We start from the raw sequence: 57671 nt of genomic DNA on the forward strand, positions 1-57671 counted from the left end.
ATCATGATGACGATTTTCGGCTGCGACGATAGCCTGACCCAGTGCGAATATGTCGACACCGCAGCCACGCGCTATGAAACGGTTGCCCAATGTGATGCCGCTCTCGAAACGTCGCTGGCCCGCTATGACAAGGCAGACTACCCGACCGTGATTGCCGTCTGCCAGGATCCTGACAAGCCACCGCAAATGCTGGCCGGCGCCATGCCGGATCAATCCCCGGTCGCCACATCACCGTCAACGGACAGCACAGACGAGCCGCCGCTCGGCTCTATCGCCATGCTGCGCAATTTCGCCGAGGGGTTGCTGACGTCAATCCGGGCCACACTGCCTTCGAACGAAACCATCAGCGCAGCGCTGGCCAAACCTGTGCATGTTGTTACCAACAGCTATTCCTGGGTCATTCGAAAGACCACAAGTTTCCATTAATAGGTAAGCAATTGTTTACAAATTACTTTCGTCAACAAAGCAGATCTATTGACACGAGCACAGATACAACTCCCAGTAAAAGTTACATGATATTGTAACGTGATTGAACCACCCTCAGTTGGTTGAAGCACCTTCTGCCGTGACTATGCTCTGCGACGCTGGCAGGAATACGAAGCCTTTACAAAACCTGCCGTGCACCTTTCAAACATGAGCGCCTTGACGGACTGATCATCCGGCGGCGGAGAGGAACAAGCATCGTGAGTGCAGAAGGGGAGACAGGGCAATTTTCACGCTGGTTTCGCGGATTTTCGCTGCGTGCGTGGCTGGCGGTTGGCTTCATGCTTGCGCTTCTGCCTCTGTTTGCGATCGCCATATACGGCTACACCACCTATGACCGCACCATCGCCACGCCCTTTCGCGATGTCCTGCACAATCAGCACCGCATTCTCGTCGCTCTGGAGCGCATGCAGGACGAGCTGTGGGATCTGAATGTCTCCGTTACCGATTTTTCTGAAAGCGGCGCTGAATCCTACCGCACCTCCTTTGAAACCAGCGAACGCCAGGTCTCTGTCCAACTGGCTGAAATGGAATCGGCAACAAAGGAATATGCTTCCTTCGCACCGATCATGCAGAGCGTAGAGCAGCAATGGGCCGCTCTTCTCAGTGCAGCCAGTAAAGTTCAGCCTGGGGACATAGACCGTGCGTCACCGGAATTGCAGCGCTTTGAAGGCGTCATCTCGGAATCGGCCAAACGTATCGGCACGATCGCTGAAACCATGCGGCTGCAAAATGAAGAAAGCCATGAACGCGCACTCGAAGCAATGCGGCAGATGGAGATCTTCGCCGCTATCGCGATCGCACTTGCCATCTTCTTCGCAATTGCGGGCATATATGTGATCGACCGTGCACTTATCGCCAGTACCGACAAGCTGGTCGAGGGCGCCATGCGCATGGCCAACGGCGAGCGCAAGGGCGATATTGATGTCCGTGTACCGCCTGAACTGGCTTCTGTTGCCAATGCCTTCAATTCGATGACCCGGCAGATCAAGCGCAACGAGGAAGCCCTGGCCACAGCCGCGCATACCGATGGTCTGACGGGATTGCGCAATCGACTGGATTTCGATGAGGTTCTTTCCAGCTACCTTACTCTTGCCCGGGAAGGCGGCAAGCATTTCGGGCTTCTGATGATCGACATTGACCATTTCAAGCTCTTCAATGACTCCTATGGCCACCTTGGTGGTGACGAAGCGTTGCGCCAGATTGCCGGACACATTGCCTCCGCCGTGCGTGAAGAGGACAGGGTCTTTCGTTATGGTGGCGAAGAATTCGCCGTCATTCTGCCGAATACGCGTGTCGACGGGGGGCTTCTGATCGGCGAACGCGTCCGCGCCGCTGTTGAAAATCATGGCGTCATTCTGCCGAATGGCGATCACAAACCAGCGACGGTAAGTGTCGGTGTCGCCTTTTACGGACCAGCCACGAGCCATCCGGAAATTGTCGCTTCGGCCGACGAAGCGCTGTATGCAGCAAAGCATGCCGGGCGCAATCTGGTGCGGCTGAAGTCATAATGCGCTGCGCACAACTGCAAATTCGACATATCTGACCTGCTTCCACTATTTGCGGTCTATCATTTTTCGCAACGTGACGGCATGCTCTAAGGCATTAGCCCAACCGCAGCAAAACCGGACCCATTATGCTGATACATGTCGGAGATGATCGAACCATCGCCATTGATCTGCGCCTCGCCATCTGCCTGGCGGCTGTCGCTGGAGCCATCAATGCCGCCGGCTTTCGTTCGCTTGGCTATTTCTCGGCCAATATGACTGGCAATGTCTCGGTGCTGTCTGATGAGCTGGCACAGGGACTTCCCTGGCTTGCTTTCTGGCTGGTCTGCCTGGTCGCCTTCTATATCTTCGGCTCCTTCACATCCGCGCTGTTGATTGAGTTCGGCCGCAAGAAGCAAATCCATGGCATCTATGCCTACTCCATCTTGCTGGAATCCGGCCTCCTCGCTTTTCTGGCGATCGCCGAGCTGCTGTTTCCACGCCCGGTAACCGGGTCCATCATGGTGTTGAGCCTCAGCTTCATCATGGGACTTCAAAACGCCGCAACAACAAGAATTTCCGGCGCGCGCGTCCGTACCACCCATGTTTCCGGCATCGCAACGGATATTGGCATCGAAATCGCGGTCCTGCTGGCTGGTGCCAGGGATAACGACCGGAGAAGTGTTGTAGTTTCTCGCTTCAAGCTTCACGCAGCGACTATTCTTGCCTTTCTTGCCGGAGGCGTTGCCGGTGCCTTTGCCTATGGCGTCGTCGGAGCCTGGGTCTTCGTCGCCGTGGCGGTTGTGCTGTTCATTATCGCAGCGCCGGAAGCCCGGCGTTCCTATGTCTTTGGACGCCGGCTCGCTCTTGATTCAAACGCCAAAAACGGCTGACAGCCTGCGGTGGAAATGCCCCCTCTCTGCTTTATGCGTGATTTGGAAAACGCCAAAAGCAGGAGCCGCGGCGGCATCGGCATGACATGCTTTTCGAAATATCGACCGCCTCCATCACATGCTTTTCCCTTCGTGCGAGAAAGCGCCGCGCATAAACCTCAAGATCCACGCACATGTCGCGTGATAGCGCGAACCTGACAGGCGCGTCACTCTATCTTGACTTAAGTCAATGAAGCGTGGGCCTGATGGGATCAAATAAGACCATATCGGCCGATTCAACGTCGGGAGGGATAAGAGATGGAGGCCGTCACCATCAAAACTGCGGAAAAGGAGGCGGCTTTGGTCCAGCCAATGGTTGAAAATGCGTCGCTGGCTGACGAGCTGCAGTCCACTCACGGCTCTATCGAGAGTCTCTGTGATGCACTGGAAGCTGTTGCGGATTCATTACCCGCCAGTATTGACCGCCGGTCCTGTGACCTGCTGTCCCAAAACCTCGTCGCAACCCTCAGGCGGGCACATGAGCGCGAGGAAAACAACATCTATCCGCAATTGCGGCGCAAGGCCAATGGCCGAGAAAAAGTTCTGGAGACGCTGAGCCGCCTCGAATATGAACATTTCGAGGACCTCTGTTTTGCCGAAGAAGTGACCGATGTATTGCGCAAACTGTCCATCGGAACCACGGTGAATGTCGAAGCGGTCGGCTATATGCTGCGTGGTCTTTTCGGCGCATTGCGACGCCATATGGTCTTCGAGGAAGACTATATGGCAGCCATGGAGCGACCGCTTTCATGAACGAAGAATACCCGGGTGATTGCAGGATCACCGGGGTGACATCAGGGCGCTTTTCGATCTGACTGAATCAGATCGAAAAGCGCCCTATTTCATTGTTTTTGCTTAATGATATCACCGACCATCGTTTCACTCCGGTCAGATCAGGCGCCAGCCACCCCGCAGCCTGAACTATCCATTCATCTGCCGCTTGCGATCCCAGCGATCATGGTACCACAGCCACTGTTCGGGATATTCACGCACCCAGCTCTCGACCTTGTCATTCAGCAACTGCGATGTCGCCGTCACATCAATAACGCCTTTTTCGTTGCGTGGCAGAGCGATCTCCGGCTCCAGAACCAGTCTGAAGCGGTTATCGGCGAGGCGAATGCAGCGCGCCGGATAGATCGGACAGTCATACTGCCGTGCAAGCTTGGCAAGCAGCGGGTTGGTCCGCACTTCCTGACCGAAGAAAGATGTCGGCGTCCCCTTGCGGAATTTCTGGTCGACCAGAACACCGACCCCCTTGCCGGCATCAAGCGCGCTGGCCAGCGCGAAGGAGGATCCGGCATGAGACGGCACAAGCTCGCCCATACGCTTGCGGCGGAACCTGAACACTTTTTCACCGATATAGGGATTGTTCGGCGGGCGAAACAACACCGAGACCTGAAGCCCGAAAGCCGCTGACCCAACCGGAAGAAGCTCGAAATTGCCGGTATGAGCGGTAAAGACGATAAAGGGCTTCTGCCGTTCGAGCAGCGCTTTGAAAAGCGCAACCCCTTCCACTTCAATCCGGCCAGCATCCGGGTTTTCCGGGTCGAAATCGAAGATCTCGTCTAGGAACACATATTCGGCAGCCAGCCGGCCGATATGCCCCCAGCTGGCAATGGCAATCTTTTCAATCTCTGCTTCGCTTTTCTCAGGGAAGGCCTGCCTGAGATTGGTCAGAATCAGATTGTGACGGCTGAATTTAGGACCGAACCAGCGCATGAAACGGTCGGCAAAGCGGATTGAGGCATCGGCAGGAAACAGCTTGAACGTGGTCAGCACAAGAAACACGAACTGCGCGGGAACCCATTGACGGGCCTGCCGCGCTTTCATGACCAGACGGGTAAGCAGTGATTTCACAGCGAAGGATCCACCTTCAGCAGGATCTTGCCGAAAACCTGACGCGATTCCATCCGCTCAAGCGCCGTATCGATACCATCAAATGGAACGATCGTATCGATGACCGGATGGACGATACCGCGCGCCATCTTCTCCATGGCATCGGCCATGTTTTCCATCCGGCAGCCGAAGGATCCAAAGAATTTCAACTGCTGCTGGAACAGCATCATTAGATTGACACTGGTGGAGACGCCGGAAGTCGACCCGCAGGTGACCAGACGGCCGCCCCGCTTCATCGACAGCATCGACCCCGCCCAGGTATCCACGCCAACATGCTCAAAAACCACGTCGACGCCCTTCTTCTTGGTCAGCTTGCGGACAACACCCTCAAACCGGTCCTCGCGATAATTGATCACGTGATCCGCACCAAGCGCCTTGGCCTTTTCCATCTTGTCTTCAGAGCCGACGGTGGTGATCACCGTACAGCCCATTTTCTTGGCCAGCTGGATTGCCGCCGAACCGATACCCGAACCACCGGCATGAACCAGAATAGTCTCACCGGGCTGAAGCTTGGCATTGTCGAACAGCATGTGCTCCACCGTACCGAAAGTGACCGGCGCAAGCGCCGCTGCAATCGCATCAACGCCGGGCGGCGCGACCACCAGCTGGCGCGCCGGAACATTGATCAGGTCCTGCGCAAAACCATCAATATGAAAGCCGTGAACGCCTGAAACATGTTCGCAGAGATTATCGCGGCCCTCGCGACAGGCCTTGCAGTGACCGCAAACCCGTGCGCCATAGATCGAAACAAGATCGCCGGGCAGCACATTGGCAACGCCGGGGCCGATCGCCTCGACAACGCCCGATGCCTCAGCCCCGACCGTCATCGGCAGTTTCCGTTTGGCAAAGGCCATGCCACGCCAACCCCAGACGTCGATATGGTTGAGCGCAACCGCCTGGATCCTGAGCGTCACCTCGCCCGGCGCCGGTGCGGCCGGTTCGGCCACATCGCGGATCTCGATGGTCTTGTCGTCAATGAGCTGTAGAGCGCGCATGGCATATTCCTCGGTCCAAAGGCCGTTCACTTCATGTTTACAGCCTTATTGGTCGAACGGCGTCGAAGGTCAAGACGGTTCGCGTGTCATCACGACGCAGGCATTCTGCCCGCCAAAGCCAAATGAGTTCGAAAGAACCGACGAAACCTGGCAGGCCCGCTTCGCATTCGGGATGACATCCAGATCGATCGTCGGATCAGGGTTCACATAATTGATGGTCGGCGGCAACACACCCGTCAGCATCGACTGGAGCGAAAACACCGCTTCAACCGCACCGGCTGCCGTCAGCGTGTGGCCGATCATCGATTTGTTGGACGATAGCGGGATCGATTTCAACTGATCACCGAAAACGGCGCTGAGCGCACCATATTCCATCTTGTCATTTTCCGGTGTCGATGTGCCGTGTGCGTTGATATAGCCGATCTCGTCAATGCCAAGTCCGGCATCGGCAAGGGCTGCACGGATCGTCGCAATCGCCGGTCCGCCATCGGGTGACGACCGTGTGCGATGAAAATGATCAGCCTTCTCGCCACAGCCCTTGATCAAGCCGAGAACCGGAGCGCCACGGGCAACGGCCGAACTCAGCGATTCCAGCACCAGAGCAGCGGCGCCTTCGGCGATCACGAAGCCATCACGATCCTTGCTGAACGGCTTGGAGGCTTTTTCAGGCGGATCATTCTGGGTCGAAAGCGCAGACAGCAGTGAAAAGCGCACCAGCGCCTCGGCACTGACAGAACCATCCGTAGCAACGGTCAGCGCCCGGTCGGTGCGCCCCTGACGGATCGCCTCGACACCTAGCTGGATCGCTGTGGCACCCGATGCGCAGGCCGTCGACGTGGTAACCGGCAGCCCGCGCGTGCCGAATTTATCGGCAAGGCGTTCCGAGATCGAACCGAACATCACGGCCTCATGAAAAGCCGGATCAGGCTGCGCACGCATGGCGGCAAGAAAGCGGACATAGATGTCCTCATCGCCCTCAGCCGCGCCTGCACGGTCGGCGAGATCAAAACGCATGGACCACTCGGGCTCGACTGGCGGTGCCGCCAGAAACAGCGGCGCATCGAAATCGCCGGACAGGCCTGCCTGCGCCAGCGCCTCCTCAACCGTCGCCTCAGCAAAGGCATAGGACCGGGCAACCGAATTCGGCTCGGACGGGATGAAATCCACCGTACCGGCGATCCGTGTTGATAGCTGATCAATCGGAAAGCGTGTGACGGTGTGAATGCCGGAAACGCCAGCCGTCAACTTCGCCCAGTTATCGGCAAGCCCGCGACCAAGCGAGGTGACAACGCCCATGCCCGTCACGGCGACAAGCGGGCGTCCGAGGTGATCCGTATAGGTCTTGCTCATCTTCAGCCCTTTCTCTCATTCATCCGCTTCAAGCACCGCGACGCCTTCGCCGCGATGATGGCCAACGGCAGTGACAGCAATCCGCGATGCCGATTGCGCCGGTTTCTCCCGGGCAGTGTCAAATACCGGCACAGAAGCCTTTTCGCTGATCGCCAGCGCCGCCAGGGCAAGCCCGGTGGTGAACTGAGCCTCGAGCGAAGCCCCTGTCAGACCGCAATAGCCGCGGAGGCCCGCATCAGGAAATGTCTTTGCCAGGAAATCTGCCTCGCGAAGTGTCAGGCCATTGCGACCGGTCGCCCCGGAGAAAATCATATCGCCCGCCTCATCACCCGTAAATCCGGCATCCTTGAACATGCGCTCCAGACGGCTTTCAAGCCTGCCTTCATCGCGCTTGCCGCGATCGCCTTCGACACCGCTCATCACCGCATAGATCCGCGCACCGCGGGCTTCGGCAAACTGGCGCGATTCGAGCACCAGAAACGCGCCTGCCGTCCCCATGATCATACCGCCTTCAGCATCATCGCCACGCTGCCAAAGCGGCTCCCAGCTGTCGGGACGCAGGGCGCGGACCGATTCGAGCATCAGCATGATATCGCGACGCTCGGCAATGAAGGACGCTCCCACCAGCGTGTGGGTCGATTGACCGGCAAGGATGCGGGCATAGGCCGTGGCAACAGCCGAGACACCAGCCCCCTCCTCGCCCATGAAGGTGCGGGAGGACCCCGTCACCTTGTGAACAATGGAAATATTACCCGCCACCAGATTGGCAAGCTGGGCCAGAAACAGCGTCGGCCTCAGCTCCGTGGTCAGCTTCTCGTTCAGCAGCACTTCGCGATCATTGCGCTTCAGCGCTTCATTGGCGATCAGCGTATCAACGGCAATATCGCGCTCGCCGCCACCGGCCGCAACGATCATGTCCATCGTCGAGAGGATCGCCTCGTCTTCTTTCACACCGGCATCGTCAAGCGCCAGACCAGCGGCATAAACACCGAGACGTTGCCAGTTTTCCATCTGCCGCTGATCACCGCGGCGTGGAATCTGGTCCTTCCAGTCAATCTCGGGCAAAGGATGCACCGGATAAGGCGCACAGGTTTCACTGTTGATGACGGGCTCTGGCGCTTCACCACCGCGCAAAATCGCAATATGCGGCGCGCAACCGGCGCCAAAGCTTGTGACCAGACCGATGCCGGTAACGACGACATCATTCGGAGATTTCTTCATTTAGGCCTCCCCTGCAGATTTGCTTTTTTCAATTGCCGCAAACAGTCCGATCTCCTCGGCGCGCCCGCGCACAATGGGGGCAAGGTCGTTGTCGGCAAAAGAAAGGGTTCTGAATTTCAGCTGCGCATCACAGATGGCCTTGCCATCCGAGCGTATTTTGGCCTTTGTCACAGCAAAGCCCGAGCCTTCATGCTCCAACTGCGCCTCGATTTCCAGGACGGCGCGGGGCTCGACAAAGGTTCGCATCTTGGCACTGTCGACCATCATCAGGAACGGCATGGCGGCGCAATTATTCACCCCGAGCAGCAGCATTCCCGAAGCCTGGGCCATCGTTTCGATCAGCAGCACCCCCGGCACAAGCGGCATGCCAGGAAAGTGACCTTCAAAGACCGTGCTTTTTTCCGGCACCACCGAGCGCGCGGTCAACTGGCCGCGCGCCAGATCCACGGTTTCAACCCGGTCGATCATCTGGAAATATTCCAGCAGCATCACATCCTCCACCGATCGGATATGCGCATCGGCGGCAGCTGTCTGGAAACAAAAGGACGAACCGATGCGTAAACAGGAACAACCGGGCGCATCAAAGAGTGGAAACCGAAGCCTCCCCAGCGCCCGGCCGCAATCAGGCTTCCTTGGCAGCGCGCAATGCGTCGATCTTGGCGCAGAGATTCTTCAAAATGAAGTACTCATCCGCGGCAACCTTGCCTTCGTTGACTTCCTGTGTCCACTTCTCAAGCGGAATCTTGATACCGAATTCCTTGTCGATGGCAAAAACGATATCGAGGAAATCGAGGCTATCGATTCCCAGGTCATCAATCGTATTGCTTTCCGGGGTGATCTTTTCCCGTTCAATCTCGCTGGTTTCAGCAATGATATCGGCAACTTTGTCAAATGTAGCGCTCACGCCCATACCTCATAATAAGACAGTTAGCCCCCTCATAGGCAAAGATTGCGAAAATGCCAATGGCTAGGGGGCATCGGAAGTCGATTTTTCGACAGCTGCCTCATACAGCCGCCGAATGCCGGCCCCGTCCACCACCTAGATAGGTATCGAAATTCGCAGCAACAGAGCGCGCGAAGGGATATGCAGCATTTTTGAGCCGGAAGCCGAAAGTATCATATAGCGCAACCTCGGGATTTTTGACAGCAAAAGCCCGGGCTTCTTCCAGAATGGTTTCAGCCATTGCCCCGTAACGACGCCTGAGTTCGCAAACCGAAAAGCCGAAGCCGCACATGATCCGCTCGATCACCTGTGCCCGCATCCGGTCCTCTTCGGTAAGCGCGATCCCGCGCACCACGGCAAGATCTCCCTTCTCGACCATCCGCTGATATTCGCCGGTGGCGGGCATATTCTGCCAGTAGCCCTGCGGCAATTCGCTGATGGAAGATGCGCCAAGCCCGATCAGCGCATCGGCGGCATCATCCGTGTAGCCCTGAAAATTGCGCCTCAGCCTTCCATGGCGCACCGCCTCAGCCAGTCCATCCGCATCCAGCGCGAAATGATCGATACCGATTGCCTGATAGCCTGCAGCAATGAGCATTTCACCAGCCAGTGTCATCTGGTCGAAACGCTCTTCGCTACCGGGCAATGCATCTTCGGGAATCAGCTTCTGGTGTTTCTTCATCCACGGCACATGGGCATAACCGAAAAGCGCGATCCGGTCAGGCTTGAGTTCAAGAATACGCTCCACCGTGTGACGGAGCGTGCCGGCCGTCTGAAAGGGAAGCCCGTAGAGCAGATCGCAATTGACCGAGCGCACGCCCCGCACACGCATCGCCTCCACCACCGCCCGCGTCTGATCAAATGTCTGAACCCGGTTGATGGTCTCCTGCACCTTCGGCTCAAAATCCTGCACACCGAGGCTTGCGCGGGTCACACCGATATCGGCCAGCGCGTCATAGCGCGCTTCATCAAGGTCATTGGGATCCATCTCGACACTGATTTCGGCATCATCGGCAAAGTCAAAGGCGGCCCTCAGCCAGCCCATCACCATCCTCATATCATCCGGGCGCAGCATGGTCGGCGACCCCCCGCCCCAATGGACCGCAGTGACCCGCACGCCCTCGGGCACCAGATGACCGACGGTTTCGATCTCCTGATGCAGGGCTTGAATATACTGAGTTATAGGCTCATATTTAAGCGTATGTTTGGTGTGACATGCACAGAACCAGCACAGCCGGTCACAATAGGGAATATGAAGATAGAGCGACAGGGACTGCCCCGCCTTCAGCGCTCCGATCCAGCCCTTCACCGTGTTCGCGTCAATACCAGGATGAAAGTGCGGCGCGGTAGGATAGCTGGTGTAGCGGGGTACCGGCGCGCTGAATTTTGCCAGCAAATGCTTGTCACCTGACATGACATCTCCCTTTTCGCATTGCGCTTTGTCAGCATCTGCGATAGCGCCTTGCCCGTTGACAAGCTTTGACATTAGTCAAAATATAAGGAAGCGACGTTCGCAACGATCACAAAACCGCTGAAACCCTTGCATGTTTCGGTTCCTGCGGTTACTGCATTTTGCTTGTTCCGGGCGAACATTGAGCGGGTCCAGAATGGAAGAGAAATTGCTGAAAGAAACTGATGACAATGTCATGCCGCGCGTGTGCCGCGCGTGCGAAGCCCGTCACGGCGGAATTTGCTCTGTTCTGAACTCTACGCAGCTGGTGGAGCTCAACAAGCATTCGACCCGCCGTTCGATCGATATTGGCACTGAAGTCGTCGGTCAGGGTGAGAATGTCACCAATTATTCCAACATTCTGCGCGGCGTCGTCAAATTGTCCAAGATGATGGCGGACGGCCGCCAGCAAATAGTTGGCCTTCAGTTTGCACCGGATTTCCTCGGCCGCCCCTTCTCGCGGGAAAGCGCGCTGACGGCGGAAGCAGCGACGGAAACGGAAATCTGCGCCTTCCCCCGCGCCGTCATTGAGCGGATGATTTCCGAAACTCCGGATCTTGAGCACCAGCTCTACGACCAGTCGCTGAAAGAGCTGGACGAGGCGCGCGACTGGATGCTGACGCTCGGCCGCAAGACGGCGCGCGAAAAGGTCGCATCCTTCCTGCATCTGATCGCGACCCATGTTGACCCCGAAGCTGATGATGGCTGCGAATTCGAATTGCCGCTGTCGCGTGCCGATATCGCCGACTTCCTCGGCCTCACCATCGAGACTGTCAGCCGTCAGATGACCAAGCTGCGCAAGGAACGGGTCATCCTGATCGAAAACAACCGCCACGTCATTGTGCCGGATATCGAGGCGCTGAACGAGGCTGCAGGTAACGACTGAGGCAGCAGTCCGCTTTTTTCAAGCCTGATTACCGATCTGTTTCCAGCAGATCGGCGCCCTCAGTTGATCTTTTGCAGGTAACCCTGCCAAAATCCGCCATGCTGGCCCTCGCGTCATTCCGCTCGGAGCATCGGGCGATCAGGCGACATCACCCGGCACCCCGGAATCCCTGATATACGTATTGGTTTAGCGAAAATCCGGCGTCCGCTTTTCGCCCTATACACTAATCACCGATCACCACTGTCATATTCTCTATCCCCACCTGTTTTGCCATATCAAACAGAATGGCAGCATTGGCCGGGTCAAGCCGGACGCAGCCATGCGACGCCGGACGGCCAAGGCGCGAGATCTGATCCGTGCCATGAACGGCGTAACCATGGTAGAAGAAAATCGCATAAGGCATTGGCGCATTGTTATATTTGCGCGATCGGTGATTTTTCGACAGCCACTCGGCGCCGTAAATTCCCGGTGGTGTCGAATAGCCGCCGGCACCCGTCGAAACGGGCCATTCATAGGTCTCCTGACCATCGACAATCACCTTCATGGTCTGGCTCTGAAGACTGATCGCAGCCACAACCTGTCCCGGCAGGAAAATATCGTCACCTGACTTGCGCGCTGCCTGTGCAGGGCAGGTCAGACCGAGTAAAACGGCCCCGATAATCAAAATTTTTCGCATGACATCCCTCATCTATCATTCCCCCAGAAGGAAAAACTAACCAATAAACGAGGCAGCGACAATAAAACCGTGATCCTATGGTAAATATCTTGAGACAAGCAAACAAAAAGGCCGCCTTCCGAAAAACAGAAGCGGCCTTTCGATTATCCAGACATGACCGGTCGCAGGACCGTCAAACTGTTACTTCGACGGAACCAGTGTCTCGGCAATGAAGTCGACAACCTTCTCAGGCTCGATCGTCATGGCGACGTCCTGTGCCGGGAAACCATCCCAGGCACTCGGCGGGAAGAAGCGGTTCGAGGGCGCCTGCAGCGTCAGACCATCGGCGATACCGCCGCAGACGACGCGCACCGAGCCCGCACGCAGGCCAAACAGTTCCGGTGCGACCACATAGGCGCAGGCGCAAGAGTCATGCACAACCATGCCGTCGTCGACGATCTGACTGTAGAAGTCGATATAGGGATCGGAAATCTTCGCCAGCAGTTCCAGATCGGCGCCGCCGCGCTTGGCCAGATCCTGCATCATGGCGCGGCTCATCACCGTCTGCATGGTGACATCGAGGCCGATCAGCACCACTTTCCAGCCAGCCGTAAAGACCGCATCGGCGGCTTCCGGGTCGCCCCAGATATTGGCCTCGGCTGCCGGCGTCACATTGCCATTGACCTCAAAAGCCCCGCCCATGATGACGACCTGTTTGACAAGGCCGGCAATCTCCGGGTCATGCTGCAATGCCAGCGCCAGATTGGTCATGCGGCCGACAGCGACGATCTCGACTTCGCCTGGATTGGCACGAACCGTTTCGATGATGAACTGCCACGCCGGACGCGGATCAAGCGGCACATCAACAGTTTCCGGCACGTCGATATCACCGAGGCCATTGACGCCATGCACGACGACTGGCCAGTCACCCATGGCACGTGAAGCATCAAAAGTACGATCGGCTCCCTTGGCAACAGGTGCAGCAATCTTCCATTCACGCTTCAAAAACAGGGCATTGCGCGTGGTCGTCTCGATAGAGGCATTGCCGAAGACGCTGCAAACGCCGAGAAGATCGATATCGGGATGACGCTCGAGAAAGAGCAGCGCCATGGCATCATCGATGCCCGGATCAGTGTCGAAAATGACCTTATGCATGGTAGAACCCTGATTGATTTGTAAAACGAATACCGCTCGGCGCAAAACCGCCGATCCTGTCAAAGGGCCTACACGATCTCGCCGCATCTGGCAAAGCCTAACCGCGCCCTACCGGCCTGTGAATGCTCATTCAGCCCTTGAGCTTTAGCGGCAGGCCAGCAGCAACAAAAAACACGGTGCTGGAGACAGCAGCAATGGTCTGATTGAGAAAACCGGCCTCATCGCGAAATTGCCGCGCCAGCGCATTATCCGGCACGATCCCCTGCCCGACTTCGTTTGACACGATGAAAAGCGGATAGGTGCAGGTCTCAACAAAGGCCGCCAGCCTGCGGCTTTCCTCCGCAACATCGCGATCGGCGAGCATCAGATTGGAAAGCCAGAGCGTCAGGCAATCGACGAGCACCACGGGCGCGTCGCGCTGCGCTATCTCCGCCAGCACATCGACAAGGGCAAATGGCGCCTCATGGGTCTGCCAGAGCGATCCGCGCATGGCGCGATGGCGGGCAATCCGTGCCGCCATTTCCCCATCACCGGCCTCCGCCGTGGCGATATAGTGATGCTGCCCGCTGCGGGCACTCGCCCATTGCTCAGCAAGCCGTGACTTGCCCGAACGGGCACCACCAAGAATGAAAACCGTGCTGGCCGTCGCGGCCGGTTCGCTTGCCGCCATGCCTGCCAGCCTGAAACCAAAGAGAAAACAATTTGCGCCGGAAGCGGTTTCATGACCGAAGCGAACGATTCGTAGAAATCAAGAGGCGTCCGCCTTGCTGATCGGTCTTGAACCGAGCACACATTGCAGCAACCGGCCAATCCGGCAGCCATGCCATGCAGCTCTTTCTTCCGACGCAGATTAATATATAGCGGGCGCGACAGTCATGTGCAATTGCTGCCGCGCCCGTATTGATTACTTGTATTTTCGCAGGCAGATCCGCCTCAAGCGTCGCTCGTGGCTGGCGTCACCATAGCGCGCACGACAGCCGGCAGGTCGACAATCCCGAGCGGCTTGCCCGCCTTATCGATAACAGTCGCCATATCGACACTTTCCGACATCATCCGCCGGGCCACCTCTTCCAGTGCCAGGTTGCGCAGCACCTGAAGCGCCGGCAGATCCCGGTCACCCACAGGCTCCATCACCGTTGCCGCGCGGATAACGCGGCCACGATTGACCTCCTTGACGAAGGACGCGATGTAATCGTCGTGCGGACGCAACACTATCTCCTGCCCCGTGCCCTGCTGGACCATCTCGCCGTCGCGCAGGATCGCAATCTTGTCGCCGAGCCGCAAAGCCTCATCAAGGTCGTGGGTAATGAAAACCACGGTCTTGTTCAGCTCTTCCTGCAGTTCCAGCAACATGGTCTGCATATCGACGCGGATCAGCGGATCCAGCGCCGAATAGGCCTCATCCATCAGCAGGATATCGGCATCATTGGCCAGCGCCCGGGCAAGGCCGACACGCTGCTGCATGCCGCCGGAAAGCTGGTTGGGATAATGATCCTCAAAGCCGGCAAGACCAACCCGGTCAATCCAGTGCCGCGCGGCTTCCGCCGCCTTTGCCTTCTCAACACCCTGAATCTCAAGGCCGTAAAGCGTGTTTTCCAGAACCGTTCGATGCGGCAGAAGGGCAAATTTTTGAAACACCATCGCCGTTTTGTGACGCCGGAAATCACGCAGATCCTTTTCAGACATCGAGCAGACATCGGCATTGTCATAGATGACCTCGCCGGTTGTCGGTTCGATCAGCCGGTTGATATGGCGGATCAGCGTCGATTTCCCCGAACCGGAAAGCCCCATGATCACTGTGATTTCACCGCCAGGCATATCAATATTGATATCCTTCAGGCCGAGCACATGTGCATGTTTCTCATTCAGTTCGGTCTTGGTCATGCCGTTTTTCACGGCTTCGATATATTTCTCACCATGAGACCCGAAGATCTTGTAAAGATAGCGAATTTCAATCCCAAGACTAGCCATGCAGCACCTCCTGATGCTTCTGGAGGCGCTTGCCGAATGCCTGGCTTGTACGATCAAAGATGATCGCAATGCCGACAAGGGCGAAGCCATTCATGAAGCCGACGGTGAAGAACTGGTTGGTAATAGCCTGCAGCACATTCTTACCGAGACCGCCAACACCGATCATCGAAGCGACGACGACCATTGCCAGTGCCATCATGATGGTCTGGTTGATACCAGCCATGATCGTTGGCAATGCCAGCGGGATCTGCACGTTGAAGAGCTTCTGGCGCGGCGAGGAACCAAAGGCATCGGCAGCTTCCAGCACTTCCTTGTCCACCAGGCGGATACCGAGATTGGTAAGCCGGATAATCGGCGGGATGGCATAGATCACCACAGCGATCAGACCCGGCACCTTGCCGATGCCGAAAATCATTACGACGGGGATCAGGTAAACGAAACTCGGCATGGTCTGCATGATATCAAGCAGCGGACTGACGACAGCCTGGGTGCGACTGGAGCGCGCCATCAAAATACCGATCGGAATGCCGATTACGATCGAGATCAACGTACAGACCGTCACCATGGCCAGTGTCACCATCGTATCTTCCCAAAGGCCGACCATACCGATCAGCAGCATCGAGATCGCGGTGCCAATGGTAATCTTCGTGTCGCGGCCGGCGAGATGCACGACGATCAGCAGAACCAGAAGTACGATAATCCATGGAGAATCAGTGAAAAGATCCTGAAGCCAGTTCAGGAAAAGCTGCAGCGGCTGTGTCGCATGGTCGATCGCATTGCCATAGGCGCGGACGAAATCCTTGAAACTGCCGTCAACGGTGCGCTTGAAAGCGCGCATCGTGGAGTTGGATATGGCGGGAAACTCACACAGAACTTCGGGCAGAATGTTACAGACAGGACCCATCGGCGCCTCCTCCATACTGCCTGCGTTCACTCGACCAGCAAAATACTGTTCCGCGCCGCCAGCTTGTTGCGGCGCGCAGATGGTAAAGTGTCGCCGCATTCATCGCAGCGACAGCACCCACGCCATTCATTGTATTTATATTATTCATTCTATCCATCACGGGCTGAGAGCATTCATGTCTGCGCCATATCGGCACACAAGACACTCGAGGACGCCTTCGCGGCGCATCCGCGCGTCATTGCAAGACACGGGCGTCGGGAAAACCGACGGGCAACTCTGCCCGTCGATCACATCGCACCCCGCTCAAAGCGCGGCCTGAACCTTGGTCGCAACGTCAGCCGAAACCCACTTGTGCCAGAGGTCTGGATAAGTTTCGAGGAAGTAATAGGCCGTATCCTCGTTGGACGCCTGATTGTCGCTCATCCATGCGAGGATCTTGCCGACCGTCTGGTTGTCCCACTGACGGGTTTTCAGATAGCCCATGGCAACGGCATTGTTTTCCGCGAAATCCTTGGTAACGACCGTGTAGACGTCTGAAACCGGGTAGGAATTGATCTTCGGATCCGGGCAGTCTGCCTGGGAGGTGCAGTCGTCCCATTCCTTCTTGTCATTCGGCACGCCGAAATCGAGCTTGACCATCTCATACTTGCCGAGAATGCTCGTCGGCGCCCAGTAATAGCCGAGCCAGCCTTCCTTGTTCTCGTAGGCACGGGCAATCGAGCCATCGAGACCCGCGGCAGAGCCGGTATCGACGAGCGTGAAGCCCTTGTCTTCGGCATCAAAAGCACGGAACAGATTGGCGGTCGAAATCTGGCAGTTCCAGCCCGACGGGCAGTTGTAGACAGCACCGACATCGGGATCTTCAGGTGCCGGAAACAGCTCGGGATGCTTCAGTGCATCGGCAACGGTCTTGATGTCGGGATGGGCTTCCTGAACATATTTCGGGATCCACCAGCCTTCAACACCACCATCACTCAACAGCGGCGCGGCAATTACGAGACGGCCCTCGTCAACAGCTTCATCAAGGGCGTTCTTGACAGCATTAACCCATAATTCGGGCGCAACATCCGGCTCGCCCTTTTCATTCATTGATGTAAATGTCGGCATGGTGTCACCCGTCACCAGCGTGACATCGCAACCATAGCCGTTTTCCATAATAATTTTATCGACCCAGGCACCGACGCCGGCCGAAGCCCAGTTCATTTCGGCAATCTGCACGTCGCCGCAAGCATTGTCGGCTGCAGATGCCGTATTGGCAAACGCAAACATGCCGGTCGCGAGAATGGTGGAAGCGATGAGCTTCATCATCTAATAGACCCTCCAGTCATGTTGCAGCGTTAAAAGAAAAGACCGGCCGGGACGCTGCCACACCGACGATCCAAAGGGCAGGTAAGGCGCACAAGCCAAGACAGGCGGACGCGCAAGAAGCGCGAAAAACGTGCAGCCACAAATGGTGGGGCAGGAAAAATCACCCTCACGGAGGCTCAAACTAAGGATAAAAGTTCAAAAATCAACCGCTGCCGCAAATTTGTGCAAAATTCGACCCGTGAAATCAGGACGATATCGCACCGGTCCACAGTTTCTCTGTTCCAACCGCAACAAATTACATTTCGCTAACAAAGCAGTAAGGATCTTTCGCTAAAACCTGGGGCAGCGGAAGGTTGCGACAGTTTTGAGACCGCCCACAGGTTTTGCGTTTTGGCGGGGTACAGGCTGACAGGGTATTGCGTAAGCAACCTCCGCCGATCTGCCCAACATAAATGCCCGACAGAAGTGCCGCAGCGCGCTTGCCGCGTGGAGCAATCTAGACCATAGAACCAATATTGCGAAAGCCACCCACCTCCTTTTTACCCGTGAGCGGCTGATAAACTTCCGGTGTTTCATGGGCCGCAGCAGGGCCATTCTCGTCAATCTTGCCGCTGCCATCAAGCATGCCGGAGATCGCCGTTGAGCGCTTGATATAGTCCTGCGCGAAAAAGGAACTGGCGACCTTGATCTCTGGACGGAAGAACCCATTCACCAGTGCATTCACCTTCCCAGGATCATCTGTGTTCAGATACGTATTGCGATGTTCATCCGAAAGGACCTGACGCATGACCTTGACCAGCGAAAGAGCAAGCCCTTCCCGCATGTCTTTGGCCGAGAAAATCAGATCCCGGGCCACATATTCCCTGCCGGTGGCGGCATAACGCTCACACTCTTCGGCCGTAAGTTCGGGAATGTGCTTTGCCACGTCCCGCTTTTCCAACTTCAACATGTCATTGAGGCTCATCCAACCCTTGTCGCGGATATAGCGATTATCGAGATCGAAGGCATAGAGATTTCGGCCGAACCGGCTGCTGGGCTTTGAGGGTTCCCTACCAGGCTCAACAGAGAAGAAAACGAAATCATGAGTTGCCAACGGGCGAATATCATTGTCTGAATTCTCGCGACTGAATCGCGTACCCTCCTCCTCGAGCCGCCGTCGGGAGAGCAGCTTTACATATTTCGCGCCCGTGCTGGGGTCGATATATTCCACGGGTGCTTCGGTCGCATGTGTAGCGACGAAAGGCATCGTTTTCAGTCTTTCGATGAAGCCCTGCTCAGCAACGGATAGTGGCGCCCCGACCAAAGTCTGCTTACCCTTGGCGTCGGTAATGCCGTTTTCAAGCTCGACCCTCAACCGCGCAATATTGCGCATCGATATCGCTTTGACACTTGGTGGAAGCCCATGCTGCAGCTCGCTCCTCCATCTTGTGCCCTCCTTGAACATGAGACGGGTCGCCTTCGTCAGATCGCGCGCGCTGCTCCATCGCATCAACCGCTCCATCGCAGCTGTCTGGCTCAACACAGGAGCGGAATGTGATTTAGTTCGCGACAAAGAAGAAGCCCCGGAAACCTCCGGGCTTTCGCTCGAGATCACCTGATCAGCGAGACCTGAATCCTCACTAAAGGCGCTGGAACTCGAACTGACCGAAGCTTCCCCCTCCGCCAAACGCCCTAAACTTCCATATCCTTCGTCGTCTTTTGAGCCAGCGGCACCAATTCGAGCCTGTATCAGATCGTTTGCTTTTTCGAGGAGTTCCTTGCGCCGCTCCGGACACAGTTTCGTCTGGCTCTTTCTAAACTCGTGCGCACGAGCGAGATATTCCTCGGTTTTGACCTTGGATGGCGAAGCTGAACGCATCACTTCCCGAAATGTAGACGCATCCAACTTCGTCGAAGACGCCGTCGTTTCAGCGGACGTGCGGGATACGGGATAACGATTTTCCGTTCTGGGCTCGCTCTGCCCCGAAGTGCGGCCTGAACCCTCCGGTGCAGCCGGCACGTGGCTCCCAAGGCTGTGGGACGAGCCTGCGCCGTTTCTGTCAATAGCTTTCATATTTCACGCCTCCGTGTCTAAAGAGGCGCTTATAGCTAAAAGAATCAGGTATACATAATTAGTTGTTGTTAATTATGCGAAGATTCAGGACGTTAAAACCAGTTAATACTTACAAATAAAAGAGAATAAATGAAACCACCTGGTCGCCAGGAGGTGACGACCGCTCCACCGACGCCGAAAAGACGGCGACGGACGAAACCCGCCATCCAAAGAGATTGGAAAAAGGAAAGACGAATACGATTCTCATTGAGGAAACGCAGGTAAAGACACACTGAGGAATCAGACCGGGCCTGCCGGTCTGGTTTCTTATCTTCAGTCACATTTGATCAGGGATGACTTTTCAGCCGAGTTCGAGGCTCGTTACGCCAAAAACACAACCGCCATCAATGACCGGTACCGCACCACGAAACATTCGCGCTGTTTCAAAACCACGCGAAAGACCTGCGGTTTCCAGCGCTGCAATAAAGCGTGTCTGAGAAAGCGGGCAGTCAATGTCAATGCGGGAACCGGCCAGATCATCAGCAATGCCGCCCAAGAGACTGCAGGCAATGTCCGGAGAGCGGGCAAAAAGTGGTCCGACCTTGTAGCCATCGATACATCTGCGCGCTGTACCAAAACCGACGAGCCGCCCATCTGTGACCACGACCCTTGCCGACTGAGCCTGCGCCAGCCAGGCCCGCAAGAAATCGCGACGCGACGCCATAAAGCAGTCTCTATCCAGCTGAACAACTGCATCGAAATCATCAGTTTCAAACGATCGAGAGGCGGATGCCTCGGCAAGACAGCCGGGCTTCACCATACCACTCCAGCGCGCTGTCCCGTAATCGGTGACAAAGCCCATGCGACCGTAATTTTCCTGCTGCTCCGGCACACCATCAAGGCCGATCGTGCGATTTCCGAGATAGGCCATGCCGTGATCCCAGACCTTGGCGCCATAGCCTTTGCCGCGCATATCGGGCCGGGTGATATAAAGACCGATGAAACCAAACGCATCATCATAGGCAACAGCCGAAATAGCCGACACCATCCGGCCATCGACAAAGAGGCCGAAAAAGCCGTCGGGATCGGCCACCTGAAACGGCACGGCGTCACCGTGACCCGGATTCCACCCCTCCTCGCCTGCCCAGCCCACAAGTTGGCGAATTTCGTCAAGGTCGAGAACACGAATGTCGTTCATTTGAGATCTCAGATCCTGTCGAGAAGCTGCGGCGCGAAGTCCTGCAGCATGCCGGTATACTTCTTTGCGACCGGCAAAGCATAGGGCCCACGCTTGGCCGTGGAAAGCCCTAATCCAATCAGTGCCTCAGCCTGCTTCACGGCGGCCGAAACACCATCAATAACCGGAAGGCCGAATTCCCCCGTCAGATCCGCCGCCAGATCGGCCATGCCGGCACAGCCGAGCACGATCGCCTCGGCACGATCTTCCCGCATGGCAGCCGAAATTTCGCTGCGCAGGCGATCGCGCGCGTTGGAATGCGGATCCTCAAGCGAGAGCACGGAAATATCGGCAGCCCGCACCCGCGCGCTCTCTGATACGCCATAGCGCCTGACAAGCTCTTCAATCGGCACGCGTGAGCGCTCCATCGTCGTGACGATGGTGAAACGCCGGGCGATATAGCTGGCCATTTTCACACCGGCCTCGCAGATCCCGATGACCGGAATGCCCGCCATGGCGCGCGCCGCATCGAGCCCGGTATCATCAAAACAGGCGATGATGGCCGCTTGCGCACCCTGCCGCTCACCCCGTGCAACCTCCATCAAAAGGCCCGGGACGGCAATCGCTTCATCATAATAGCCTTCGATCGAAGCCGGCCCCATGGATGAGGTAACGGCCGCAATTTCTGTCTCGCCATGCGCAGCACGCCGTGCCGCCATGGCGATCGTCTCGGTCATGCTGACAGTCGTATTGGGATTGACGACGAGGATCTGCATGGCTTCACCCCTTGGCACGGCCGCGGTTCAGCGTGCGGATCAACGTCAGCGCCAGGCCGATAACGATGAAGGAAAAGACCGTTGTGACGGTTCCCAGCGCATAGAGCACCGGCGTCGTGACATTGGTGGTCATCGCCATGATTTCCAGCGGCAGCGTATTATAGGTGCCTGCCGTCAGCAGCGTACGCGCGAATTCATCATAGGAAAGGGTGAAGCCGAACAGCGCCACACCGATGAGACTTGGCGCGATCATCGGCAGAAGCACATAGCGGAAAGTCTGCCAGGACGTAGCACCGAGATCGCGTGCTGCCTCTTCATACGACGGCGAAAAGCGGTTGAACACAGCGAACATGATCAGCACGCCGAAGGGCAGTGCCCAGGTCAGCTGCGCTCCGAAGGCAGAGGTGTACCAGGCCGGCGCAATGCCGACCTGCTGGAACATCACGCCAATGCCGAGCGAAATGATGATTGATGGTACAACAAGACTGGCAATCGCCACATAGAACAGCACTGTCGCGCCGACAAATTTGCGCCGGAAGGCCAGCCCCGCCATCAAAGAGACGACCACTGTCACGATCATCACCATCAGGCCCAGCATCAGCGAACGCCGGAAACTGCCGCCAAAATCTCCAACCGCCTGGGTTTCGAACAGATTGGCAAACCAGTGCAGCGACACCCCGTTGAGCGGGAATGTCAGACCACCATTCGGCCCCTGAAAGGAGAGGATCAGGATCGCCGAAAGCGGCCCGTAAAGGAACAGCACGAAGACCGTGAAAAAGGCTGCCAGAATATAGAATTCGCGTCCGCGTTTTTCATGCATGGCCTAGAGCTCCTTGCGGATATCGACGATGCGCAGGATCCCCGCCACCATCATGAGAACGACGATCAGCAGCAGCACCGCATTGGCGGCAGCGCCGGGATATTGCAGCAGCGACATCTGGTTCTTCATCATCAGCGCCACCGAAGCGCTCTGCCCGCCCGACATGACGAGCACGGTGATGAAATCCGCCATGACCAGCGTGACAACGAAGATCGAACCGATCGCCATACCGGGCTTGGCCAGCGGCAGAATGACATTGGTGAGAATCTGCATGCTGGACGCGCCGGCATCCCGCGCCGCTTCAATCAGCGCACGATCAATGCGGATCAGCGAATTGAAGATCGGCGTCACCATGAACAGCGTGTAGAGATGCACCATGGCGAGAATGACGGCAAAATCGGAATAGAGCAGCCATTCGACCGGCTGATCGACAATGCCCAGATTCACCAGCGCCGTATTGACCAGACCGTGACGTCCTAGAACCGGAATCCATGAAATCATGCGGATGATGTTGGAGGTCAGGAAGGGCACGGTGCAAACCAGGAAGAGCACCGTCTGCATGGCCGCGGTCTTGATGTGGAAAGCCAGGAAGTAGGCAACCCAGAAGCCGATGACAAGCGTCAGCCCCCAGACGATCACCGCATATTTCAACGTGTTGAGATAGGTTTTCCAGGTTACCCATGAGCCAAGCGTCTCTGCATAGTTGAAGGTGTAAAAACCCGGATACATCAATGCGAAATCATAATCCCAGAAGCTGACGATCAGGATCATCAACAGCGGAAACACCAGAAATATCCCCAATATCACCGCCAGAGGCAGCGCCTGAAGATAGGAAATCGCCCGGCCGGTGAGTTTGCGTCCGGACCGCTTTGGATCTGCTGCCGGAATGCCGGAAGCTGCCGGTGTCGTCATGTCGTTTCCATCCCTCGCTGGCCATGTCCTTTTCAAAACCAAACGGTTTTGAAAAGGACATCTCTTTCGAGATGTCCAATTTGCGAAGGCCGGCAGGAACAGACCGGCCTCCGCATGCCGTTTTAGGACGCGATGAACTCGTTCCAGCGGCGAACCATGTAACGGTCCTCGTCCATGACCGAGTTCCAGCAGGCAACATGGCCCATACGCTCGTCGAAGGAGCCGCCATCGCGCACGGCGCCGGCCTTTTCCATCACCTGACCTTCCGGTGAGAGGATGTCTTCGGTCGCGGGCTTGCCCTCGATCCAGTAGCCCCATTCATTGTCGGACATGAATTTCTTCGCCGTATCCATGCAGGCCGAATAATAGCCCTGACGGTTCAGATAGGCGCCGACCCAGCCGGAGAGGTACCAATTGATATATTCATAGGCTGCATCAAGCTGCGCACCTTCAAGATGCGAGGCAAGGCCGAGACCGCCGCCCCATGCGCGATAGCCTTCCTTCAGCGGCTGATACTTGCAGGCAATACCCTTGGAGCGAACGGCGGCAACCGCTGGCGACCACATGGACTGGATCACGACTTCGCCGGACGCCATCAGGTTGACGCTTTCATCGAAGGTCTTCCAGAAGGCGCGGAACTGGCCTTGCTTCTTGGTGGCGATCAGGAATTCGATCGTCTTGTCGATCTCTTCCTTGGTCATGTTGCCCTTGTCGCCATATTTGATCTTGCCGTCGGCTTCCATGATCATGGCGGCATCCATGATGCCAATCGACGGAATATTCAGGATCGAGGTCTTGCCCTTGAAGGCCGGGTCAAGAATATCGGCCCAGGAGGTGATGTCGCGGCCAACGAGATCGGGGCGGATGCCCAGGGTATCGGCGTTATAGATGGTCGGAACCATCGTCATCCAGCCGGTCTCTGACGGTGCGAAGGTCTTGTCACCGGGCTTTTCAACAAAGCCGACAGTGTGCGGTGCGGTCCCCTGGGCGATGACACTGTCAGGCGTCAGCTTGCCGGTTTTGAACAGCGGAACGATATCACCATAATAGGTGAGCTTGGAGACATCCATCGGCTGGATGACGCCGGTCGCCCAGATCTTCTTCAGGATCCAGTATTCGATATCGGCGATATCGTAGGAGTTCGGCTGGGTGGCGGCGCGCTGGGCGGCGGCATCAGAATCCATTGCCGTCATTTCCAGCGTGATGCCGAGATCGGCCTTGCACTTCTCGGCAACGGCGTTGATGTTGGAAACGCCGGTGCCGAACTGGCGCAGCGTGATCGGGTTTTGCGCCCAGATCGTCGGGAAACCGGTGATAAGACCGGAACCGACGGCCGCACCCGTGGCGGCAGCCCCCGTCTTCAAAAGCGTGCGCCGCGTCAGGCCCTTGCCCTTCTTCTTGTCGCTGTCAGTCATCTTGTCTGCTCTCCTTCCAGAGATATCCTGTTGAAATATCTATTTATTTTTATGCCAAAATGATCGCGTCATAGGCGTTCCAGTAGACAGGGACCGCCTCCCCCACGCGAACCGGATTTTCAAAGAAACGGCTGTCGGACAGAATGACGACGAAGTCCTCGACGCCCGCCCCGTTCATGATCAGCTTCACCGTCGAGCCGAGATATTCGACCGTCGAGACGACACCGGTGAAACCGAGGCCGGGAACGGCAGTCTGCCCCAGCCGGATGTGATCGTTGCGCACAGCAATATCGGCATGCACCCCGACCTCTTTCGAGCGCCCGACAGCGGCAAACTGGCCGCCGCCGGGGACATCAAGCGTGACACCGGAGCCCGTTGTCTCCGAAACACGCCCCGAAATGACATTATGGTCGCCCATGAAACGGGCAACGAAGGCCGTCGCCGGCTTTTCGAAAACCTCACGCGGTGTGGCCGCCTGCTCGATCTTGCCGTCGTTCATCACCACGATCAGATCGGCGAGCGCCATCGCCTCCTCCTGACTGTGGGTCACGTGAACAAAGGTGATGCCGAGCGAGGTTTGCAGCTTTTTCAGTTCCGCGCGCATCTGCACCTTCAAGAAGGGGTCGAGCGCCGACAGCGGCTCGTCAAGCAGCAGGGCTTCCGGATCGGTGATAAGCGCACGCGCCAGCGCCACGCGCTGCTGCTGGCCACCCGACAATTGCGCCGGGCGCCGTTCGGCGTAGGGTTCCAACTGCATGAGCTTGAGCATATCAAATGCCTTGGCCCGCCGCTCCGCCTTGCCGACCCCCTTCATCTTCATGCTGAAGGCAACATTCTCGACCAGATCGAGATGGGGAAACAGCGCATAGGACTGGAACATCATCGCCGTGCCGCGCCGCGCCGGCGGCAGTTCCGTCACATTCTTGTCGCCCATGACGATGTCACCGCGCGAAACGGTTTCATGCCCTGCGATCATACGCAGCGTTGACGTCTTACCGCAACCGGACGGTCCGAGCAGGCAGCAATAGGTGCCGGCAGGAATTTTCAGGTCAATGGAATCGACAGCAACAGCCTGCCCATAGATTTTGGATACAGAAACGATCTCGATCGCTGCAGCTTTTGACATGGAGGCCCCTCATTCTTTCTGGCTTTCTCCATGCATTCCGCGTGCCACTTTCGCGAAAGTTGTGTATGTCATTGTAAGCAAAGCTGAATTTTGAACGGCTAAATCGCACTCATCTGATCAATTCACATGCATGCACAAAAAACAGACATTGAATACAATCAAGATGCACAATTGTGAGCATAATAGCTTCACCTTTTCCGAAACGCGCTATTTTCAAATCGGCGCGAAAAAGGGTACAAGGCAGTATGAAACACGATAGCACCATGGATGAAGGGCTCCGGCTCTCGATCGACTCATCGCAGGAAGATCGCGCGCATGCGATCCGCGACGCCCTGCGCGACGCTATTGTCGACCGTCGCTTGGCACCGGGAACACGCCTACCGGAAGCAGAAGTCGGCACGCTCTTCAACGTCAGCCGCACTGTCGCACGTTATGCATTGCAGATGCTTGCCTTTGAGGGCCTGGTACAGAGCGAACGAAACAAGGGGGCGATTGTATCCAATCCTTCCCCGGAAGAGGCGCGTCAGGTCTTCGCCGCCCGCCGTCTGATCGAACCAGGTATCGTTGCAACGGCGATCGAGCGGATCGGCCCGGCAGAGATTGAGCGCTTCCGGCAGCAACTGGCCGAGGAAGACCACCACAAGGCCCGGCGCGGCGGCGAGGCAAAACGTTCGGAGATCAAGGCATCGGGTGATTTTCATCTCCTTCTGGCGGAATTTGCCGGTAATGCCGTGCTCGAAAAATTCATGAGCGAACTGGTTGCGCGATCATCGCTTGTCATTGCGCTTTATGGCCGCTCCGGCGTCTCAAGCTGCGGGCATAGCGAGCATGAGGAAATCCTTGCCGCCATCGAGGCCGGCGATCCGGAGAGCGCCAGCGCCACCATGCTGCGCCATATCGATCTGATGGAAGGCGACCTCGACCTGCGTCCTCGCGATGGCCTCACCCTGCGTGATGCACTTCAGGTCTGATCCGGTTTAGACGTCGCGCAACGCGGCAATATTACAGATATTTCACGACCTGCTTGTATTGCCGTGACGCTTTCGGGCACGTAAAATTGGAACCAGCGGAATCGCCCGTTCCGGCCACGCGGCATTTTTCGCTTCCAAGCTCTTGTAGCGAGAACATTCTGGAAGACGAATAGAAATGAAAATCAAACGCCTTGCCATATTGGCAACCGCCGTTGTGATCGTCGGCGGCGGCGGTTACGGGTTGTGGAAATTTGTCCTGAAGCCGCCGCCTGCCCCGCTTGCCACCGTTGCGGTCAGTCGCGGCGATATCGAGGAGACGGTACTGGCGACCGGTGAACTCAAGCCGGTACGACTTGTCGCCGTCGGCGCCCAGGTCTCCGGCCGTATCACCAATGTCAATGTCAAGCTTGGCGACACCGTCAAGGAAGGTGATCTGATTGCCGAAATTGACGACACGACCCAGCAGAACAGCCTCAGGACCGCCGAGGCATCGCTTGCCAACGTCAAGGCGCAGCTTGCGGAAAAGCAGGCAACGCTGACCCTCAACCAGCAATCCCTTGCCCGCTACAAGGAATTGTTCAATCGCGAATCCGGCACCAAGGCGGATTTTGAAAGCGCGATGGCCGATGTTGGCGTGACCGAAGCGCAGATTGAGGCGCTCAAGGCCTCGATCACCGAGGCACAGGTTGCCGTCGATACCGCCAGGGCCAATCTGGGCTACACCAAGATCACCGCACCGATTGCCGGAACCGTACTTGCCATTGTCAGCCAGGAAGGCCAGACGGTGAATGCCAGCCAGTCCGCGCCGACTATTGTCGTGCTCGGACAGCTCGACCAGATGACCGTCTATACCGAGATTTCCGAAGCGGACATCACCAAGGTGAAGGCCGGCATGCCGGTCTATTTCACCGTGCTTGGGGACCCAGACACCCCCTATAAGGCGACGCTGGACTCGATCGAGCCTGCGCCGGAATCGATCAAGAGTGATTCCAGTTTCTCGACCTCGAGCTCGTCCTCATCATCCTCCTCGTCCTCCAGCTCATCCTCCTCGGCGATCTATTACAACGGCGTCTTCACCGTCCCGAATCCTGACGGCAAACTCAGAACCTATATGACTGCCGAGGTCCATATCGTGCTGGGCTCAGCCGCCAATGTGCTGACCATCCCGTCTGCAGCGCTCGGCAATGCCGGGCCAGACGGTCAATATCGCGTGCGGGTTATGCAGCCCGACGGAACGATCAGGCCGCAAAAGATCAGCATCGGCCTCAACAACAAGGTAACGGCGGAAGTGCTGTCAGGCCTCAGCGAGGGCGACAGGATCGTCACCGGGCAGATCTTCGCAACCGACAAATCAGCATCGAATTCCGGGCGCCCGCCAGGTCCGCCGATGAGGTTTTGAGCCATGAGCGATCCACTGATCAGCCTCGCCGGCATCCGTCGCGCCTATGCCTCGGGTGACGAGGAGATCGAAGCGCTCAAGGGTATCGATCTTGAAATCCGTGCTGGCGAAATGGTCGCCATAATCGGCGCCTCGGGCTCAGGCAAATCGACGTTGATGAATATTCTCGGCTGCCTCGACAAACCGACTGCGGGCCGATACGCCATTGGCGGACGCGAAACGGCACGCCTTGACGGCGATGAACTGGCCGCACTCCGCCGCGAACATTTCGGCTTCATCTTCCAGCGCTATCACCTGCTGCCCGAGCTTTCGGCCACAGGAAATGTCGAAATTCCCGCAATCTATGCCGGTATCAGCCCGGCGCGACGGCATGAGCGGGCCAATGCGCTTCTGGCCCGGCTCGGCATGGCTGAACGCGCAGACCACCGTCCCGGCCAGCTATCCGGCGGCCAGCAGCAGCGCGTCTCGATTGCCCGCGCGTTGATGAATGGCGCAGAAATCATCCTCGCCGACGAACCGACGGGCGCGCTGGACAGCCGCAGCGGCGACGAGGTTCTGGCGATCCTCGACGAACTGCATGCGGAAGGCCACACGGTGATCATCGTCACCCATGATGCCCATGTGGCAAGCCGCGCCGAGCGCATCATCGAAATCGCCGATGGTGAGATCATTTCCGACCGGTTGACGCGCCCGGAAACGATGACGCCGGGGGCGAGGCTCAGCCGCGACACGGCAAAACGCTCGGCAACGGGCTTTCTCAATGCCTTCAGCGAAGCCTTCAACATGGCGCTTCTGGCCATGTGGGCGCACAAGCTCAGAAGCTTTCTCACCATGCTCGGCATCATTATCGGCATTGCCTCTGTGGTCAGCGTCGTCGCGCTTGGCCAGGGCTCGCAGCAGCAGGTACTTGCCAATATTTCCAGCCTTGGCACCAATACGCTGGAGATTTTCGCCGGCAAGGGATTCGGCGATGTGCGCGCTGGCAAGATCACAACGCTGACGGTGGCCGATGCGGATGCGCTGTCGGGCCAACCCTATGCCGCAGCTGTGACGCCAACCGTCTCCACCTCGAAGACCGTGCGCTATGGCTCGACCGAATCCAATGCGCTGGTCAGCGGCGTCGGCGCGCAATATTTTGCCGCCAAGGGACTGGAGCTGAGCGAAGGCCGCCTGTTTGATGCAACGAGCGTCAAAAGCATGGCGCAGGACGTCGTGATCGACGCAAACACCAAGGATGCGCTCTTTCCTGAAACAAGCCCGGTCGGCAAGGTAATTTTTGCCGGGGACGTGCCGTTGCGCATTGTCGGGGTGGTCAAGGCGCAGCAATCGGGTTTCGGCTCCAGCGGCAATCTGCAGCTTTACCTCCCCTATACCGCCGTTCAGGCCCGTTTCCTCGGCGACACCTCGCTGCGCAGCATCATCCTGCAAGTCAATGACGCCTATAGCATGGATGACGCCCAGACCTCCGTCACCCACTTCCTGACCCAGCGCCACGGCACGGAAGACTTCTACATCCTCAACACCGACGACATTCGCCAGACCATCACCTCGACCACGCAGACGCTGACCCTGCTGGTGACCATGATCGCGGTGATCTCTCTGGTGGTCGGCGGCATCGGCGTGATGAATATCATGCTCGTCTCTGTCTCCGAACGCGTCTCGGAGATCGGCGTACGCATGGCAGTCGGCGCGCGCCAGAGCGATATCCTGCGCCAGTTCCTGATCGAGGCCGTCATTGTCTGCCTTGTTGGCGGTTTGCTGGGTATTGGCGGCGCGCTGGCGATCGGCTTTGTGTTCTCGCTGTTCGTCTCCTCCTTCTCGCTGGTCTATTCAGCAACATCCATCGTGGCCGCTGTCGTCTGTTCAAGCATGATCGGCATTGCCTTCGGCTATCTGCCGGCACGCAATGCCTCCAGACTGGACCCCGTCGCAGCCCTTTCGGGCGAATGAAACCAAATCATCGGGCAGCGATCTCCGCTGCCCGATTGCAACTTGCAATTTTACAATACCGTGGGCTATGACCAATGGAGGCGAGCGATATCTGGTTCACGATCAAGCACAGACATCCCGCCTGATTTTTAGGTTCTATGGTAAAAACAGGCTTTGGGAATGGCAGACAGAAACGGTCGGGAAAGCCCTCACCGCAGCGTTGAAACCGGCCCCTGGCCTTTCATCACGCTCCGCCTGTACCAACACGGCGGACGGCATTTTGACTGGCGCGCCCGCGACCACAGAAAGGGCCTGTTCCGCCAGCGGCGTGGGCTTGAACATGTCCATGCCCCGATCTGGCAGCGGGCATTCTACAACTGGCTGACGGGCCTTGTCTTCGTCATTGGCGCAACGCTGTTCATGACCGGCAGTGCCATGGCTCTGTTTCCGGCGATTGTCGCCGGCCTGCCCGCCTGGACAACCAATGCAACCTTCTTCGCCGGTTCGATCCCTTTCACCACAGCAGCCTATCTGCAACTGTTCCAGGCCGCCAATGCAGATGAGAAACACACCTCCGGCAAGGTGCCGCCCGCCTTGTTCGGCCGGGATATCAAGAGCCCCGGCTGGCTCAGTGCCTCCACCCAGTTCATCGGAACTATCGCTTTTAATTTCAATACATTCGATACGATTATTGCACCATCACATTGGGGCATTCAGGACCTTGTCATCTGGCTGCCCGGCATGATCGGTTCAGTCCTGTTCCTCGTTTCAGGCTATCTTGCCTATATCGAAGTCGGCCACGCCCACATGTCGCTGCCGAAACGTGATCTGTCCTGGTGGATTGCAGCGATCAACCTTCTCGGCTGCATCACTTTCATGATCGCATCAACGCTCGCCTATATTCCTGCGAGGCCGGAAGCGCCGTGGATCATGGCCCTATCCAACGCCAATCTCTGGTTCGGTGCCTTCTGCTTCTTTGTCGGCGCGGCACTCAGCATGCGCGAGGCACGCAATGCCGCGCGATGAAAGAGGTCGGGAAAACATTTCGTTGCGACACACTTACAGATTGATTTTAACTGGCTGATACCCTTCGATACAAGGCGAGCCTGAACCGCTCTCACCGCGAAAGACAATACCGAGGTCGACTATGTGCACATCCCTTCTCTACTGCGATCTGTCCGGATCCGTTTACGCCGGAAGAACAATGGAACTCCCGGTTGAACTGCCCTATCTCGCGACATTCCTGCCCAGGGGAACGCCCTTTTCGTCCAAAGTTGGCACACATGCCGAAATCACCTTCGAAAGCCAGTATGCCATTCTCGGCTTTGCCGTTCCCAATGGCTCGGTGAAGGATCTCAAGATCGTTGAGGCCATGAACGAGGCCGGGCTTGATTTCAGCCTTCTCGCCTTTGCCGACACCCACGGCCCTGACGATACGCTCCCCCCCGAGACGGCAGTGCTTTCGGCGATCGATCTCGGTGCCTGGATCCTTGGTCAATTCGCAACGGTTGCCGAGGTAAAGGCAGCTCTTGAGGCCCAGCCGGTGCTAATCGAGCCGATGGCAGCGCTTGGCGGAACCATTCCGCCCTTCCACTACACCGTCCATGACCGCAGCGGCGCCTCGATCGTCATCGAATTTTTCGACGGTGAACGCCACATCTTCGACAATCCGATCGGCGTGATGACCAACAGTCCGCGGTTTGACTGGCACCTGACCAATCTCAACAACTATACGTTTTTCAGCAATATCGACCAGACCAGCGCAACAATCCTCGGCCATGAATTCGTTCAGCCCGATTCGGGTATTGCAACGGCCGGCCTGCCTGCTTCCGACACCGCCGTCGGCCGTTTTGTCCGCGCCGCCTATTACGCGAATTTCACCGAAAAGGCAGACGGACCGGATGCTGCAATCCTTGAATTGTCACATGTGATGAACAAGTTCGACCGCCCGCGCGGTGCATCACGCTATGCAAGCGCCAAGGCGAGCGCGCTGACCTCTTCAGCGGCCCAGATCATGGGCAAGGCTGACGAGAAAAAAACCGACACCATTACCGAATATACGTCGTGGACATCACTGACTGATCTTGAGCGCAAGAAGATCTTCGTGAAGCCCTATAGCAGCCTTGGCTATGTGAGCCTTGACCTCGACAAGCTAGCGGAAGCAGGGGCGCCGCGCATCGTCCCGCTTGAGCGTTTCAGCCAGACTGAAGGCAGCGCCACGGACGTCATGCTGGCGCATTAGGGCGCATCCGGAAACGGTGGATGCACTCGGGCGAACATTGACATGCCAGACCGAAAAAGGGGAGCCCGGCGGCTCCCCGCAGACTGTTGACAAAGCCATTCAGATTGCATGCTTGAGGTGGAACAGCCCCTCTCTCCGTCGTCATCCCCGTGCTTGTCACGGGGATCCAGATAAATAATTCATTGAATAAAGACGTTCGTTCGCCGCGTGGACGCCCGTCGGCTGGATGCCTGTGAACCAAGCACAGGCATGACGTCAAAAAAACGGGCAAGGCTTGCCAGCAATCTGAAGGGAGCCCGGCGGCTCCCCTTTTGCTGACAATACCGTCACCATCAGTGATGGAAGCCGGAAGCCTCTTCTTCGGTCAGCGGCTTGCTGATCGGATGGGCGCGGAAATATTCAATCGCCGCTTTCATGTCCTCCACCAGTAATGCGCAGAGATCGATGCTGACGCCGTTTCTGACGAGAATGCGCTGGATCGCCTGATCCTGGCAATTGGCGGGAAGCGTATAGGCCGGCACCTGCCAGCCGCGGGAACGCAACCGGTCAGCAAGATCGAACAGCGTATAGTTGGTCGCAAGGCCTTCCTTCAGCTTCCACGAGACCGCCGGAATCCCCTTGGCCGGATCGCCATCGAAGACGATATCGACCAGCCCGGTCTTTTCCAGCTCCGCCGCCAGATAGGCGGCGCTGCGATAGCAGGCCGAATGAACCTTGCGATAGCCTTCACGGCCGAGGCGCAGGAAGTTGTAATACTGGCAGACCACCTGCCCGCCCGGACGGGAGAAATTGAGGGCGATATCGCGCATATTGCCGCCGAGATAATTGACCCAGAACACCATCTGCTCGGGCAGGTCCTGCTCCTCGCGCCACAGCACCCAGCCAACACCGAGCGGCGAAAGGCCGAACTTATGGCCAGAGGCATTGATCGATTTCACCCGTGGCAAACGGAAATCCCATGGCAGATCCGGCGCGCAGAATGGCGCCAGAAAGCCGCCGCTGGCACCGTCAACATGGATCGGAATATCAAGACCGGTGCGCGCTTCAAGGTCGTCCAACGCATCCGAAACAGCCTTGACGGGCTCATACTCGCCGGTGAATGTGACGCCGAGCGTCGGAACAACGCCGATCGTATTTTCATCGCATAATTTCAGCACTTCTTCCGGCGACATCAGCAGACGGCCGTCTTCCATCGGAATTTCGCGATGTTCGATATCCCAGTAGCGGGTAAACTTGTGCCAGCAGATCTGCACCGGGCCGGTGATCAGGTTGGGTCTGTCAGTCGGCTTGCCCGCAGCCTTGCGCTTTGCCTCCCAGCGCCGCTTCATCGCCAGACCGCCCAGCATGGCCGCCTCGCTTGAACCGGTGGTCGAGGTACCCGTCGCCGGTCCCTCGGGCGCGTTCCAGAGATCAGCGAGCATGCGCACACAGCGCGCCTCGATCTCGGCCGTCTGCGGATATTCGTCCTTGTCGACCATATTCTTGTCGATACAGTCATCCATCAACTGATGGACTTCCGGCTCTTCCCAGGTCTGGCAGAAGGTGGCGAGGTTCTGCCGCGCATTGCCATCAAGCAAAAGCTCGTCATGAATGGCCGCATAGGCAAGGCGCGGCGCGCGCTCGCTGGCCGGAAATTTCGACTTTGGCAGGATGGCGGACAAATCTGCCGCGCCATATGTTTCGTCATTCGGGTCGAACAGAGCCTCGTTCACGCGATCATCAGCCATTGCATTCTCCGCTTTAGCCATCTCAACTTTTCGGAGTGTAGCCATCCGGTTGTAACGGGGTCAAGACAACTTACGGGATTGTTTCACAAGGATATTTTTTTCGAACCCGCCAGGCGGTTTCTCCCGTTCTGGTAAGTTATTACTTCCTAAAGCCATTGATCGGCTTGCTTTCTGCCGGGAGCGCTTTTACTAAATATCTGGTGGTCAGCTTCATAGCGGCACCTGAATACCCCATGATAAACGCTTGCGATTTCAGTCGATGATAGACATGGTCCGCGCCACCGCCCAATCCCCGTTCAAAGCATCGTGCCAGGTCGTGCGTTTTGCTGTGCTTTTCCGATTTTCGCTGCTCGTCGCAGCGCTTTTGCTGATCGCTGCCTGCGCACCGCGTCCCGGTTCGAACATTCTTTACCCGAACCCGCAGGCCGCATCGAGCAAGCGCACCGTTACCGTCTATGTTGCGACGTCCCGCGAGCAGGCCGTTTCGGCAATTGACGGGTTCACCGCCGAGCGCGCAGACCAGCTGAGCTATGCAGAATTCGTCATTTCGATCCCGCCGGGCCACACCGATGGCGAAATCGAATGGCCGCATTCCGCCAAACCGGATCCCGACAAGGTTTTCACCGTCATCAGTCATACGATCCTGTCGAAGAACACCTTTGACAGCCGGATCAATGCTCAGGCCCGCAGCAAAAACAGCAATGGCAAGGTCGCCCTGTTCGTGCATGGTTTCAATGTGAGCTTTCAGGAGGGACTGTTCCGTCTGGCGCAAGTCTCCACCGATTCGGACATTTCCGGGGTTCCGGTCTTCTTTTCATGGCCCTCGCAGGCGCGGCTGCTTGACTATGCGACAGACAAGGACTCCGCCACGTTCTCGCGTGATGGCCTGACCGATGTGCTGGACCAGTTGACAGGCCTGTCTGCGGTTCGCTCTGTCATGCTGTTCGGCCACAGCATGGGCGGCTGGCTTTCCATGGAAGCACTGCGGCAAATGGCGCTCGAGGGCAATCACAAGAGCATGAAGAAGCTGAATGTGATTCTGGCGTCACCCGATATCGATGAAGATGTTTTCAACGCCCAGCTCGACGTCATCGGCCCGCTCGATCCGCCGCTGCTGGTGCTCGTTTCGGGCGATGACCACGCGCTCCAGGCCTCTCGCTTCATTCAGGGCAACCGTCAGCGCGCTGGGCAGCTGGATATCACCGATCCCGATGTCGTGGCCAAGGCCAAGGAAGAAAACGTGCTGCTGCTCGACATTTCATCGGTTCAGTCGCGCGATCCGCTGAACCACAGCCGCTATGCCGACCTTGCGTCGCTCTATGCCGAACTGGAGGACGAAAACGACATGGACAGCCAGTTCAGGCAGACCGGTGCGCTGATTTTCGACGCAGTCGGCAATACGCTCTCGGCCCCTTTCAACATGGCGGGCGCGGCTCTCGACAATTAGGGAATCTATGTCACAGCCCAGCAAAAAGCGTAACGCTATACTTGCTATTATTTCAGGAAACTCGATGAGCGTGTAAAGTCACGTTGGCATAACGAAATGTCGGGAACCGATGAACGCCGGGCCTGCTCCGGGGCTTGGCGATACCGAACACGAATTCCGGGAGAAGAAATGCGCGCAGGAAACAAATACCAGCACCTTGTCCACGGAGCGGGCTGTCCCTGTCATACACCGGAATTTGCGCGCCTCAATGCACGTCTCACTGCCGGTTTCAGCCGCCGCTCGCTGCTGAAAGGCGTCGCCGGCGTCATCGCGGCCAATGCGCTCTCGGCCTTTCCTGCCCTTGCTCAGACCGATTCGCGACCGGTCCTGTTCACCAATGTCCGCGTGTTTGATGGCGTATCCGCCACGCTGATTGAGGGCAGAAATGTTCTGGTCGACGGCAATGTGATCAAGGCTCTGCCCGGCATTGATGAAAGCGTGAGTGACGTCGACGTGATCGATTGCGGCGGACGCGTATTGATGCCGGGCATGATCGATGCTCACTGGCACTCGCTGCTCTGTGCCATTTCGATGCAGACGGCGATGACGGCAGCCATTCCCTATGTTCACCTCGTTGCCGCCCACGAATCAGAACGCACGCTTCTACGCGGCTTTACCACGATCCGCGATGTTGGCGGCCCGTCCTTCCCGCTCAAGCGCGCAATTGATGCAGGACAGGCCGTCGGGCCACGCATCTATCCCTCAGGGGCAATGATCTCGCAGACATCCGGCCATGGCGATTTCCGCATGGTCTATGAGATCCCGGCGTCCGACCAGAGCAATCTCAGCCATGCGGAAGAAGCCGGAATTTCCTCTATTGCCAATGGAGTACCACAAGTTCTTAACCGTGTACGTGAGCAATTGATGCTGGGTGCCAGCCAGATCAAGATCATGACCGGCGGCGGTGTTTCCTCCTCCTACGACCCGATCCCGAGCCTGCAATATACGCCGGAAGAAATCAAAGCCGCGGTTCAGGCCACGGCGGATTGGGGAACCTATGTCTGCACCCATGTCTATACCGCCGAAGGCATTCGCCGTTCGATCGAAAATGGCGTGCAATGTATCGAGCACGGTCAGCTTGCGGATGAGGACACGGTGAAAATGATCGCCGATACCGGCACCTGGTGGAGCATTCAGCCCTTTCTCGGCGGCGAGTTCGCCAATCCGAAAGGCACCGCCCAGCAGCGCAAGGAACAGCAGCAGATCGCCGAAGGCACCGTGCGCTGTTTTGAATGGGCGCAGAAATACGGTATCGAGAAATTCGTCTGGGGCACGGATATCCTGTTCAATCCGGCAGGAACCGTCAATCAGGGCAGGCAGCTCGCCCAGCTCGCCGACTGGTTCTCCAATGTCGATATCCTGCGCATGGCCACGAGCCGCAGCGGTGAGCTGATGGCTTTTTCCGGTTTGCGCAATCCCTATCCCGGCCGCCTTGGCGTCATCGAGGCCGGAGCACTTGCCGACATGCTGCTGATCAACGGCAATCCACTGGAGGATATCGCCCTGATCGGCAATCCCGATAACCTGTCCGTCATCATGAAGGACGGACGCTTCTTCAAAAACACCTTGTGAGGGCTTCTCCGATGATTTTCCTGCCCCTGCATTCCCGACACCTGGCCGCCACGCTGACCGCCTTCGGCATCAGCCTTGCCGGAACGTCTGCCGCCCTGTCGGCAGATATGCCGGAACCATCGGCCCCTGTCGCTGCCCCCGCTCCGGCACCGGCCTCCGGCTGGACCTATGTGGTAACACCCTATTTGTGGGGCACTGGCCTGTCAGGTGATGTGGCGCCGTTCAAGAACGCACCCGCCGTGCATATCGACCAGTCTTTTTCCGACATTCTGTCAAATCTGAACATCGCCGGTTTCGTCAATTTCTGGGCCACCAATGGCCGCTACGGCGTCTATGCCGATGTGATGTACACCAATATCAGCGAAGAGGATGCGACGGGGCCGGTCAACATCCCGAATGTGGGCCGCGTTGACAATCTCAATGTCAAGGTCGGCAACAAGCTGTTCAATGGTGCACTGTTCGGCTCCTACAGGCTTGCCAATGATCCTGATTTCAAGTTCGACGCGCTCGCCGGTATCCGCGCCTATCGCGTGTGGACCGATCTCAGCGTCAATGCGCCGTCCTATAACGCCTATTACAGCACTTCGAGTACCTTCGGGTGGGTTGATCCGGCGGTCGGCTTTCTTGCCCAATACAGTTTCACCGACAAGATGAAGGTTGTCGGTCAGGCAGATGTCGGCGGATTTGACGTTGGGTCGAAAATCTCGTGGCAGGCGCTTGCTGCCTTCCAATACGAGATGAGGAAGAACATGGCCCTGTCCATCGGTTACAAATATCAGTCGGTCGACTATGACAGCGGCGGTCACGTCTTTGACACGCAGATGCAAGGTCCGGTCATGGGCGTCAGCTTCCGCTTCTAGATTTCGAAGCGCTGGCTATCACGTCCTCGACGTGACGGCCAGCGCTACCAGAACGCGATCATTTCATTGGGTTTTCAATGAGCTGATATTGACAGCGCGGACGAACCTCAAGACAAATGATACCAGATTGCCCAAGGGTGGGGGCGACGCTTTGTCAAAGGCGCTATTGCAAGAGTTTTCAGGCGTGATCCGTTTCAGACTTCCCATTATCTGCTTGATTGCGCCGCTGTTGGATAGCTGCGCGCGCGCAAGCCATGGTCCGGCGATTTCGCTTTACGGCGCCTATTTCCCGTCATGGATCGCATCAACGCTGATCGGCATCATCGCAACCGTGATCATTCGTCTCGTGCTGATCAAAACCGGCATTGACGAAATCCTGCCGCTTCGCGTTGTCGTCTACTTCTGCCTGGCAATCGCCATTGGCCTTGCAGCCTCCCTGTCGATTTTCGGAAGATAGGCCGGTCATGCTCTCACTCAAAGCCAAGGCACTGGCGCTTGTTCCCGTCGCCCTTATCGCAGGCACGATCTGGCTGGGCTATAGCCACATGACCCGCATGCGCTCCAATATCCTGTCGCAGGACGCAACGCTGACCGCCGACATCACCAATATCTCCGCCTCCGTGCCGGGACGTGTCTCGGAAATTTTCGTTGCCGAAAACGATCGCGTCACCAAGGGGCAATTGCTGCTGACCCTTGATGACACGGTCTATCGCCTGCAGGTGACACAGGCGGAGGGGGACCTGAAAGCGGCCGAGGCTGCCTATGAAACGCAACAGCGCAATATTGCCGCCGAACAGGCCAATGCGGCGGTAGCCGAACAGCAGATCGAACGCGCCCGAGTCAATCTCGATCTGGCGACGAAAACGCTGGATCGCCTTCTGCCGCTGCAACCCAAGGGCTATGTCACCGATCAGCAGGTGCAGGATGCGCGCACGGCGAAACTTGATGCCGAAGTCTCGCTGCAACAGGCGCTGCAGCAAAGCACAGCGGCCAATGCACTGGTCTCATCACCCGAAGCATCGCTGGCGCTGATCCAGAGCCGGCAGGCAGCACTCGATATCGCCAAACGCAATCTCGCCAATACCAGGGTCTATGCGCCGCATAATGGCCGCGTGGTTGGGCTTATCTTCTCGGCCGGCCAATATATCGTCACCGGGCAGAGCGTTTTCACACTGGTCAACACCGACAAATGGTATGCGACCGCGCTCTATCGCGAAGGTGAGCTGAACGATATCCGCGTCGGCACCTGCGCCACTGTCTATGTCATGGCCGACAAATCCGTTCCGGTGAAAGGACATGTCCAGGGCATTGGCTGGGGTGTGGCTTCGGAAGGCGCGATCAATATCCCGCGCAGCCTTCCCTATGTTCCCAAGGAACTCGACTGGGTGCGCATTGCCCAGCGCTTTCCGGTTCGCATCGCCCTCGACAATCCGCCCGAACACCTGATGCGCATCGGCGCATCGGCATCCAGCGTCGTGAATTATGGCACCAATTGTGGAGACCAGTGATTTCAGGCGCAAGACGCTTCGGCTGATTGACGACCTGAAGCCTTTTCCGGGACGGCTTTATCAGGCGGTTTCGATCGGGATCATCTGCGCCATCTCCATTTCCATCGCCATGCTGTATCACTTCCCGGAAGCAGCGATCGGCTGCTATCTCGTGATATTCATGGCCAAACCCAATGCGGCGGAAAACGTCGTTACCGGCGTCGGACTGATCATCGCCGTCAGCCTCGTGGTCTTCCTGCTGATCGGACTGATCAACCTGACCATCGATCATCCGCCAGCGCAGATCGCCGCGATCATCATTTCCTCATTCATCTTCCTCTATATGGATTCCGCCACCAAGCTTGGCGAACAGGCCGGAATCGTCGCGCTGGTGATCGCCTTCGTCATGACGCTTCTCGGCTATATTCCGATCGGTGAAATCGCCACCCGTGCCGTGCTCTATGCCTGGGCCATGGTCTTTGTGCCAATGGCGACACTGGCGCTCTACAACCTGTTCTTCGGCATTCCGCCGCAAAAACTGCTGCGTCAGGCGATTGCCGAACGGCTGCGGACAACCGCCGATTTCCTCACCGCTGCCGATCCGGAAGCCCGTGACAAACTTGTGGAGCTGATCGGTAAAGGCACGGCCGAACAGGACAAGCTCCTGCAGATGATCGGCCTGTTCAGGCTGCTCAACCGCAAGGACAACGCTTTTCTGACAGCCTGTCAGGCCCATAGCTATCGCCTGATGCTTGCCGCACTGGCCCGCGACAACGCCGGCAGCGCCGAACACCGCAGCGCCCTTGCTGGCCAATGCCGCGACGCGGCCGGTGCGATCGAAGCCAAAAAGCCGCTCGCAAAAGCACAATCCGCCACTCCCGGTGATGAAGATCACGGGCTTGATGATGTCGAGGCCGCACTTGCCGCTCTCCTTGACGCGACACCGCCGGAAAAGGGTGCTCCGCTTGATGACCCCTTCATCGCTGCCGATGCCTTTAGCAATCCAATCCACCTGCAGTTCGCGCTGAAGACAACACTTGCAGCATTTACCTGTTATTTCATCTATACCGCCATCGACTGGCAGGGCATCCACACCGCCATGATCACATGCTATGTCGCAGCACTTGGCACCACGGGCGAAACAGTTCACAAGCTGCTCTTGCGCATCACCGGCTGCCTGATCGGCGCACTGATCGGGCTTTTGACCATACTCTTCATCATTCCCCAGCTGGAATCCATCGGCGGGCTGGCGATCGTGATCTTCCTCGTTGTCGCATTCTCGGCCTGGATCTCGACAGGCAGTGAGCGTATTTCCTATGGCGGCGTGCAGATCGCCCTTGCCTTTCTGCTGACCGTGATCCAGGGCTTCAAGCCGGGTACGGATCTGAGTGCGGCGAGCGACCGGATTTTTGGCATCCTGCTCGGCAATGCCGTCGTCTACATCATCTTCACCACGATCTGGCCGGTCAGTATCTCCTACGCGGTGAAAAACAATATTCTGGCCGTGACCGCCCGGTTGAAGACCCTGGCCGATCTGCCCTTTGCCGAACGCCGGGCCTCACTCGGCCTGATTGCGCTGATCCAGACCAATCTCGGCAATGTGCGCAATGCGCTCGACATGGCCGGATATGAGCCCCGCGCCGTGCGACCGACGCAGAACCAGCGTCAGGCGGTTACGCTCGTGACTGACAAGCTCAATCATCTGACGCTCGGCCTGTTTTTCAGGCCGGAGATTTCCGGCGAAATGACAGCGGAAATTGACGCTATCACCGACAAGTTTGCCGATCGGGACTCCCGCGCACCGGCTGAACCTGCTTTAACCGGAAAAGACGGTTCGGGGGACGGCAGTTGAGGCGCGCGACATCAGGCAAGAAAAACGCAGGCGGCAGGATTTTGCCGGTGATCGCCGTCATAACCGTTGCGGCAATGCTCAGTGGCTGCGCCGCGCAGTCACTGAAACTGGCGCCGCCCGACCCAAACCATCCGTGGTCGTCGTCTCAGGATGCAAACCTGCGGGCAGACGCGCAGCAAAGCGGTGATCTGGCCCTGCCGGCACCGGAGATCGATACAAGCAAGACCTATAACCTGCCGGAACTGATCGACCTTGCCCAGCGCTCCAACCCGACAACGCGCGCGGCCTGGGAGAGTGCGCGACAGGCAGCCCTTGCCGTCGGCATGGCTGAGGCAACCTATCTGCCCTTTATCACCGCCAATGCGATTGGCGGAACGGGCACCAACACCTCACCGCTGCCGATCCCGATTGGCGCCGATTCCTATTTTTCGACCAATATCGATGGCGTCGCCCCCTTTATCGCCCTGCAATGGCTGGCCTTTGATTTCGGCGGCCGCAGCGCCGTCGTCTCCGCAGCCGAGCAACTGTCACTGGCGGCAAACTACAAGTTCAATGCGGCCCATCAGCAGTTGATCTTCCAGGTGACCGGGGCATGGCATCAGTATAATGCCACCCGCAACCACACCAGGGTCGCCGTGCAATCGCTGGCCAATGCCAGAACGCTGCTTGATGCTGTAACGCAGAAGCGCAAGAACGGACTTGCCACCTCGGTGGATCTGGCCCAGGCCGAACAGCTGGTCGCACAGGGTGAATTCAGGGTCGTCAAGGCACGCGGCGATGAAAGCGATGCCTACCAGACGCTGCTGGGCGCGATTGGCATTTCCCCGGTCTCCAAACTTAGGATCGCCGATAGCAGCGGCCAGCCGCTGCCCGCCACAGTCACGACCCCGGTCAACACGATGATCGACATCGCCCTTGCCCGGCGCCCCGATATTCTTGCCGGTTATGCAGCGGTCAAGGCCTCGCAATCCGGTGTTGATGCCACCAAGGCGGCATTCATGCCGAAAATCGGTGTCTATGGTTCGCTGGCGACCTACAGCGCCAACGCCACGGTGGGCGGCCTGCCGACCGCCAATGCCAGCGGCGTCAACGGGAATATTTTCCTCGGCATTTCGATACCGCTTTATGACGGCGGCATGCGCGAGGCAAACATGAAGCAGGCCGAGAGCCGCGAAGCTGCAGCCAGCCGTGACTTCGAACATCTGAAGGATACGGCTGCGCGTGAGATCGTCATGGCCTCCAACGCACTCACCAGCGCCATCGCCTCACACAACGCAGCGGTAAAAATGTCCTCTGCGGCAGCCAAGACCTATGATTCAACGCTTGAAGCCTATCGCAATGGTGTGGGAACTGTCACAGCGGCAGCGGCTGGACAGACTGATTTGCTGAATGCACGGCTGGCTGAAGGCGATGCGCGCGAAAGCGCCTTTGCGGCAGCGGCGAACCTCGCCTTCGTACTTGGCTCTTCCATGTCCGGGCCGGATGGCCAAGCGGCAAATCGATAGCACGCGTGATGACAAATCGCTCTGGTTGATGTATCGGCGGCAAGGTGCGAGCGACAATGAAGGGGGCCGTGCATGCATATCAACCCGAAAGCGATGCCAACCTGGAGTTGGCTAGTACCGGTGCTGGCAGCGGGGCTGAGTGCACTCGAAATTTCTGGCATTTTGCATGACCGTTCACTCGCCTTCATCATTCCAGCAGTGGCGCTTCTCGGGGGCGCGATTTTTGCCTCCGTCATGCATGCAGGCGTCATCGGCGCCAAGATCGGCGAGCCCTACGGTTCGCTGGTACTGGCTGGCTGTGTAACGCTGATCGAAGTCGCATTGATCATCTCAATCATGAATTCCGGTCTCGAAGGCACGGATGAAGTGGCGCGCGATACGGTATTTTCAGCCGTGATGATCGTTTTGAACGGGATCGTCGGTCTCTGCCTTGTCTTCGGCGCCAAGATCCACCGCGAACAGAGCTTCAAGCTCGACGCCGCTTCAGCAGCGCTTGCCGTGCTCGGCACATTGTCTACCCTGGCCTTTGTTCTGCCCGTTTTCGCCGTTTCCGGCAGGGACAAGCAATATTCCTGGGCCCAGCTTCTGGTCGTCAGCCTGTGCTGCCTGGTTCTTTACGGCGTATTTCTGTTTATCCAGACGGTGCGGCACCGCAACTACTTCATCGATGAGCCCGACACCGAACTGGAACCGCTGGCGCATAGCGATCTCGAAACGCCAACCGGCAGGGTAACGCTCAGCTCGGCCATTCTTCTGCCGCTGGCGCTGCTGACCGTGATCCTGCTGGCAGAAGCCCTTTCGCATCCGCTTGACGATGCCATCGCAGCCGCCAACCTGCCCCCTGCCCTTGTCGGCGTCGTCATTGCAACGCTGGTGCTGCTGCCCGAGGGCATTTCCTCGGTTCAGGCAGCAATGCAGAACAAGATCCAGCACAGTATCAATCTCGTCCTCGGCTCGGCGCTTGCCAGTATCGGCATGTCGATCCCGGTCATATCGCTTTATACGATCTTCACCGGCAACCAGTTGACGCTCGGGCTTGATGCCGAAAACATGGTAATGCTGATCCTGACGCTGTTCGTCAGCACAATCACACTCGGCACCGGCCGCACAACAGTGCTGCAGGGCGCCGTCCATCTGGTGATTTTCGCCGTCTTCGTGCTGCTGACACTGGTCCCCTAGAACTGCACGACATTGGTGATGCCAAGAAGCGATGTCGTGATCACGAAATAGAGCAGAAGGCCAGTCAGGTCGACAATCGTCGTCAGTGCCGGCCCCGATATGATGGCCGGATCCTGTTTCACCGCAATGGCGCCAAGGGGCAGCAAAGCACCGATCAGCGTCGCGGAGATCACCTGGACTGCCAGCGCGATGGCTATGGCAAAGCCGATCGCTTCCAGCGAAAGCCCCGACGGCACATCCGCAGCATTGGAAATAAGCACCACCTTCAAGAATGCAAAGAGAAACAGTACGACGGCCATCAGCAGCGAGACGCGGGTCTCACGCCACAGGATGCGCAGCGAATCCTTCAGCTGCACATCCCCCGCTGTCAGCGCCCTTGTCACAAGGCTCGCAGACTGCGTCCCGACATTGCCGCCGGTATCGGCCACCATTGGCATGTAGAGTGCCAGAATCACCAGCGCATCCAGCGCATCCTCATAGATATGAACCACATAGCCCGCTGCCAGTCCGGCCACGGCAAGACCGAGCACCCAGGGAAAACGGCGAAGGAAGTCGGACCAGACCGTATGTTCGAAATAATCATCGCCATAAGAACCCGCCACACCGGCGAAACGATCCTGATCCTCGCGTAATTCCTCAACGACATAGCGGCTTGCCGCAGCGCCACTGACAACGCCTGCAACAATGCCGTTCGCATCAACAACCGGCAGAAATTCGATCCGGCGGTCGATCATCTCCAGCGCAACGGATTCTGCCGTTCTGTCCGGTCCGGCCGTCGGTGCATCGCGCCGCATCAGGCCCGCGATTTCGGTTTCCTGCGCTGCGTTGAGGCAGGCTTTGAGGCTGACAGTCCCGACATAGCGGCCATTGGTATCGACAATGCAGGCCTGTACCCCGGCAGCGTCCCGAGCCGCGGCAAAGGCGCGGATCGCCTCTGCGCAGGACATGCTCGCCGAAAAGCACAGCGGATCGCGGTCGGCAATGGCGCCGACAGGTGCAAGCGATGATGGCAGTTCCGTTGCATTGGCAATCTGTGACACGCAGCAATCTCCCCTTAAACAGCCTTCACTTACACTTGTATGTCTAAAGTTTTCATGACGTCATCAGAAGCAATCGAAGATCTCGGGGGCAGCCATTTTCCGATCCGCGGGCATTCTGGACTTTTCCAACCGAGTCTGATTACCATCAGCCGGTGGGGCATATTTCCTGACCTTATTGAAGCACGGGCTGCAGAGTGCAGCCTCATTTGACGACGTATCTTTTGAACCCGAAGAGCACGCATACAAGGCTAGCATGCAAGATCAGGACAGCGACATTCAGGAAGGCCTGGACCAACGCCGCGCCCAGGCGCGCTATATCGCCCTTGCGCTCCTGGCTGGCGCCCTTGCCGGTATTTTCGGCTCGCTATTCCATCTGATCATCAAACAGCTCATCACCTGGCCAGCCCATCTGGCAAAACATGTCGATGGCCTGGCGCTGATTGTTCTTTCAGCGCTGATCGCCATGGCTGTCACCGTATTGTCCGTTTTCATCGTCCGCCGTTTTGCACCTGAAGCCGGCGGCAGCGGCGTTCAGGAAATCGAAGGCGCGATGGAAAACCTCCGGCCGGTGCGGTGGCAACGGGTTCTGCCGGTGAAGTTCATCGCCGGCATCGCTGCACTCTCTTCCGGGCTCGTGCTTGGCCGCGAAGGGCCGACCATTCATATCGGCGCTTCATTTTCTGCAGCAATCGCCCAGTTCTTCAAGGTTAGCGATACCGAACGGCGCGGTCTGCTGGGTGCGGGCGCTGCGGCCGGCCTTGCCTGCGCCTTCAATGCGCCACTGGCCGCGATACTGTTCATTATCGAGGAAACGCATAATCAGTTCCCGTATACATTCCGCACCTATGTCGGGGTGATTGTTGCCGCCCTCGCCTCCACTGTCGCAACGGAAATCATCGGCGGCACGGCGCCGGATCTGTCCATGGTCGTGGCGGAGCCATCGCTGACGCTGATCCCGGCCTTCGTTATGCTCGGTGTCGTGCTGGGTTTCATCGGTGTCAGCCTCAATGCCAGTCTGATGCACATGACCGCCTTCAGCGCAAAGCTCCACCGGCACGTCCCCTATCTCTACCCGGCGATCGTCGGACTTGCGGTCGGTGCCTGCTTCATTTTGCTGCCGCAGGCTGTCACCGGCGGCGAAACCCTGATCATGCAGCTTTCAATGCATCGCCCGGTATTGGTGATGCTCCTGGTACTGGCCGTGATGCGTTATTTCACCATGGTCGCCAGCTATTCGGCAGGCACGCCCGGCGGTATCTTCGCGCCGATGCTGGCGCTTGCCATCTGCATCGGCTTAAGTTTCGGCGGGCTTTTGGAGACAATCTTTCCAAATTCCGGCGTCAGCGCGCTCGCCTTCGGCATGGCGGCCATGGGCGGGCTGTTCGCCGCTTCGGTCCGTGCACCGGTCGTCGGCGTGGCCCTGACGCTGGAGCTGACAGGATCCTACACCATGACCTTGCCGCTGATTGCCACCTGCGTCACGGCCAATCTGGTGGCCCAGTGGATCGGCGGTCAGCCAATCTATGAACAGCTGCTCAAGCGAACCCTTGAACAGGCCGGCATTGATCCTGCCAGAAGCGGAGAACGCCCCTATAGCGGCCTCGGCTAAAACGCCGTGCATCCCTTCGGATGCACAAAGGACGCTCTCTAGCCTGTTGAATCTACGCATCATGCTTTCCGAAAATCGGTTCCGATTTTCGAGCGGATGCTGTCGCGCATCGTCCTTCGATGAAGAATAGCCGCCGTCCCCGTGAGCCGATGTCAGCTTTTGTCAATTTTCGCGGTTGATTAATCAGGCAGTTACATTGAAAACATACCCACCTGTATTTCCAGGCGAACAGAGTGGAGGATTTTCAAACTTGACCGATCAGATTTCCCGTCGAAAATTTCTTGCATCTTCAGCGATCACCTCCGTAGCGCTTGCGCTTTCCCCACTCCCGCTTGCCGCCCAGGCACTGCCGCCTTCGCGCACGCCAGGCGTTCCGGTGCCCGACGGCCAGATCGATGCAGCGATCGGCAGGCTGGACGAGATCGTCTCTAAGATCCGGCAGGACAGCGGCGTTCCCGGTATCGCCGTTGCCGTGGTACATCGCGGTGAAACCGTCTATGCCAAGGGGTTTGGTCTGCGCGCACTGGGCAAGCCGGATGCGATCACACCTGAAACGGTGTTCCAGCTCGCCTCGCTCTCCAAGCCGATTGGTGCCACGGTCGTTGCCCGGCAGGTCACACGTGGCGTTGTCTCGTGGGACAGCCGTATGAAGGATCTTCTGCCCTGGTTTGCCCTGTCCGATCCGGCAATCACCGAGAAGCTGACCGTCGGCGATCTCTACAGTCACCGCTCGGGCCTGCCGGATCACGCCGGGGATGATCTCGAAGATCTGGGTTTCGATCGCCAGACCGTTCTGGAACGCATCCGCCTTCAGCCGCTCGCCCCCTTCCGCACCAGCTATGCCTACACCAATTTCGGCCTGACAGCGGCCGCCGTTGGCGTGGCGGAAGCCTCCGGCATGTCCTGGGAGGATCTGACCGATGAGGCACTGCTGGAGCCGCTCGGCATGACCAGCAGCAGCGCCCGCTTCTCCGATTTCATGGCGAGAGAAAACCGCGCCATTCCCCATGCGGTGGAGGGCGACGGCTTTGCCGCCCGCTATCAGCGCGATCCCGATGCCCAGTCACCGGCTGGCGGCATGAGTGCCTCGGCCAGCGATATGGCGACATGGATGAAGATGGTTCTGGCCGATGGCGGCGATCTGATTGCGCCCGAAGCGCTGCAGCCGGCCATCAGCCCGCAGAGTTTCTCGAGTCGCCCGCACAGCCCGGACGAGCGGGCAAGCTTCTATGGTTTTGGCTTCGGGGTTGGAACCGATCCGACCGGTCGCGTGGTTCTCAGCCATTCCGGTGCCTTCATTCTGGGCGCGGGAACGCATTTCAGCCTGATCCCCTCGCTTGATCTCGGCATCGTCGTGCTGACCAATGCAGCACCCGTCGGTGCCGCTGAAGCCATCGGCTCGGCCTTTGTCGAACTGGCCTTGAGCGGCGACATCACACGAGACTGGTACGGCGCTTATAGCCAGATGTTCAAGGCCTTCTACGAACCGATCGGCCACACGGCGGGAGAGCCCTTCCCCGCAGCAGCAGCCCCGGCGCCATCTGCCGAATACAGTGCCGGACGCTATGCGCATCCCTATTTCGGCACGATCGAGATCGTCGCAGATGGTGATGGCCTTGCGCTTCTGGCAGGTCCAAAACCGATGCATTTCCCGCTTCATGCCTGGGATGGATCGATCATGGTCTTCAATATGGATGCGGAAAACGCGCCGATCGGCTCCCGCTCGACGATTGCGTTCGCTGGCGACGGCGCGCAGGCAGAAACGGTCGAAATCGAACTCTTCATCGAAAACGGCCCGGCCGTCTTCACGCGGATCTAGGCCATTGTCACCGACCGGGCTTCAAGCGCCCGGTCGCTTTCTGGTTCAGGCGACTTCGTCCAACACCTCGAACGAGCCGGTTGCGCCGATCTTTTCACCGGCCTGATCGAGAAGCAGCACGGAAAGCCCCATCTGCCGGGCAAGCACGCTCCCCTTCCCACAGCCAAGCACCATCATCGCCGTCGCCCAGGCATCGGCCTCCATGCAAGATTTTTCCGAAATCACCGTTACAGAGGCCGGTGACGCGACCAGCGGCATGCCCGTTGCCGGGTTCATCGTGTGGCTGAGACGGTGATCGCCAAGGCTGATCCAGTGCCGGTAGTCCCCGGAGGTGGCAATCGCCGCATCGGTAAGCTCGACCACGGAATGCGCCGAACGCCTGCCGATGTCCGGCGCCTCGATCGCAACCACCCAGGGCTGGCCATCGGGCAGATGCCCTTTGGCGCGCAGCTCACCATCAATCGAAAAGAGACCGTTGAAAATGCCGTATTGCGCCGCAACCTCGGCGAGGCGGTCCACCCCGAAGCCTTTGGCGATGCCATTGAGATCGAAGCGGGCGTCGTCGTGGCGGCAGGCGCGCCGGTTCTGCCAGTCCAGTTCGAGACTATCCGCAACGGGCTTTCGCTGCCGCGCCCGCGCTTTTCTGATCGCCTCAGGATCAGCCTCAGCTGCCGAAAATCCCCAGGCCGAGACGGCATCACCCATGGCGATGTCGAAAGCGCCGCCCGAGGCCCGGCCGATCACCAGTGCCGCGCCCAGCACCGTCATGAGACCGATCGGCAATGGGACCCAGTTGCCGGGCTCAGACAGGTTCAGCCGGTTGATGTCGCTGTCGGGCTTATAGGTCGACATTTCGGCATCAACTTCATCAACAGCCGCTTGCAATGCCGCCGTCAGGCTCACCACGTCATAACCCATAGGCGCATGGAACAGCGCGGACCAGCGCGTGCCCATCGTCGCTCCGCTCAGCGCGTGGCGCTGCAGATCAGAATATGTCTTCGCCATATCGTCCATCCTTCTTCAGACTTGCCAGTGACAGGCCATGCGGGCGCAATATTTCGGAAAGGGCCGCTGCAACGCCGCGTGCCATGTCGCGACCGCCGCAGACAAGAACCTGACCGCCGTCCCTGATCAAAGCGGCAACCCTGGGTCCATCTTTGAGCAGAGCGTCCTGCACATAGGTCGGCTCGGCACCGCGCGAATAGGCTTCCGTCAGCGATGCCAGCTTGCCGTCACGCTGCCAGCCGGCAAATTCCTCGGCATAGAAGGCATCGCTTTGCGGATGGCGCGCGCCAACATAGACATGCATCGGCCGCAGACTGCGATTGGTGCGTACGAAACCGGCCAGCGGCGCGACGCCCGAGCCCGCCCCGATCAACAGGACCGGCGCCCGGCCGCGGCCGGGACGGAAGGCCGGATTGGGCCGGACAAAGGCCTGAACCGTCTCGCCCGGCTCAAGCGCCGTCAACTGGCCGGAACACAGCCCACCATTCTGCCGCCGCACGCAGATTTCGACAAAGCCGTCGCGGCTGGACGATGCCAGCGAATAAAAGCGCGGCAGATCAGAGCCTTCGGGCAGAACGCCGATCAGGTCCCCGGCCTCGAATTTCGCAAAGCCAGTACCATTCATGCGCTGCCACAGACCGCGCTTTGGCAGGGCCAGCCGGATGAGCGAGGCAGGGGCCTGCACTTCCCTGCCGAAATCACGCCGTGAGATAACGGAAAGCGTCGAGGTTGCAGGCGGTTCCGGCTGATGATTGAGTTCGAAATCCATACCAAGTGACGTTGCAAGCGCCCTGCCCCAACGGGCAAAATCCTGCTGCGACTGCCGGTCAACACTGTGCGGAGCGACAAAAGCCGGCCAGTTCCTGATCTTCAGCGCCTTGTGAACGCGCGCCGCATAACCGCAGAAATGCGGAAAACTGCGATCACCGAAACCAACCAGCGCCACCGGTATTTTCGCCTCGTCGGTATAGCTGCCCAGCTTTTCCAGAAAGGTCTTCGCCGTATCCGGTGCGTCGCCATCACCATAGGTGGCGGCCAGCAGAATGAGACGCTCGGCCTTTGGCCATCTTTGCGGCGCAAAGGCATTCATCGCGGCAACATGAACTTTCAGCCCCGCAGCCTGCAACGTATTCTGCAACGTCGCTGCAAAGCCCCAGGTTGAACCGCCTTCACTGCCGACGAGAACGATCGTATCGGCTTCATGTGCAGCATTCGCGCCACTTTGCCGCTTTCGCCCGGTGAGCCAGAGCCGTATGCCGGTAAGCCCCATCAAGGGCACGCCCAGCGCCGACAGCCCCAGCACCAGCCCGACAATCGAGGCTCCCTGACCGGTATGCAGCATCAAGATCGTCGACGAAGCCTGCTGCCATGGTCCGTTATCGGCCCAGGAGAGCATGGCGCCGGTGCCCTGATCGATATAGCCCATGCCGTCATCGGTCGTCAGCGTGAAGACATCGGTCGGATCACCGGTACGCGGAAAAACCAAAGACTGAAGATCGCCGACTGGTGTGTTTTCGAGGCTGACAATCGCGGCTGGCGCAATGCCGGTCTGACCGCTGACACTGGCAGGAAAGGCAGGAAAGGCCGCGTCATTGGGAATGAAGCCAAAGGTCGAAAGCGTCATCCACAGGGCGGTCACAGACGAAAAGGCCAGCCCGAAAACGGCAAAGCGCGCAATCGATGTATGAAGATAGCCGTCACCCATGCCGCGCGGCCGGGCGAACAGATAGCGCCAGCCACCGGCACGGCGCGCCATCATGAAAAGGCCCGAGATGCAGAGCGTCAACAGAAACAGGGCCGTAGCGGCAGCGATATAGCTGCCCCAGTCTCCCATGAACAGCGAGCGGTGAAGTTCCGTCAGCCACAGAACCACGCCATTTGGCCGAGCGGCTGCGATGACGGAGCCGGTTGCAGGATCGACAACGCCGGAGACATACTGGCCGCCTTCCGTATAGGAGGCGGTGATCTGGCCGGACGCGGTGCGATCAATCTCGATAAGGCCGGGATGCGCGGCCGCGATGTTGCCCGCCAGCGTGGCAACACTCATCTTTCCAGCGGATGGACTTTTCCAGGAATCCAGCGCGGGAAAGATCGACAATGCCGCGCCGCTCAGCGCGATAACCACAAGCAGAGCCGCAGCGATCAGCCCCGGCCAACGGTGAAGCAGACGCATCATGACAGGTTCTCCTTCCGTTACTTCGAATAGGAGAAGTCAGCGATATAATGCCTTCCCGGCACGGTCTGGCCCGATCCGGCGCTGGTCAGCGGCACGACGATTTCGTTGGGGCTGCTTGGCATGTTTTCCGCTGCGGCATCGACATGAAGCTGGTAACCGGCATCGAACAGCGCGTCGGCAATATCGACAGTTACGCTCATGGTCCGGCCAGAACCGACGCTTGCCCCGGTGAGTCCGTTGACTTCGGACAGGTCGCCGCGGGTTGCCCGCGCCCAGCCGATCAGCGAGCCGTAATAGCGCGCCTTGCGCCCCGAAAGCCACAGGCTGCCGGCATAATTGCCATTCGGATCCGTCAGATAATAGGCGAGGTAGGCATCCGGGCCGTAGTAATTATTCAGCGTTGTGGTCATCGTCACACTGGCGGCGTGGGCAAAACCGGGACCGGTCAGCGCCGTGGAGACTGCAAGTGCGGCAAGAAACATTTTCATCTGTGTCATCCTCATCGGTGAGAAGCATGAAGAACCGCGCCGAACCGCGATCCTGATCAGCGTTTTCACCGGCCAAACTGAAGTCTTCCTGACGCGTCCTGAACGCCAGCTTCAGCTTCCCGTAAGCTTCGCAATGGATTACATCTAGCGTCGGAGGGACCTGAAAATGCGGGTATTGCTGGTAGAAGACGATACGGTGCTGGGCGCAGCTGTGCGCGACCAGATCGCGGCTGACGGCCATTCGGTTGACTGGGTGACGCGGCTCGACTCCGCTTCCGCAGCGCTGGACGCGAGCGGATTTGATCTCATCCTCCTCGATCTGATGCTGCCGGACGGACGCGGGATCGTCTTCCTGAAAGGTCTGCGCGGGCGTGGCAGCGTCACTCCGGTGATTATCCTCACCGCGCTTGATCAGGTGTCGGACCGGATCGAAGGGCTGAACGCAGGTGCTGACGACTATCTTGTCAAACCGTTTGATCTTGCCGAACTGTCCGCCCGTATCGGCTCCGTGGCGCGGCGCTATGCCGGCAATCCCAACCCGATCATCACCCACGGGCCGCTTGCCATTGATCTCGCCGCGCGCCTCATCCAGCGCGACGGGCATCTCGTTTCGCTGACAGCGCGGGAATGGGCGCTGTTCGAAACATTGCTGCAGCGTCCGGGCCAGCTATTGTCGAAAGCCCAGCTTGAGGAACGGCTTTACTCCTTCAACGCCGAAATCGAGAGCAATACGATCGAGGTTCATGTCAGCAGACTGCGCAAGAAACTGGGCGCCGGCATCATCGAGACAGAACGCGGCCTCGGCTACAGGCTGGGCCGTCCATGAAGCGCCCGATGTCGCTGCAGCTCAGACTGGCGCTGGTGATCGGAGCAGCCGTCACGGTGCTGTGGCTGATTGCCGCCGCCTATACGGCCCACAGGCTTGGGCATGAGCTGGAAGAGGCCTTTGACGACAATCTGCAACTGACCGCCTGGCGCATGCTGCCGCTGGCCGCCCACGCCCTCAGGGAACATGAAGGCCGCAATGGCAATGGCAATGGCAATCGTGATGCCGATATCGGCCGCTTCCGTGATGACGATGAAAGCGTCGCCTATATCGTGCGTGATCGCTATGGCAATATCGTGCTGCATTCCGGCGACGTAGCACGGAGCATATTCCCGCCTTTGTCCAGTCCAGGCTTCAGCCAGGATAAACACTACCGATTTTATTCGGATATTTCGCTTAACAGCGCTTATTCGATCACAGTCGCCGAACCGCTTGATCATCGTGACACCACCAAGCGCGTCATGCTACTCGGCCTGCTCTTTCCCCTGCTGATCGTGATTCCCTTCAGCCTTGCAGCCATTGCACTGGCACTGCGCAACGGCTTCAAGCCACTGCGCGGGCTGCAACAGGGGCTGGCCCACCGCAATGCGCGTGACCTCTCGCCGCTGCCGGAGAAAGATCTGCCATCGGAACTCCGGCCGGTGACGACTGCGATGAACCAGCTGTTCGAACGTTTAAGGGCAGCCTTCGAGGCCGAGCGCGCCTTTACGGCAAACGCAGCCCACGAGCTCAGAACCCCTGTAGCGGGCGCGATCGCCCAAGCCCAGCGACTGCAGACCGAAGCAAGCGAAACCCGTAGCATCGAACGCGCTCATGAGATCGAAACGACGCTGAAGCGGCTGATGCGCATGTCTGAAAAGCTGATGCAGCTGGCACGCGCCGAAGGCGGCAGATTGCGACTGGAAACGCAGTCTGACCTTTCACCAGTCCTAAAAATCATCGTCAGTGATTTCGAACGGGCCGGCGAAACAAGGCTCGTGTTGCAGCAACCGTCATCCGGGGTACAATCCGATCTCGATCCCGACATTTTTGCAATTTTATGCCGGAATCTGATCGAAAATGCGCAGCGCTATGGCGCAGCAGACCGGCCAATCACCATTGTCCTTGAAAAGGATGGCACGCTCGTCGTCGCCAATGAAGGGCCAAGCCTTTCAAACGAAGACACCGAACGTTTGACCCGCCGTTTCGAGCGCGGTGTCATGGATGCAAAAGGCAGCGGGCTCGGCCTCGCGATTGTCCGCTCGATCACGGATCGGGCGAGCGGCGCCATAACGATCACATCGCCGCTGACCGGTGGAAAATCCGGGGTTGAAATCACGGTCCGCCTGCCCGTCGGAGCTGGCGAATGCAGCACGGCTGAAACCAAACGGTTTTGATGCAGCCAGGGCATTGCCCGGCACCCTGGAGCGCCTTTCGATCTGAATGGATCAGATCGGCGCTCTATCCATCTGTTTTTGTTGCATGATCTTGCCGGTCCTCGCTTCGCTCCGGTCGGATCAAGCTTCAGGCCTTCAGCCGCTCAACCACCGCCATGTCACTTTCGGCAGGCAGCGGCCGGCCGAACAGATATCCCTGAACCTCAATACAGCCTTCGCGCTGCACGAGATCAAGCTGATCCCGTGTTTCAACGCCTTCAGCGACCGTGCGCGCGCCAAGCCGCTTACCAAGATCGGCAATCGCCCGGATCACTGCAGCGCTTTCATGCCGCTCTACTGCGTTTTTGACGAAGGAGCCATCAATCTTGATCTTGTCGAAGGGAAACATCTGCAGGTGTGAGAGCGATGAATAGCCCGTGCCGAAATCATCCAGCGCGATCTTCACACCCAGCGCCTTCAACCGGCTGAGATTGTCGATTCCGGCGGCCTCTGCAGTCAGAAGCGCTGTCTCGGTAATCTCCAGCTCAAGACGCTCCACCGGCAACCCGCTCGCCTGCAAAGCCGCAACGACACTGGGGACGAGAGCCTCCCCGCCAAGCTGGCTCGCTGAAACGTTAACGGCGACGGGGACCTGATCAGGCCAGTTGAGCGCTTCCCGACAGGCCGTCTCCAGCACAAAACTGCCAAGCTGTTCTATCAGACCGCTCTGCTCGGCAATCGGAACAAACTCACCCGGCCCGATCCAGCCGCGTGCATCATCATGCCAGCGCAACAAGGCCTCACGCGCGCTCACCCGCCCGGTTTCAATGTTCACGATCGGCTGATAGAAAACAAACAGGCCTTCGCGATTGTCGAGCACCGCGCGCAACCGTACCTCAAGAGCCACCCGTTCCTGAACCAGCGCCTCCATCTCCGGGCGGAACAGCTGAACACGGCCCTTGCCGGCTGCTTTTGCCGCGTAAAGTGCCATGTCAGCACGTGCGAGCAATGTATCGAGATCGCGCCCATGCACCGGCGCAAGCGCCACGCCAACAGAAGCACCGATATGAATGCTGACTTCACTGTTGAGCGTGAAGGGTTCGCTGAGCGCTTCAATGATCTGTCGGGCAAAAGCATCGGCATGGACTTCACATTCGCCCTGAATGACAGCGGCAAATTCATCGCCGCCAAGCCGGCCGACCGCCGTTGCCTTACCTTCACAGACGGTACTCAGCCTTCGTGCCACCTGTTCCAGCAGAATATCCCCGATATGATGCCCGCGCGTATCGTTGACGTATTTGAAGCCATCAAGATCGATGTAAAGCAGCGCCAGATGACAGTTTTCCGCAGCCAGGCTTTCTTTCAATACTTCACTGAAAGCGAAGCGGTTCGAAAGCCCTGTCAGCATGTCCGTATGGGCAAGCTGGTGGATACGGGCCTCGGTCTCCACCTCCTTCGTAACGATCGCCCATCTGAGCATCGGCCCGAGATAGCTGCCATCATCGTCAGTGACGGCGGAGACCTTCAGATCAAGCACTTCCGGGCCGAGCGTGATACGGGCGCTATGGGGCAGATTGGCCGGATCGGAAAGAATGCGCCGCTGATGCCCGGGATCGCGGTGAAACACGTCAATCGACTGGCCGAGAAGCGCCTCAGCCTTGATCGGCAGCAAATGCTCGATCCGGCGGATCAGCTCCAGCGAGGTTTCATTGACATAATTGATGCGGAAACCATCAAGATCGACGGTCATCACGGCAACCGGCAGGTCGTCAATCATCCGCAGCAGCCGTCTCTGTTCCTCTTCCCGCCTGCGCGCCCGGGTCTGCGCATTCACCATGCTGACAAAATCGCGGTAGTTCACCGTCAAAACTACGATCATGCCGAAAGAAACGAGGATGATCGTCACAGCGCTGGCGATCAGCGCCGGTTCACCCGTCGCCAGAAAGAAGATGGCGAAGGCGCTGTTGACAATCACCGTCACGGTCATGGCCGCCGAGCGCAGATGCATCAGACAGAAGATGCAGGTGATGACCGTAATGGCCATATAGAAGGCAAGGTGCGACTTGTCGTACTCATCGCCATAGGGAAATAGCATGAGCGCCCAGGTGGTGAAGAAAATAGCGATGAAAGGCGCCAGACGGTTGGTGCGCTGCAGAGCGTGAAACGCAGCCTCCGCCGTCGGCACCATGTTGCGCGATGTCCACCAGACATAGATACGGATGGCGCAGGCAATGGTAAAAAGCACAGGCACGCCCACGGCAAGCCAGAAGGGCGCGTAGGCCATATGGGTGGCGACAACCGCCCATGTACTGCTCATCAAGATGAGGTACATCATCGGCAATTGCCGGGAAAAGGCGCTGTATTGGGCTTTCAGCAGTTCAGGATTGTCACGCGGCACGGCCATGAAAGCCCGGATCTGCGACAAACGCCACCACTCCATTTTTAAGCTCCAGTTCACGCCGCCGCCGAAACGGCCGGGCCGTCTTGTGGCTCTTGTCGCGATCATCCAGACAATTCTGGCCAGGATCGAGACAGGCCGCCATTTCACTTTATGCAGAACCTATCACGTCGTCCCGCATGACCTTGCATCGCATCCTCCCCCCAATTCACTGTATCCTTGATGAATACGCCTTAGAATGCCCTTGCCTGCAAGGCAAGCCAATCCCGCCACACGCGTACACCGTTGAGCGGGACAACCAAAAACCCGCCCCTGCGGAAACAGAGGCGGGTTTTGTCCGCAATCGCCGGAGCGGGCATCAATGACCTGCAGTGGTGTCTATCGGCCCCTTGGGCTTTGGAATCAGCCAGGGCAGCATGGCTGCAACCACGAAAACAATCGTGATCGCACCAAACATGTTGAGTGTCGACAGCAACACACTTTGATGCTCGACCATTCGCGTCAGCGAGGCCACAGCGGCGTCATAGGGCGTTCCGGAAGCAACCATGCCGGCGACAACCTCATTGGCATGCGGCATGGCGTTGACGAGTTCTGTCTGGTTCACCCGCGCCTGATTTGCCCATCCGGTCTGCACCAGCGACGTGGCGAAGGCGCCGGCAAGCGTGCGCATGAAGTTCGAGAGCCCGGCGGCATTGGCCTGTTCTTCGGGGCCAACACAGGATATGGCAAGCCCCGTCACCGGCACAAAGAACATCACCATGAAAGGACCGGTGAAAAGCGTCGGCCAGGCCATCTGCATGAAGGTGACGTCGGAATTGAAGGTCATCCGCCATGCCGTCATCGCCCCCAGGC

Annotated in this window: 49 protein-coding genes (2 of these 49 cut by a window edge); 22 read left to right on the forward strand and 27 right to left on the reverse strand. The window is 58.1% G+C overall.

Annotated elements, in window-relative coordinates; genetic code table 11:
• The 4 genes from FJU08_RS01860 to FJU08_RS01875 form a co-directional block, all read left to right on the forward strand.
• On the forward strand, positions 1–426 hold the 3' portion of the coding sequence (locus FJU08_RS01860) for a hypothetical protein (protein ID WP_141147267.1). It extends 15 nt beyond the left edge of the window; the window shows 426 of its 441 coding nt (coding positions 16–441); its start codon lies beyond the left edge, outside the window; its stop codon occupies positions 424–426.
• A gap of 257 nt (positions 427–683) precedes the next feature.
• On the forward strand, positions 684–1994 hold the full coding sequence (locus tag FJU08_RS01865) for a GGDEF domain-containing protein (RefSeq protein ID WP_141147268.1): 1311 nt from the start codon (positions 684–686) through the stop codon (positions 1992–1994).
• A 125-nt stretch (positions 1995–2119) separates the two neighbouring features.
• Positions 2120–2863: a YoaK family protein gene (locus FJU08_RS01870; protein WP_141147269.1), complete on the forward strand. Its 744-nt coding sequence runs from the start codon at positions 2120–2122 to the stop codon at positions 2861–2863.
• 297 nt (positions 2864–3160) lie between these two features.
• On the forward strand, positions 3161–3655 hold the full coding sequence (locus tag FJU08_RS01875; protein WP_141147270.1) for a hemerythrin domain-containing protein: 495 nt from the start codon (positions 3161–3163) through the stop codon (positions 3653–3655).
• 168 nt (positions 3656–3823) lie between these two features.
• On the opposite strand, the gene FJU08_RS01880 is transcribed toward FJU08_RS01875, so the two are convergent.
• The 7 genes from FJU08_RS01880 to hemN form a co-directional block, all read right to left on the reverse strand.
• Positions 3824–4732 (reverse strand): lipid A biosynthesis lauroyl acyltransferase, encoded by a 909-nt coding sequence (locus FJU08_RS01880; RefSeq protein WP_235890564.1) that lies wholly within the window; start codon positions 4730–4732, stop codon positions 3824–3826.
• Between the two features lie 23 nt (positions 4733–4755).
• Positions 4756–5793 (reverse strand): zinc-binding dehydrogenase, encoded by a 1038-nt coding sequence (locus tag FJU08_RS01885; protein ID WP_141147272.1) that lies wholly within the window; start codon positions 5791–5793, stop codon positions 4756–4758.
• A 69-nt stretch (positions 5794–5862) separates the two neighbouring features.
• Entirely contained in the window at positions 5863–7143 is a 1281-nt protein-coding gene (locus FJU08_RS01890; RefSeq protein WP_141147273.1) for a beta-ketoacyl-ACP synthase, read from the reverse strand.
• Positions 7144–7158: 15 nt separating this feature from the next.
• Positions 7159–8364, reverse strand: coding sequence for a beta-ketoacyl-ACP synthase (locus FJU08_RS01895; RefSeq protein WP_141147274.1), 1206 nt, complete (start codon positions 8362–8364; stop codon positions 7159–7161).
• Entirely contained in the window at positions 8365–8853 is a 489-nt protein-coding gene (locus FJU08_RS01900; RefSeq protein ID WP_141147275.1) for a 3-hydroxyacyl-ACP dehydratase FabZ family protein, read from the reverse strand.
• 133 nt (positions 8854–8986) lie between these two features.
• Complete coding sequence (locus tag FJU08_RS01905; RefSeq protein WP_141147276.1) at positions 8987–9274, reverse strand: acyl carrier protein; 288 nt, start codon at positions 9272–9274, stop codon at positions 8987–8989.
• Positions 9275–9368: 94 nt separating this feature from the next.
• Positions 9369–10721 (reverse strand): oxygen-independent coproporphyrinogen III oxidase, encoded by a 1353-nt coding sequence (gene hemN, locus FJU08_RS01910; RefSeq protein ID WP_141147277.1) that lies wholly within the window; start codon positions 10719–10721, stop codon positions 9369–9371.
• 193 nt (positions 10722–10914) lie between these two features.
• On the opposite strand from hemN, the gene FJU08_RS01915 reads away from it, so the two are divergent.
• Positions 10915–11643: a Crp/Fnr family transcriptional regulator gene (locus FJU08_RS01915; protein ID WP_141147278.1), complete on the forward strand. Its 729-nt coding sequence runs from the start codon at positions 10915–10917 to the stop codon at positions 11641–11643.
• A 223-nt stretch (positions 11644–11866) separates the two neighbouring features.
• Here the strand turns inward: FJU08_RS01915 and FJU08_RS01920 are convergent, their stop codons facing one another.
• From FJU08_RS01920 to FJU08_RS01980, 13 genes are all read right to left on the reverse strand, one after another.
• Positions 11867–12319 carry a L,D-transpeptidase gene (locus FJU08_RS01920; RefSeq protein ID WP_141147279.1) on the reverse strand — a complete coding sequence of 151 codons (453 nt, stop codon included), beginning with the start codon at positions 12317–12319 and terminating at the stop codon, positions 11867–11869.
• Positions 12320–12499: 180 nt separating this feature from the next.
• Entirely contained in the window at positions 12500–13453 is a 954-nt protein-coding gene (locus tag FJU08_RS01925) for a nucleoside hydrolase (protein WP_141147280.1), read from the reverse strand.
• Between the two features lie 130 nt (positions 13454–13583).
• Positions 13584–14123 (reverse strand): bifunctional adenosylcobinamide kinase/adenosylcobinamide-phosphate guanylyltransferase, encoded by a 540-nt coding sequence (gene cobU / locus FJU08_RS01930; protein ID WP_141147281.1) that lies wholly within the window; start codon positions 14121–14123, stop codon positions 13584–13586.
• Positions 14124–14386: 263 nt separating this feature from the next.
• Entirely contained in the window at positions 14387–15424 is a 1038-nt protein-coding gene (locus tag FJU08_RS01935; protein WP_141147282.1) for a quaternary amine ABC transporter ATP-binding protein, read from the reverse strand.
• Positions 15417–16328 carry an ABC transporter permease gene (locus tag FJU08_RS01940; protein WP_141147283.1) on the reverse strand — a complete coding sequence of 304 codons (912 nt, stop codon included), beginning with the start codon at positions 16326–16328 and terminating at the stop codon, positions 15417–15419. The genes FJU08_RS01935 and FJU08_RS01940 overlap by 8 nt, the downstream gene beginning before the upstream one ends.
• 303 nt (positions 16329–16631) lie before the next feature.
• Positions 16632–17636, reverse strand: a complete 1005-nt coding sequence (locus tag FJU08_RS01945; protein WP_141147284.1) for an ABC transporter substrate-binding protein — start codon at positions 17634–17636, stop codon at positions 16632–16634.
• Positions 17637–18132: 496 nt separating this feature from the next.
• Complete coding sequence (locus FJU08_RS01950; RefSeq protein ID WP_141147285.1) at positions 18133–19689, reverse strand: hypothetical protein; 1557 nt, start codon at positions 19687–19689, stop codon at positions 18133–18135.
• A 340-nt stretch (positions 19690–20029) separates the two neighbouring features.
• The gene (locus FJU08_RS01955; protein WP_141147286.1) at positions 20030–20866 is read right to left on the reverse strand and encodes a GNAT family N-acetyltransferase; all 837 of its coding nucleotides are present in this window, start codon (positions 20864–20866) and stop codon (positions 20030–20032) included.
• A gap of 8 nt (positions 20867–20874) precedes the next feature.
• Entirely contained in the window at positions 20875–21621 is a 747-nt protein-coding gene (locus tag FJU08_RS01960; RefSeq protein ID WP_141147287.1) for an aspartate/glutamate racemase family protein, read from the reverse strand.
• Between the two features lie 4 nt (positions 21622–21625).
• Complete coding sequence (locus FJU08_RS01965) at positions 21626–22441, reverse strand: ABC transporter permease (RefSeq protein WP_141147288.1); 816 nt, start codon at positions 22439–22441, stop codon at positions 21626–21628.
• A gap of 3 nt (positions 22442–22444) precedes the next feature.
• Positions 22445–23353: an ABC transporter permease gene (locus FJU08_RS01970; RefSeq protein WP_141147289.1), complete on the reverse strand. Its 909-nt coding sequence runs from the start codon at positions 23351–23353 to the stop codon at positions 22445–22447.
• 122 nt (positions 23354–23475) lie between these two features.
• Positions 23476–24768, reverse strand: coding sequence for an ABC transporter substrate-binding protein (locus tag FJU08_RS01975; protein ID WP_141147290.1), 1293 nt, complete (start codon positions 24766–24768; stop codon positions 23476–23478).
• Between the two features lie 49 nt (positions 24769–24817).
• Positions 24818–25894, reverse strand: a complete 1077-nt coding sequence (locus tag FJU08_RS01980) for an ABC transporter ATP-binding protein (RefSeq protein ID WP_141147291.1) — start codon at positions 25892–25894, stop codon at positions 24818–24820.
• A gap of 245 nt (positions 25895–26139) precedes the next feature.
• Between FJU08_RS01980 and FJU08_RS01985 the strand changes: the two genes are divergently transcribed.
• The 5 genes from FJU08_RS01985 to FJU08_RS02005 all read left to right on the forward strand — a co-directional run bounded on the left by FJU08_RS01985 (position 26140) and on the right by FJU08_RS02005 (position 32435).
• Complete coding sequence (locus FJU08_RS01985) at positions 26140–26865, forward strand: GntR family transcriptional regulator (RefSeq protein ID WP_141147292.1); 726 nt, start codon at positions 26140–26142, stop codon at positions 26863–26865.
• 175 nt (positions 26866–27040) lie between these two features.
• Positions 27041–28264 carry an efflux RND transporter periplasmic adaptor subunit gene (locus FJU08_RS01990; RefSeq protein ID WP_141147293.1) on the forward strand — a complete coding sequence of 408 codons (1224 nt, stop codon included), beginning with the start codon at positions 27041–27043 and terminating at the stop codon, positions 28262–28264.
• 3 nt (positions 28265–28267) lie between these two features.
• The gene (locus FJU08_RS01995; RefSeq protein WP_141147294.1) at positions 28268–30214 is read left to right on the forward strand and encodes a MacB family efflux pump subunit; all 1947 of its coding nucleotides are present in this window, start codon (positions 28268–28270) and stop codon (positions 30212–30214) included.
• 159 nt (positions 30215–30373) lie between these two features.
• A complete protein-coding gene (locus FJU08_RS02000) occupies positions 30374–31219 on the forward strand; it encodes a hypothetical protein (RefSeq protein WP_141147295.1) in 846 nt (281 codons plus the stop codon).
• Between the two features lie 121 nt (positions 31220–31340).
• Entirely contained in the window at positions 31341–32435 is a 1095-nt protein-coding gene (locus tag FJU08_RS02005; protein WP_141147296.1) for a linear amide C-N hydrolase, read from the forward strand.
• Between the two features lie 332 nt (positions 32436–32767).
• On the opposite strand, the gene gad is transcribed toward FJU08_RS02005, so the two are convergent.
• On the reverse strand, positions 32768–34162 hold the full coding sequence (gene gad, locus FJU08_RS02010; protein ID WP_141147297.1) for a glutamate decarboxylase: 1395 nt from the start codon (positions 34160–34162) through the stop codon (positions 32768–32770).
• 328 nt (positions 34163–34490) lie between these two features.
• Here gad and FJU08_RS02015 point away from each other — a divergent pair, with 328 nt between their 5' ends.
• The 8 genes from FJU08_RS02015 (at position 34491) to FJU08_RS02050 (ending at position 44103) form a co-directional block, all read left to right on the forward strand.
• Positions 34491–35609: an alpha/beta hydrolase gene (locus FJU08_RS02015; RefSeq protein WP_181409717.1), complete on the forward strand. Its 1119-nt coding sequence runs from the start codon at positions 34491–34493 to the stop codon at positions 35607–35609.
• A gap of 168 nt (positions 35610–35777) precedes the next feature.
• Positions 35778–37220 (forward strand): metal-dependent hydrolase family protein, encoded by a 1443-nt coding sequence (locus tag FJU08_RS02020; protein ID WP_141147299.1) that lies wholly within the window; start codon positions 35778–35780, stop codon positions 37218–37220.
• An 11-nt stretch (positions 37221–37231) separates the two neighbouring features.
• Positions 37232–38080, forward strand: coding sequence for a hypothetical protein (locus tag FJU08_RS02025; protein WP_141147300.1), 849 nt, complete (start codon positions 37232–37234; stop codon positions 38078–38080).
• 184 nt (positions 38081–38264) lie between these two features.
• On the forward strand, positions 38265–38537 hold the full coding sequence (locus tag FJU08_RS23040) for a YtcA family lipoprotein (protein WP_235890546.1): 273 nt from the start codon (positions 38265–38267) through the stop codon (positions 38535–38537).
• Between the two features lie 7 nt (positions 38538–38544).
• Complete coding sequence (mdtN, locus tag FJU08_RS02035) at positions 38545–39588, forward strand: multidrug transporter subunit MdtN (protein ID WP_141147302.1); 1044 nt, start codon at positions 38545–38547, stop codon at positions 39586–39588.
• The gene (locus tag FJU08_RS02040) at positions 39563–41419 is read left to right on the forward strand and encodes an FUSC family protein (protein WP_141147303.1); all 1857 of its coding nucleotides are present in this window, start codon (positions 39563–39565) and stop codon (positions 41417–41419) included. Before mdtN ends, FJU08_RS02040 begins: the two co-directional genes overlap by 26 nt.
• Before the next feature lie 47 nt (positions 41420–41466).
• The gene (locus tag FJU08_RS02045) at positions 41467–42924 is read left to right on the forward strand and encodes a TolC family protein (RefSeq protein ID WP_141147304.1); all 1458 of its coding nucleotides are present in this window, start codon (positions 41467–41469) and stop codon (positions 42922–42924) included.
• A gap of 72 nt (positions 42925–42996) precedes the next feature.
• Positions 42997–44103, forward strand: a complete 1107-nt coding sequence (locus FJU08_RS02050) for a calcium:cation antiporter (RefSeq protein WP_141147305.1) — start codon at positions 42997–42999, stop codon at positions 44101–44103.
• Here FJU08_RS02050 and FJU08_RS02055 read toward each other — a convergent pair.
• Entirely contained in the window at positions 44100–45143 is a 1044-nt protein-coding gene (locus FJU08_RS02055; protein ID WP_235890547.1) for a magnesium transporter, read from the reverse strand. The two genes, FJU08_RS02050 and FJU08_RS02055, sit on opposite strands and share 4 nt — an antisense overlap.
• A gap of 175 nt (positions 45144–45318) precedes the next feature.
• Between FJU08_RS02055 and clcA the strand changes: the two genes are divergently transcribed.
• Entirely contained in the window at positions 45319–46752 is a 1434-nt protein-coding gene (gene clcA / locus FJU08_RS02060; RefSeq protein WP_268932105.1) for a H(+)/Cl(-) exchange transporter ClcA, read from the forward strand.
• 250 nt (positions 46753–47002) lie between these two features.
• The gene (locus FJU08_RS02065; protein ID WP_141147307.1) at positions 47003–48571 is read left to right on the forward strand and encodes a serine hydrolase; all 1569 of its coding nucleotides are present in this window, start codon (positions 47003–47005) and stop codon (positions 48569–48571) included.
• Between the two features lie 45 nt (positions 48572–48616).
• Here FJU08_RS02065 and FJU08_RS02070 read toward each other — a convergent pair whose 3' ends face one another.
• From FJU08_RS02070 to FJU08_RS02080, 3 genes are read right to left on the reverse strand one after another with little or no spacing between them, the layout of a single operon-like run.
• Positions 48617–49576 (reverse strand): FAD:protein FMN transferase, encoded by a 960-nt coding sequence (locus FJU08_RS02070; RefSeq protein WP_235890548.1) that lies wholly within the window; start codon positions 49574–49576, stop codon positions 48617–48619.
• Entirely contained in the window at positions 49557–51752 is a 2196-nt protein-coding gene (locus FJU08_RS02075; RefSeq protein ID WP_141147308.1) for a PepSY domain-containing protein, read from the reverse strand. The genes FJU08_RS02070 and FJU08_RS02075 overlap by 20 nt, the downstream gene beginning before the upstream one ends.
• 17 nt (positions 51753–51769) lie before the next feature.
• The gene (locus tag FJU08_RS02080; protein WP_141147309.1) at positions 51770–52240 is read right to left on the reverse strand and encodes a DUF2271 domain-containing protein; all 471 of its coding nucleotides are present in this window, start codon (positions 52238–52240) and stop codon (positions 51770–51772) included.
• Between the two features lie 166 nt (positions 52241–52406).
• Between FJU08_RS02080 and FJU08_RS02085 the strand changes: the two genes are divergently transcribed.
• Entirely contained in the window at positions 52407–53066 is a 660-nt protein-coding gene (locus tag FJU08_RS02085; RefSeq protein ID WP_141147310.1) for a response regulator transcription factor, read from the forward strand.
• Complete coding sequence (locus FJU08_RS02090) at positions 53063–54442, forward strand: ATP-binding protein (RefSeq protein WP_141147311.1); 1380 nt, start codon at positions 53063–53065, stop codon at positions 54440–54442. The genes FJU08_RS02085 and FJU08_RS02090 overlap by 4 nt, the downstream gene beginning before the upstream one ends.
• Before the next feature lie 127 nt (positions 54443–54569).
• Here FJU08_RS02090 and FJU08_RS02095 read toward each other — a convergent pair whose 3' ends face one another.
• Positions 54570–56861 (reverse strand): putative bifunctional diguanylate cyclase/phosphodiesterase, encoded by a 2292-nt coding sequence (locus FJU08_RS02095; protein WP_235890549.1) that lies wholly within the window; start codon positions 56859–56861, stop codon positions 54570–54572.
• Between the two features lie 316 nt (positions 56862–57177).
• On the reverse strand, positions 57178–57671 hold the 3' portion of the coding sequence (locus tag FJU08_RS02100) for a DHA2 family efflux MFS transporter permease subunit (protein ID WP_235890550.1). The gene runs 1027 nt beyond the window's last position; only the last 494 of its 1521 coding nucleotides appear in the window; its start codon lies beyond the right edge, outside the window; its stop codon occupies positions 57178–57180.

This window comes from Martelella alba, from assembly GCF_006516955.1.
In the GTDB taxonomy this organism is placed as follows: domain Bacteria; phylum Pseudomonadota; class Alphaproteobacteria; order Rhizobiales; family Rhizobiaceae; genus Martelella; species Martelella alba.

Bases quoted from the DNA above. Each gene is read 5' to 3' on its own strand.
- FJU08_RS01960 (WP_141147287.1), bottom strand. From the start codon at position 21,621: ATGCAGATCCTCGTCGTCAATCCCAATACGACTGTCAGCATGACCGAG.
- FJU08_RS02040 (WP_141147303.1), top strand. From the start codon at position 39,563: ATGGCACCAATTGTGGAGACCAGTGATTTCAGGCGCAAGACGCTTCGG.
- FJU08_RS02080 (WP_141147309.1), bottom strand. From the start codon at position 52,240: ATGAAAATGTTTCTTGCCGCACTTGCAGTCTCCACGGCGCTGACCGGT.
- FJU08_RS01875 (WP_141147270.1), top strand. From the start codon at position 3,161: ATGGAGGCCGTCACCATCAAAACTGCGGAAAAGGAGGCGGCTTTGGTC.
- FJU08_RS01870 (WP_141147269.1), top strand. From the start codon at position 2,120: ATGCTGATACATGTCGGAGATGATCGAACCATCGCCATTGATCTGCGC.
- FJU08_RS01935 (WP_141147282.1), bottom strand. From the start codon at position 15,424: ATGGCTAGTCTTGGGATTGAAATTCGCTATCTTTACAAGATCTTCGGG.
- FJU08_RS01995 (WP_141147294.1), top strand. From the start codon at position 28,268: ATGAGCGATCCACTGATCAGCCTCGCCGGCATCCGTCGCGCCTATGCC.
- FJU08_RS01990 (WP_141147293.1), top strand. From the start codon at position 27,041: ATGAAAATCAAACGCCTTGCCATATTGGCAACCGCCGTTGTGATCGTC.
- FJU08_RS02050 (WP_141147305.1), top strand. From the start codon at position 42,997: ATGCATATCAACCCGAAAGCGATGCCAACCTGGAGTTGGCTAGTACCG.
- gad (WP_141147297.1), bottom strand. From the start codon at position 34,162: ATGGCTGATGATCGCGTGAACGAGGCTCTGTTCGACCCGAATGACGAA.
- FJU08_RS01925 (WP_141147280.1), bottom strand. From the start codon at position 13,453: ATGCATAAGGTCATTTTCGACACTGATCCGGGCATCGATGATGCCATG.
- FJU08_RS01965 (WP_141147288.1), bottom strand. From the start codon at position 22,441: ATGCATGAAAAACGCGGACGCGAATTCTATATTCTGGCAGCCTTTTTC.
- FJU08_RS01895 (WP_141147274.1), bottom strand. From the start codon at position 8,364: ATGAAGAAATCTCCGAATGATGTCGTCGTTACCGGCATCGGTCTGGTC.
- FJU08_RS01920 (WP_141147279.1), bottom strand. From the start codon at position 12,319: ATGCGAAAAATTTTGATTATCGGGGCCGTTTTACTCGGTCTGACCTGC.
- hemN (WP_141147277.1), bottom strand. From the start codon at position 10,721: ATGTCAGGTGACAAGCATTTGCTGGCAAAATTCAGCGCGCCGGTACCC.
- FJU08_RS02095 (WP_235890549.1), bottom strand. From the start codon at position 56,861: ATGGAGTGGTGGCGTTTGTCGCAGATCCGGGCTTTCATGGCCGTGCCG.
- FJU08_RS01900 (WP_141147275.1), bottom strand. From the start codon at position 8,853: ATGCTGCTGGAATATTTCCAGATGATCGACCGGGTTGAAACCGTGGAT.
- FJU08_RS01880 (WP_235890564.1), bottom strand. From the start codon at position 4,732: ATGAAAGCGCGGCAGGCCCGTCAATGGGTTCCCGCGCAGTTCGTGTTT.
- FJU08_RS01945 (WP_141147284.1), bottom strand. From the start codon at position 17,636: ATGATGAAGCTCATCGCTTCCACCATTCTCGCGACCGGCATGTTTGCG.
- FJU08_RS01970 (WP_141147289.1), bottom strand. From the start codon at position 23,353: ATGACGACACCGGCAGCTTCCGGCATTCCGGCAGCAGATCCAAAGCGG.
- FJU08_RS01905 (WP_141147276.1), bottom strand. From the start codon at position 9,274: ATGGGCGTGAGCGCTACATTTGACAAAGTTGCCGATATCATTGCTGAA.
- FJU08_RS02000 (WP_141147295.1), top strand. From the start codon at position 30,374: ATGGCAGACAGAAACGGTCGGGAAAGCCCTCACCGCAGCGTTGAAACC.
- FJU08_RS02090 (WP_141147311.1), top strand. From the start codon at position 53,063: ATGAAGCGCCCGATGTCGCTGCAGCTCAGACTGGCGCTGGTGATCGGA.
- FJU08_RS02005 (WP_141147296.1), top strand. From the start codon at position 31,341: ATGTGCACATCCCTTCTCTACTGCGATCTGTCCGGATCCGTTTACGCC.
- FJU08_RS01975 (WP_141147290.1), bottom strand. From the start codon at position 24,768: ATGACTGACAGCGACAAGAAGAAGGGCAAGGGCCTGACGCGGCGCACG.
- FJU08_RS01940 (WP_141147283.1), bottom strand. From the start codon at position 16,328: ATGGGTCCTGTCTGTAACATTCTGCCCGAAGTTCTGTGTGAGTTTCCC.
- mdtN (WP_141147302.1), top strand. From the start codon at position 38,545: ATGCTCTCACTCAAAGCCAAGGCACTGGCGCTTGTTCCCGTCGCCCTT.
- FJU08_RS01950 (WP_141147285.1), bottom strand. From the start codon at position 19,689: ATGAAAGCTATTGACAGAAACGGCGCAGGCTCGTCCCACAGCCTTGGG.
- FJU08_RS01955 (WP_141147286.1), bottom strand. From the start codon at position 20,866: ATGAACGACATTCGTGTTCTCGACCTTGACGAAATTCGCCAACTTGTG.
- FJU08_RS02025 (WP_141147300.1), top strand. From the start codon at position 37,232: ATGATTTTCCTGCCCCTGCATTCCCGACACCTGGCCGCCACGCTGACC.
- FJU08_RS02075 (WP_141147308.1), bottom strand. From the start codon at position 51,752: ATGATGCGTCTGCTTCACCGTTGGCCGGGGCTGATCGCTGCGGCTCTG.
- FJU08_RS02070 (WP_235890548.1), bottom strand. From the start codon at position 49,576: ATGGCGAAGACATATTCTGATCTGCAGCGCCACGCGCTGAGCGGAGCG.
- FJU08_RS01885 (WP_141147272.1), bottom strand. From the start codon at position 5,793: ATGCGCGCTCTACAGCTCATTGACGACAAGACCATCGAGATCCGCGAT.
- FJU08_RS01980 (WP_141147291.1), bottom strand. From the start codon at position 25,894: ATGTCAAAAGCTGCAGCGATCGAGATCGTTTCTGTATCCAAAATCTAT.
- cobU (WP_141147281.1), bottom strand. From the start codon at position 14,123: ATGGCGGCAAGCGAACCGGCCGCGACGGCCAGCACGGTTTTCATTCTT.
- FJU08_RS01890 (WP_141147273.1), bottom strand. From the start codon at position 7,143: ATGAGCAAGACCTATACGGATCACCTCGGACGCCCGCTTGTCGCCGTG.
- FJU08_RS01985 (WP_141147292.1), top strand. From the start codon at position 26,140: ATGAAACACGATAGCACCATGGATGAAGGGCTCCGGCTCTCGATCGAC.
- FJU08_RS01915 (WP_141147278.1), top strand. From the start codon at position 10,915: ATGGAAGAGAAATTGCTGAAAGAAACTGATGACAATGTCATGCCGCGC.
- FJU08_RS02085 (WP_141147310.1), top strand. From the start codon at position 52,407: ATGCGGGTATTGCTGGTAGAAGACGATACGGTGCTGGGCGCAGCTGTG.
- FJU08_RS02020 (WP_141147299.1), top strand. From the start codon at position 35,778: ATGCGCGCAGGAAACAAATACCAGCACCTTGTCCACGGAGCGGGCTGT.